Here is a 55,896-nt window from a genome sequence, read left to right on the forward strand (position 1 = left end):
GCGGACTCCGCGTCCGCCTGGTCGAGTTCCTGTTTCACGCTCTCCAGGTAGAGCAGGTCCGTGGGTGTCTGTGGGATGAGCCCGACCAGGCGGCGGGCCTGTGTGGCGGAGACGGATCCGGGGTCGTGGGCGGGTCCGGAGCGCTGTGTCGTCGGCGTACCCCATGGCTTGACGCGCACAGTCCCGTCCGTGCGATGCCCCGATCCCTGCAACGCCCACAGCAGCGAGGACTTGCCGGAGCCGTTGCGGCCCATCAGCGCCACCGTCTCGCCGCCACGCAGCTCCAGGTCGACCTCGCGCACGGCGGGCAGGACCTGGCCCCGGTAGCGGACGCTGACACCGCGCGCGTCGAGCAGTCTCACTCGCTCCTTCGCGGGTGCCGGTGGTCGCGCGGGCGGTACGGGGGCGCCCGCCAGCCGGGCTCGCAGCGGGGCCGCGGCGCGACGGGCGTCCCGGACGGAGAGCGGCAGTGGGTCCCAGCCCGCTCTGCGGCCGAGCTCGACGACCGGCGGTGCGACGCGGGCGGTGCGGAACAACTCGGCGGGCGGGCCGGATTCGACCCGCCCGCCTCCCGCAAGGTGGAGAACGCGGTCCGCGTACTGCACGACCCGCTCCAGGCGGTGCTCCGCCAGCAGGACCGTGACGCCGAGGTCGTGGACGAGGCGGGTGATCGCGGCGAGGACCTCCTCCGCGGCGGTCGGGTCCAGTGCGGAGGTCGGCTCGTCCAGCACCAGGACGCGCGGGTGGGTGGTCAGTACGGAGCCGATGGCGACGCGCTGCTGCTGTCCGCCGGAGAGTTCGTGCAGGGAGCGGTTGCGGAGGTCGGCCAGGCCGAGGAGATCCAGGGTCTCCTCGACGCGCTTGCGCATGGTCTCCGGCGCGATCGCCAACTGCTCCATGGCGTAGGCGAGTTCCTCCTCGACGGTGTCGGTGACGAAGCCGTCGAGGGGGTCCTGTCCCACCACGCCGACCACATCGGCGAGCTCGCGGGGCGGGTGGCTGGCGGTGTCGCGGCCGTCGACGGTCACCGTGCCGTACAGCGTGCCGCCGGTGAAGTGCGGAACCAGGCCGTTGACCGTGCCGAGCAGGGTGGACTTGCCGATGCCCGTAGGGCCGATGACGAGGCAGAGTTCGCCCTCCTCGACGGTGAGGTCCACATCGCGCAGGACCGGTTCGGCCGTGTCGTCGTACACCACGGAGACGTGGTCGAAGGTGATCACTTGGCGGTGGCTTTCTCGGGGCGCCGCGCGGGGACGCGGGGTGCGGCCTGCGGGGCGGTGACGGGAAGCGGCGGCGGGGAGAGAAACCCTGCGGCGCCCGCGAGCAGGATCGCGGCGGCCGGAACCATCGGCAGGGTCGGCCAGCTCAGCGGATAGATGGACGGATTGAGTTCGGCGGCGTCGAATCCGACGTGGGTGAAGAGCAGCACGGCGGAGAGCACACCGCAGCCCACCACCGCCCACTCCTCGAACCGCCAGGGGTCGGGCCGGTAGGTGGTCCGCGTGACGCGCCGCCCGCCGAGACGCAGCCCGGCCACGCACAGCGCCGCACCGATCGCCATCGCGGGGAACCCCAGCAGCCGGGGAGCGGTGGCATCGAGCAGCCCGTACGCTCCCGCGCACAGCCCGCACATCCCGGAGAGCATCAAGGCTCCGGTGAGGCGGCGAGAGCGGCGCGTCGCCGTGCCCGCACGGCCGTACCCGCGCGAGTCCATCGCGGCAGCCAGGCGGAGCGACCGCTCCAGGGCGTCCTCGAGCACCGGGACGACGATCCCGCGCAGGGCGCGCAGACCCTTGGTGCGGCCCGCGCGCAGTCGCCGGGCGCGGTGCACCCGCTGCACGCTCTGGACCAGTTGGGGTGCGACGCTGATGGACACGGTGACGGCGACGCCGAGTTCGTGGAGCGCGCCGGGCAGGACGCGGAGCGCCCGCTTGGGGTTGGCGAGGGTGTTCGCCGCTCCGATGCAGCACAGCATGCAGGCCAGCCGCAGCCCGTCCACGGCGGCCGAGAGGAGGGCCTCCAGCGAGACGCGGCCGCCCAGTTGGATGCCCGCGTACCAATCGGGGGTGGGAATGTGCGGCAGGGAGAAGAGGAAGTGGTCGTGCGGGGTGATGCCGGTCGCGAAGACCGCGCGGAACAGCACGCGGATCGCGACGACCGTGAGGGCCAGGTACAGGTAGTACTTGAAGCCGCGCGCCCAGGGAGCCTCGGTGCGGCGCACGCTGATGACGTAGCCGAGAACGGCGAGGACGAGGAGGAGCAGCAGCGGGTTGTTGGTCCGGCTGACGGCGGTGGCCAGGGCCAGGGCCCACACCCACCAGGCCATCGGGTGCAGGGTGCGGGGCAGCCGCCGCTCGTCCGCGCCGGGCAGCATGCCGGACACGGACGAGCGCGCGACGCAGGAGGTGGGACGCACCGCCCTACTCCGTACGCCGGCGACGCCTTGCCGCGTATGCGGCGGCGCCCCCGACCAGGAGGACCAGCGCGCCGGTGACGGCCGCCGGTACGTACGAGCCCGCGTCGTGCGCCGCGTCGGCGGCCGGAGCCGCGTCGACGACCTTCGAGGACGGTTGTGGCGCGGCCTTGGCCCCGCCTGGTTCCTCGCTCGCCGAGGGCGAAGGGGAAGGGGAATCGGAGGGTGAGGGCGACGCGGAGGCCTTCGGGGACTTGCTGCGCTTAGGAGCCGGATCGGCGGGCTTCTTCGTCGCCGTCCGCTTGGGAGCCGGGCCGGTGTCGACGCCCGGCGGTAGTGGCTTGGACGCCTTCGTCTCGTACGGCGCCTGCGGTGCGGCGCCGCCGGTGGGACGGGCGTTGCGGGCACGCAGCTGGTTGGGCGTGACGGTCGGTCGTCCCTCCGTGCCCTCGATGTTCGTGCCGCCGAAGATCCACAGGTCGACGCTGCCCGGCTTGGGCTTGTAGAGCATGGCGCCAAGCTGGCTGTACTCCCAGCCGTTCTCGCCCGGGTCGGCATGCCAGTACGACCAGTAGGCGGAGGCGGGCGGTGTCAGGACGCAGTCGTCCTGAGAGGGAGCCGGGAACTGCTTGCCGCCCTTGTAGCCGCTGTATCCGATCCGGCAGATGAACGCCGGGCCGTCGTGTCCGGTGCCGGTGGTGCGCCAGCCGCCCTGATTGAGCAGCTCGTAGCCGGTGGTGGGGGTGGTGCCGCAGGAGCGGAAGATCGGGCCGCCCCAGTCGCTGAAGTCGACCGCGAGGACGGCGCCCCTGCTGGTGGTGCACTGCCCCATGGGCTTGGGCGCGGCGGAGGCGGGACCGGCCGTGGCGGTCAGTGCCGCCATGGTCAGCGTCAGGGCGCCGGCCGCGCTCGCGAACGTACGCAGGATACGGACGATCACTGAGGGCCTCCTGTGGCGGCGGCGCGGCGGCGGGCAACGACGACCGTGCGCCAGCCCGCGAGGCACAGGATGACGGCGACCAGGGCAAGGCCCGCCACCTGCGCGCCGGTCGAGGCGAGAGCGCCGCCGTCCGGTGAGGTCCCGTCAGCCGGACCGCCCGAGCCGTCGCCGCCCGGTGTGACGATGTCGGGCGTGGCGTTGCCGGACGGTCCGCCGGTGGAAGGCCCGGGTGACTGAGGCGTTGTGCCGTCCAGGTCCCGAACCAGCGTGCCGAACGAGGTGCCCACCGCTCCGCCCAGGCCCTGCGTCGACGCCCGGACATCGGAGCCGCGCTGCCCGTCCGCCGCCACGTTGAAGCCGCCGTCCGTGTTCTGCTGGCTCGCCAGGAACTTGCGGGCCTTCTTGATCTCGGCGCCGTACGTCGCCGCGTCCAGAGACAGCCCTTGAACCGCGAGGGCGGCGGAGTTGACCGAGTTGCCCGACGCGCCGGGGAAGCCGCCGTCCGTCAGCTGCTTGGAGGCGATCCAGGCCAGGGCTTTGTCGACGGCCTTTCCGGAGCCGGCGTCCTTCACCAGGTCCAGGGCCATGGCGGCCATCGCGGTGGAGTCCACTTCGGAGTCGCCGGTCGAGGGGATGAGGCTCGGCCAGGCGCCCGACGACTTCTGCAGGCTCGCCAGGTAGGCGGCCGGGGCAGCGGCCGCCGTGTTCTCCCCGGCGCGCAGCTGGGCGATGACGCCGAGGGACTGCGAGAACACGGAAGGGGCGTACGTGTAGGCGCCCTTGGCGGGGCAGCTGCGGTCCGGGGCCTGACTCGGGGCCTTGCAGACCGCCTTGTCGAGCGCCGCGATCAGGTCCTGACCCGCGAAGTCGCGCGGGTCGCGGCCGACAGCCTGCGCGAGCACCGCCACCTTGCCGAGCGAGCCGCCCGAGGCGTGCGAAGTACCCACACCTGTCCAGTCGTTGACGGTACGGCCCGGCGACGAAGCGTCCTTGCCCTTGTCGTCGAGGAAGTCGACGATGCCGCGCAGCACGTTGTTGCCGTGGCCGGTGGCCGCCAGGGCGTAGGCGCCGTCGATGGTCAGGCCGTAGTCGGCGAAGCCCGTCCCGGCGATGTTCTCGTAGTAGTGGCCCTGCTTGAGGCGGGAGCCGGCGGTGAGGTAGGCCGTGCCCTTCTTCAGGTCCGGGCCCTCACCCTTGGCCCAGGGCGGGTTCGGGCCGCCCGTGCCCGGAGGGTCGGAGGGGTCGGCCGGGTCCGACGGATCGGTGGTCGGCGGCTGCGGCGGGTCCGGCCGCTTGGTGGTGAGGGCGGCGAGGCTGGTGCGGGCACCGGCGAAGGCGGCGCTCCACGTCGGGTAGATCTCCGGCTCGGTCGCGCCTTCGTCGGAGCCGAACCCGCCCGCCTTGGTCTGCTGCCGCGACAGCCAGGAGACCGCGGCGTCCGCGCGCTTCGTGTCACCGAGGAGACGCAGCGCCTGGGCGGACTTGCCGGTGGTGTTGACGTCACCGGTGGCCACACCCGCGTAGGCGCCGAAGGCCCCGCTGGGCAGCTGGGCGGCGCGCAGGTTCTTGCGGGCCTTGGTCACGGCCTCGGAGTGCCCGCCGGCCTGCTGGAGAGCGATCGTCGCGTACGGCGTGGTGGCGGGGTCGCTGTAGTTGCAGGAGTCGCCGTCGCGGATCAGCGTGGGGCTGAAACCGCCGTCCTTGCACTGATGGGTGGCCACCCGCGCGACGGCGGCAGCGGGCGGACGAACCCCGGCGCGCTGGAGCGCGAGCACGGCGAGTGCCTGCGTCTCCACGTCCCCCACGTCCGGGAAGTCGCCCTTGGCGACGCATCCCGACGTGCCGCCTTCGGTGCACGCGCTCTTGGCGAGATCGCCCGCCAGGTCATGGCCGCCGAAGGAGCGCGGATCGCCCTCGGTGCTCACGGCGAGCAGAGCGAGCAGCGCGGCCCCCGAGGGGCTCGGCGCTTTGCCGCTGCCCTGCGGGTAGGCGAACTCGTCGCTGTGCGCGGCGAGATAGGACTTCATCTTGTCGAGCGTCCCGCTGCCGCCACCGGCGGCGGCGAGGGCGAGCGCGGTCTGGGCCGTCTGGTAGAGATTGGGGCCCTCTGCGCCCTCGTCCTGCAGGTGGTCGCCGTCGGTGAGCCTGCCCTTCAGCCACTTCTGCGCCGCGGGCAGGTCGACCTCGCCGGGATCGACGTCGGGCGGGGTGTCACCGGGATCGCTCTGGCCGCCCGCGCGGACCTGGGCGGGCGTGAAAGAGGGCCCGCCGCCGGCGCCGTCCGGGTCGGTCGGCCCGAACACCCACGCCTCGACCGCGCCGTTCTTGGGCTTCTGGCTCATGGCACCGAGCGGGCTGTACGTCCAGTAGTCCTGCCCCGGTGGTGCGATCCAGTACGACCAGTACGCGGACGCGGGCGGGGTGAGCTTGCACGCCTCCTCGCCCTTGGTCGGGTACTGGCCGCCGGAGTCGAACTCGGCATGTCCGAGGCGGCAGATGAAGGCGGGCCCGTCGTGCTCGGTGCCGACCGTACTGAAGCCGGCTTCGTGCAGGAGGTCGTAGCCGGTGGTGGGACTCGCGTCGCAGCCGCGGACGAGGCCACCACCCCAGTCGGAGAAGTCCACCGCGACGACCGCCCCCTTGGACGGGGTGCAGTTGGCCATCGGATCGGCGGCCGCGGGAGTGGCGTGGTGCAGCGTCAACGCCCCACCACCCACCGACAAGGCGGCCGCGCACAGCAGCGAGACGCATCTCGCGCGTATTCCCCGGCCCGGTCTGTTGCTGGTCCCCACCACTGCCCCCTGGACGTTCACCGTGGCAGAGGTGTGCGTGACCGGCGGTCCGGGGCCGTAGCCCGCACAGAGGAACCGTCCGTACCACGCCGTAGTCCGCGACGGCGTCAGTGCTTGTCCCCAGACCAGGTAATCCGGCTCGTCCGCCGTGCAGTTGAGATGCGCGGCGAACCTACGGTTGCGGGTCAGCGCCGGAATTCGACCGGCTTCCCCTGGTGGCTGAGCTTAGATTCGGGCGAATTAGAGCACAGTTACGAATGAGGTGACAAGGGTGTGCGGGACTTGTGATGTTCGAGTAACGTCCCGTGCTGCCGAGCGGGGGAATCTGGTGCGACTCCAGAGCTGACGCGCAGCGGTGTGGACCGGCCGGAGGGCCGGAACAAGCCCGAATGCCCGACCGGCCCTGCAAGCAAGGACGTCGCACCACGCGCTCGGGCGACGGCCACGTGCCACCTGGCCTGGCCCTTCGTACACTCCCGTACTCGGCGCCGACCGGCGGAGGGACGTGCGGCCGACGCCCCCTCTTCCCGGGAGCACCCCGCCATGACCTCCACCCACGCGGCCCGCCGCACGCTGCTGGCCCTGCCCGCCGCACTCACCGCCCTCGCCCTGACGGCGCTGCCCGCCGCCGCGACGGCCTCGCCCGCCCAGATAGCCACATCCAAGACGAACGGCGTGTCCTACCTCAGATCCCTGCAAGGCGCCGACGGCTCCTACGCGGGCGCGGGACTCTCCAATGAATGGGCCTTCTCAGCCTTCGCCGCGGCAGGAACGGCGGCCGTCGACGTCATACCCGGCGGCGATGCCACCAAGAACGCCCGCACCGTCTACCGCAACCACCTCGCGGCCGCGGGCTGGCCGGGCACGTCGCCGGTGGTCACCGACTACGAGCGCGGCATCATCAACGCCTACTCGGCGGGCATCGACCCGGCCCGGGTGTCGGCGAGCCGCAACCTGATCGCCGACACCTACGCCTACTGGCAGAACTCCGCGCCCGGTTACTGGGGCACGCCCACCAACTTCAACGGCACGGTCTTCGCGCTGCTCTCGCTGGGCGGGGCCAAGACCCAGGCCGGAGCCCAGCGGGTGCCGCAGGCGCTCCTCGACAAGTCGGTCGCCACGGTCCGCGCCAACCAGCACGACGACGGCGGCTGGAACTTCAGCAAGGCCGAGGGAGATCCCGCCGCGCTCGCCGCCGCCAGCGACATCGACATGACCGGCGCGGCCATGGCCTCCCTGTGCGTCTCCGGCGTCCCCGCCGCCGACCCCGCCGTCACCAGGGCCAAGAGCTTCCTGAAGTCGAAGCTCATCAACAACTCCGGCGCCTTCGACGCCATGTTCGGCGCCAACACCGACTCCAACGGCTGGGCGGTATCGGGCCTCAACGCCTGCGGCATCAACCCGCAGACCGGCGACTTCCTGACCCGGGCGGGCAAGACGCCGGTGGACTTCCTCATCGCCCAGCAGTTCAAGCCCGGCGGCGGCTTCAAGTACCTGCCCACCGACACCACTCCATCCGCCTACGCCTCCATCGACGGCCTGCGTGCCGTCGTGGGTGGCGGCTTCGCATCGGCCCCTCCGGCCCCGGCCACCGTGGGCGCTTCGCGTTGGGTGGCCACCACTGGTTTCACCCCGGGCACCCAGACGAACCTCGCTCTGACCGTGGACGACGGCACCTCGCTCAAGGTCTGCTCCGTCACCTTCACGCCGACCGCGTCAACGACCACCCTCGGGGCGGTCGTTGACGCGGCAAGCAGCTCCGCGGTGCCGGCGGGTTGCATCACGGCCGTCACTCCCGGCAGCGGAGGCGGCACGATCACGGCCCTCAACGGCAAGGCCAACTCCGGGGGCTCGGGGTGGAAGTCGAGTGTCGACGGGGCGTCCGCCGTCGCGGCGAGCCGCGGCACGCAGATCAAGGCCGGAGACACGATCTCGCTGCGTTACAGCAGCTGACAGCCGCACGCTGCCGCGCCGGGCACCGAAAAGACGGTGCCGGGTGCGGTTGTGCGCCTGGGCTGTGAAGAGTTCGCGCACGATTCTTGGGAATCGGGCACATGATCGGTCGCATGAGCGGAAAACTCGGAGGGCTCACCCGGCGCCTGCGCACAGGTCGGGCGCCGACTCATGCGATGGGAGAACGATCAATGATGTTCACTCGGGTACGGAGCAGAGCGCGGACCGCCGCGCTCGCGCTCTCGGCCGTCGCGGCCCTCGCCCTCGGCGCGACCTCCATGGGCGGTGCGGCGGCGGCGCCCGCTCCTGCCCCCGCCCCCAAGAAACAGGGGCCGACCTCGGTGGCGTACGTCGAGGTGAACAACAACAGCATGCTGAACGTCGGCAAGTACACCCTCGCCAACGGCGGCGGCAACGCCTTCGACGTCGCCGTGATCTTCGCGGCGAACATCAACTACGACACCGGCAAGAAGTCCGCGTACCTGCACTTCAACGAGAACGTGCAGCGCGTCCTCGACAACGCCTCCACCCAGATACGGCCGTTGCAGCAGAAGGGCATCAAGGTCGTCCTCTCGGTTCTCGGCAACCACCAGGGCGCGGGCTTCGCCAACTTCCCCTCCCAGCAAGCGGCTTCGGCGTTCGCGAAGCAGATGTCGGACACCGTGACCAAGTACGGCCTCGACGGCATCGACTTCGACGACGAGTACGCCGAGTACGGCAACAACGGCACCGGCCAGCCCAACGCCAGCTCGTTCGTGCACCTGGTGTCGGCGCTGCGCGCGAACATGCCCGGCAAGATCATCAGTCTCTACAACATCGGCCCGTCCGCGACGCGCCTCTCCTACGGCGGCGTCGACGTCTCGTCCAAGTTCGACTACGCCTGGAACCCGTACTACGGCAGCTGGCAGGTCCCCGGCATCGCCCTGCCCAAGTCGAAGCTGTCACCGGCGGCCGTCGAGATCGGCCGGACCTCGCAGAGCACGGTCACCAGCCTCGCCCGCCGCACCGTCAGTGAGGGGTACGGCGTCTATCTGACGTACAACCTCGACGGCGCGGATCGCAGCGCCGACGTCTCCGCGTTCACCAAGGAGCTGTACGGCAGCAACGCCGTCTACACGCCGTAGGGCGATCGCGCGTCGCGCCTCCGACAACGATGTCGGGGGCGCGACGCGCGGCCCCCGCGCGAAGTGCGATACAAGGCGCAGGACGTGAGACAGGAGCACCCGAAATGCGCATTCCCGGCCCCGAGCATCAGGAAGACGGCGGGCTGAGCGCCGTCGCGGCCGCGGGCGGACTGCACCGGTACCAGTTACGCCTGCACGAGGCACACGGACCCGTCGTGCGCTTCCAACTACCGGGCGCGGGCACGGCCGTGTCGGTCGCCGACCCCGTACTTCTGGAGGCCACGGCACACATCGACAAGCGGCCCGAGGAACTGTTCGCGTTCCTGGACCCGCTGTGCGAGGCGGGCAATCTGCAAGTACTGCCCGCCGACGAGCACACGCCCTGGCGCCGACTGCTGCTCTCGGTGCTCGCCGGACGTCCGGCCCACGAGCGGCACTTCGCGCGCTTCACCGAGCTGGCGCAGGAGCTAGCGGACCGCTGGGCCGGACAGGCTGAGGACGAACCCGTCGAACTGCAACAGGAGTTGACCGCGCTGTCGCTCCGGATGATCTGCGGGTTCGCCCTCGGCGGCGCGGAGACCGACACGGACCGTGTCGTCGCCGCGTTCGAGGAGGTGCTCACCGAGCACCTCGGGCGGCTCTACCAAGTGCCGATGGACCCGCGCTCGGCGGAGCGGGCCGATGAAGCCCTCGCGTATCTGCGCGCGACCGTCGACCGCGTGGTGGCGGCGCATCGCGCGGCCGGCCGCACCGACAGCAGCGACCTGATCGGGGCGCTCGTCGAGGCCGGTCAGAGCCCGGCGCGGATCCGGGACACCGTGATGGTGACGCTGCTCGCCGCCCACCACACCACCGGCGTCGCCGTCTCCTGGACGCTGCACCTGCTGGGCCGCCACCCCGAGGCGGCCGACCGCGTGGCCGCCGAACTCGACCAGGTGCTGGGCGAGCGCGCCGCGCCCGACCACGGCGATCTGCGGCGGCTCACGTACCTGGACATGGTGCTCAAGGAGTCCATGCGCCTCTTCCCGCCGGGACCGTACGGCGCGCGCGAGACGACCGAGGATCTGGTCCTTGGTCCCTACGAGATCCCTGCCGGGACGACGGTGTTCTATCCCTTCTGGGCGGTGCACCTGAACCCCGAGCACTGGCCCGACCCCGAGCGTTTCGACCCCGAGAGGTTCACGCCGCAGGAGGTGGCCAAGCGCCCGCGGCTCGCGTACGTCCCCTTCGGGATCGGACCACGCGGCTGCGAGGGCGCGGCGCTGGCCACGGTCGAGGCCCAGCTCGTCCTGGCCGTCCTCCTCAAGCGCCTGCGCTTTACGCCCGCGCCGGGGCATGAAGTGACGCCGGTGGAACGGTTCGTGCTGTGGGCGCGGGACGGTATTCGGATGACGGTGCGGCCCCTGGACGCGGGGGCGTCGGTCCGGTGAGGCCAGGGGCTACGAGGGCTCTTTGGTCCTCGCGGTGCTGCGGTCGAGGTACTCCTCGACCGCAAGGCGCACCAGCGTGTCCTTCGCGCGCCTCTGGTCGTCCTGCCGCTCGCGTGGCCGCTTCCTTCGGTCGACGACGCTCCACAGGGCCCGGACCGTGCTGTCCCTGAACTCAGGCCCCAGGGACAGTACGGCCACGACGGCTCGGTCGCGGTCGTCGGCGTGCACGCTGCGCTTGGCGATGAAGTCGAGAAGTGCCTCGGCGGCCAGTGGCCTGTACTCCTCGCCCCCGGACAGCATGAGATCGACCAGCTCCTGCTCCTCGGTGGAGTAGGTGTCCCAGTGCCGGGAAGCCGCCTTCGCGGCGTGCGCTGCCGCATCGCGGAATCGGTCGCCGAGGCGGACGAGCCGTCCCATCGACTCCACCTGGTCGTAACTGTCGGTGCGGCGGTCGCGCAGCGTGCCGCACAAGATCCGGGCCGCGTGGGTGGTGTGCTCATCGCCGAGGGCGGTCAGACAGTCGGCGATGGCCATGCGGTCGTACGGCGCAAGCCTTGGACGGCGAGCAGCGCGACGCAGGGCTCCGGCCGCTGCTGCGGTATGTCCGAGTCGATTCAGGACCAGGGCAGGGTCCTCGTGGAAGTCATGGCCCTTGACCGCCCTTCTCAGCAGGACCTTCGCCCTGCGGTGCTGGTCCGGCCCCAGCTTGAGCAGGGCGGTTGCCGCCCTGTAGCGGGCCGCCGGGTGGAGTCCCGGGCGTCGGGACGCGGAGTACAGGATTCGGGCTGTCTCGTCGGCGTACCGGTGGTCGAGACAGAGCAAGAGGGCCATGGCGGAGAGCCGTTCGTCGAACCCGGCCCTGCCGTCGCCGATGACGTCGCGGAGTGCTTCGTCCTCGACCGGTACGTGAGGGCCGTTGAGCGCCAGGAGAGCCAGGGCCGCCGTGCGGCGCGAGCGCGGCTCCCTGTCCGGGTGAGCGAGGTCGATGGCGAAACTCTCGGCTGCGGGCCGCGTGTTCTCCTCGCCGAGTTGGCGCAGTGCCCGGGCGGCGCACCGACGCACCACCGGATCCGAACGGCGATCGGTGAGAAGCCGCTGGAACTCCTGAGCAGCCTCGCGCACGCAGTCGGCACCTCTGTTGTGCAGCGCTGCCGTCGCGCGCCCACGGTCGCCGCTGTCGGTGGACGAGTGGGCGATCACCTCGTACAAGTGCGCGGGGGGCATGGGTGACGAAGCGCCGAGTACGAGCAGGATGCGGGTGGCGGTCCGGCGGGTCTCGGGCGGCGTGTCCTGCGCCGCGATTCGTTCGTGCAGTTTCTCCGTGACCTTGGCCAGGTAGGGGTCTCCGAGTGTGCGAAGCGCCTCTAGTTCGCTCCCCAGCCTGAAGCGCGCGGAGTGATCGTCCATGAAGGACGACGTCATGGCTTCCACCATTTCGTCGACCCGGGTCGCGCGGTACTGCCCCAGCTGCTCGATGGCGCTGCGCCGTTTCGATGGCGAACCGCGGTCCTTGAGCATGTCGCGCAGAAGGCCGACTGTCGCGTCCTCGGCCTGGCTCGGCCCGGCGGCGACGAATTCCTGAGCGATGAGCCGATCCCCGAGCGGTGCGTGGGAGTTGACCAAGGTGTCCTGTACGCGCCGGACGGCTTCCTCCGCGAACGACCGACCGAGCCGGAGTAGGCTTCGGGCCGCCATCCACCTGACATGGAACGGCTCGTCGTCCGACTCGACTATCGCTCGTAGAACGACGGCTGCCTGATCGGCGTACGTGCTACCCGGGTAGGCGCCTCCTATGACGAAGCGCCACCACTCGGAGAAGTGGGCACAGGGGGAATTGATGAGGATCCGGGTCCCCAGAATCGCCTCCGAAACGTAGGGTCCGCCGAGGTTGGTCAGGGCCGTCAACGCTCTCAACCGGTCCTGGCCTATCGCGAACGGCGCGTCCACCATGGCGTGGAATGCTCGGGCCGCGTGGGGACGGAACCTGGCGTCCAACTCGCTCAGCGCATGCGCCGCGTCCATCTGGCGGTCGATTCCGCCCCCTGGGTCGGCCGCCACACGACAGTAGATCCGGGCGGCGTCCTCCACGTGCGTTCCGCCCAGCTCGGCCAGTTGCTCGACCGCCGCTTCCCTCTGATGCCAGACGACCCCCGCGTCCGCGGCCAGCGCGGTCAGCGCCCGACCGGCCAGGTCCGCGTACTCTCCGCCGAGGGCGACGAGCGACTCGGCCGCAGAGGTCCGCTGGTAACCGTCCGACAGGCGCCGACCGATGAGGGCGAGCCGCGCCGTGGCCGCCGCTGCCGCATGGCCGCGGGTCGGATCCGCCAACAACTCGATGGCGTGATCGAGGTCGTAGAAGTCGACGCGGGCGTCGTCCGTGAGCCGCGTGAGCACGTCGGCGGCGGTCGTCGGGTCGTGCGGGATCAAGGCTGTCGCTGCCACAGGGATCGTCCGGACGGTCCAGGACGCGGCGGAGGTACGCCGCGACCCGGTCCTGCCGAATTCCCTCCAGGCAGTCCCACAGATCGCTGTCGCTCCCCAGACACCGATAGGTCTCCACCGCTTCGAGCAAGCGCTCGTAGTGGCGGTCCTCGGCGGGGCAGCCCTCCTTCAGGAGCGCTCCGGCCAGGACCTGACGGTCGTAGAAGCCCTCCTGCAACCAGTCCAGAAGTACGCGCCCGCTCTCCCTGCGGCGGTTGCAGAAGTGGACCAGGGCCGTCCGGTACAGCTTCGTGTGCGGGTGGTCGGTGAGTCCCGAGGCGGCCAGGATCGCTCTGCGCCACGTCTCGTCCCGGGGGTCGAACGTCTCGGGCAGCGTGCCGACCAACTGCTCTGCCGCAAGGTGTTCCGCGAACGTCGTGTGCAGGAACTCCCAGCGCCCTCTGCGCCGAATGACGAGCCCGCTCGCAAGGACGGTGTCGGTGACGGCGGTGAACCAGCCGTCCAGAGGCGGATCGGCGCCGAAGTGCCGGCCTTGGAGATCGACGGCAGTGTTCTCCCACCATCGCCGGGCCACCTCCGGCAGGTCACCGGCCCCCTGGGTGACCCGGGCGTACGCGAGATGGGTCAGGAGATGCTCGCCGTGGTCCTTGAGGTAGGCCACCGCATGCCGCCCTTGCGCGGTCGCCTGTGCTCGGCCCTCCAGCTTCCCCCAGAACCCTTCGAGATAGTGCTGCCTCGCCGAGCGGAGATGGACGCGGAACTCCTGGTAGAGGGCCCATCGGCTCTCCGGGAGCGGTTGGTGCGGAGCGCTCAGGAAGACAAAGGCGGTGATGGTGGCGAACAGCGGGAAGCGCAGCAGATCGCCCAGCTCCGACTCCTTGGCCTGGGCGAGGAAGTCCGGTGCGAGATCGGGGCGGCCGGAGTCGGTGAACCAGGAGTGGGCGAAGGCTTCGAGGGCCTCCCGGTCGAACGGCTGGAGGACGTAGTTCGTGAACCCCGCCTTCGTCAGCTCCTTCATCGCCTCGTCGTCGAAGCGCGAGGTGAGCAGCACCCGCAGGGACGAGCGTGCGCCGCGTCGTGCGTGGGCGGCCAACCGGTGGATGAGCAGGCTGCGGTGGTCCTGGTGGACCTCGTCGAGGGCGTCGACGAGCGCGAGCCAGGTCGCCCCCTCAGGAAGGCCGGGCAGTGTTCCCTCACCGGTGTCGAGGTGAGCGGCCGAAGCCACCGCGCTCTCCAAGGTGCGCCCCACGCCGACCAGTTGGCCGGCGGTCACCAGGAGCGGTACGAGTGTGCGGGACCCGGCAGCCGCCGTCAGCGCCTCGTCGCTCAGCCGCAGGGCGCTGTGGTGCAGCAGGGTGGATTTCCCGGCGCCGGGCTCCGCCTGGACGAGTAGATGCGCTCCGGCGGAGGCATCGCGCAGGACCTCCTCCAGCAGCCGAGGCGGCCCGATGTGCTGGGCCGGGTGCGGGCCAGGCCCCGAGCCGCCCTGGGCGCCGGGCGGGCCGGCCCCCCGCCCGCGGTCCATCGGCGGCTCCGGCCCGCCGCCCCCTCTGCCCGCGGCGGCGGCCTCCTCGCGTGCGTCCTCCTGGCTCAGCTTCTGCCGGACGTACACCGCTGTGAGCGTGCGGGGCTGTCTGTCCTGCCGGAAGCGGTAGGGGAGTTCGTCGGCTTCCTCCTGCTGGAGTGCCAGCGTGGAACGCACCGACGGGGGCAGCCAGTGCGGGGGAGCTGTGGCTGTCCGGCCGCCGTCGGGCAGTACGGGAAGCGGGGTGGGGTCGACGCCGTGCTCGGCCAGGGCTTCGAGGAACGCGGGGTCGTCGAGACCGACCAGATCCGTGCCCGTGGTGTTCCTGCGGTCCCCGCCCGGACGGTGGCTGGCGGCGATGGCGACCAGGAGTCCTTCTCGCTTGGTCAGGATTCCCGCGCCGGAGTATCCGGCCCACGGGGAGCTGTCGCCCTTCTCGTACGGCGGATCGGTGCTGTTCACGGACAGTTGGAGCTGATGGTCCGTGCGGTCCGAGCCGAGCTGGACGGTCCCGTCGATCTGGTGAGCCCTGGGAAGGGAATCCTCCACGGCGAATCGGGGGAACCCGACCGCGTGCACCTGCGTCTGGCCGATGTCGTGGGGCAGCTCCCCGAACCGCGCGGACGGCAGTGCTCCCCCTTCCGTCTCCAGGATCAGCAGCGCGAGATCACGTGCCGCATGGATCACCACACGCCGCACCACGACACAGGGAGCGAGCGCGTCGGGCCGCAGCGGCCGCACCTCGTACGACAGGGTGCGAGGCGGCACGGCGTGCGCGGTGGTGATGGCCACGTCACCGGCCAGGAGGAATCCCGAGGCCTGGAAGTAGAGCTGCCCGTCCGGCTCTCGACGGACGACCTGCACCACGCGATCGAGGTGGCTCACCGCACCGGTCCGGCGGCCACCCTGCGCAGGGCGCACGACTAGGCCTCCGGGAGAGGAAGCCGCTCGCCCTCGTCCGACGACGTGCGCACGCGCCCGCCGGTGGCGGTTTCTGCCTTCAACTGGAGCGATACGGTGTGGGTGACCGCTGTGTTCCTGGCGGCCTTCGTGTCCGCGGAAAGCACCCAGAACCTGACACCGCCGCCCGCTTCCACGGAGTTGGTGACGGCCACCTGAAGATCGAGATTGATCGTCTCCACGTGCAGTCTGACGGGCTGCCCCGCTGCCTCGAGTGCGGCCGCGGCCAGTTCGTCCCGCAGGGCCCTCAACGCTTCCGCGAGTCCGATCTCCACCGCTGGCCCCCTGTCCGGCACCCGCCTCGGGCGCGCAACGGCTGACAGCACGTCATCGTCCGACCAGCGTACGACGATCTGGCGGGGTCGACGGGGCCTGAACGGAAAGGTGGGTGGGGCCAGGCCCACTTCGTAGCGGATCCGGGAGGCGTCGGGGCGGGTGCCGTGCAGAGTGGAGGCACCGGGCCGGATCGACCGGGGTCGGTGTAGCAGAAGGAAGGGTCATGCGACAGGTTGTGTCGTGGGCGGCGAGCGCCTGTGTGGGGTTCGTCCGGGCGTGCGTGGTCACGGTCGTCAGCGTGTTGGTTCCTGCGGTGTGGGTCGCTGCCGTGGCCCTCGGGATCTGGTGGGGGGCCGCAAATCCGTGGTCATGGCTGGCGCCCGCCGTGCTCGTGGTCGGGGGTACGGCGGCGCTGGCTCGCCCCGTCTGCCGGATGGTCCGCCATCTCGTCGTGAGGTGGACGGGCACCGTCGTTCCCGCCGGGTACCGGCAGGCCGAGCCGGTGGTGCGGATGTCCACCGGGTACTGGTGGAACGGCTTCTCCTACGAGCGCACCCGCCGCGACGCCCTCATGGATCAGCGGTGGCGGATCCGCTGGAACGACCCGGCCAACTGGCGTGACCTGCGCTTCACGGGGATCGCGCCCCTCACCGCCGGTGTGATCGCGGCCGTCCCGCCGACGGGCCTCGCGGTGGCCGTCCTCGGGTTCGGCGGCCCGGCCCCCTCCGTGCGCCTGCTCGGGGTGCTCGGTCTTGCCGTGGCCATCGGGAGTGCCCCGTACGCCTGGCGGGTCGTCGAGCCGGTGGCCGCCCGCTTCCTGCGCCCCTCATCCGCGATGCTGCTCGTGGACCGGGTGGACGAGCTGACGGCCCAGCGCGCGGACACGACGATCGCGCAGGCCGCCGAGATCCGCCGGATCGAGCGGGACCTGCACGACGGGGCCCAGGCCCGCCTGGTCGCGCTCGGGCTGTCCCTGGCGACCGCGGAGAAGCTGATGGCGACCGACCCCGACCAGGCCAGGACGCTGATGCGGGAAGCGCGGGCCGGCGCCACCGCGTCCTTGTCCGAGCTCCGCGACCTGGTCCAGGGGATCAACCCGCCCGTCCTGAACGACCGCGGGCTCGTCGACGCCGTGCGCGCGCTCGCCCTGGACAGCCCGCTCGAAGCGGCCGTCAGCGCCGACGGCCGGCCGCGCCTGGACCCGCCGATCGAGTCCGCCGCGTACTTCGGCATCGCCGAGCTCCTGACCAACGCGGTCAAGCACGCCCACGCGAGCCGTGCGCGGATCAGCATCACGCCGGACACCACCGGCCTCGTCATCGAGGTCGAGGACGACGGCAGGGGCGGGGCGGGCGTGCGCGCCGACGGTGGACTCGCGGGGCTGCGCCGCCGCCTCGCGGCCTTCGACGGCACCCTGGAGATCACCAGCCCGGCAGGCGGGCCGACCCGCGCGAGAATAGTGGTGCCATGCGAATCGTCGTAGCCGAAGACCTCTACCTCCTGCGCGACGGAATGGTCCGCCTCATCGAGGCGTGCGGACACCAGGTGGTGGCCACGGCGGCCACCGGACCCGAGACGCTCGACGCGCTCCTGAAGTGGCGGCCGGACGTCGCCGTGGTCGACGTCCGCATGCCGCCGACCCAGACGGACGAAGGCCTGCGGGCGGCGCTCGCGGCCCGCGGTGAACTGCCCGGCCTGCCGATCCTGATTCTCTCCCAGTACGTCGAACAGCTCTATGCCCGGGAGCTGTTGGCCGACGGCACCGGCGGCATCGGCTACTTCCTCAAGGAGAGCGTGTTCGACGCCGACCAGTTCATCGACGCCCTGGAACGCGTCGCCGCGGGCGGAACGGCCATGGACCCGGCCGTCATCGCGAAGCTGCTGTCCAGCGGATCATCGAACCGGCTACTCGAACGCCTCACCGAACGCGAACACTCCGTGCTCGCCCTCATGGCCGAGGGACTGTCCAACCAGGCCATCGCCCGGCGGCTCTTCCTGAGCGACAGTGCCATCAGCAAGTACACGACCTCCCTGTTCGGGAAGCTCGGCATCACCGATGACGACAACAACAACCGCCGCGTGCTCGCCGTCCTCACCTATCTGAACAACCCGTGACACCGGGCCGAGCGCCTTGGGGCCCTCCGCGGGGCGTCGTGCCTTCTCAGACGTAGAAGCGGGACAGGCTGCGCAGGACACAGGCGGGCTTGTCGCCGCCCTCGATCTCGACCGTGCCGTCGACCGCGATCTGTACCCCGCCCCGCACCTCGTCGACGGAGGCGAGCGTGGCGCGCAGCCGTATCCGGGAGCCCGCCTTCACGGGGGAAGGGAAACGCACCTTGTCCAGGCCGTAGTTGACCTTCGTGGTGACGCCCTGGACGTCGAGGAGATCGGTGAAGAGCGGGATGAAGAGAGACAGGGTGAGATAGCCGTGCGCGATCGGCGCCCCGAAGGGACCCTTGGCGGCCTTCTCCGGGTCGGTGTGGATCCACTGGTGGTCGTCGGTCGCGTCGGCGAAGGTGTCGATGCGGTCCTGACCGACCTCCAGCCAGTCGGTGACGCCCAGTTCGCTGCCGGCCAGGGCGTGCAGTTCGTCAAGTCCGTTGGCGGTGACGGTCATTGGGGTTCTTCTCCTTCAGAGGTGGGTGGCTGTGTGCCGCCGTGGTCGCGGCGCAGGCTGGGCTTGTGGAGCTTCCCGGAGGCGGTGCGCGGCAGTGCGCGCACGGACACCACCGACTTGGGGATCTTGTACTTGGCGAGGCGCCCGGACAGGAAGCCGAGTACGTCGTCGGGGGCGGGGTCCGTGCCCTCGCGGGCCACGACGACGGCGCGCGGCACCTCGCCCCAGCGCGCGTCCGGCACGCCGATGACGGCGCACTCCACCACGTCGGGGTGGGCGAGGAGCGCGCTCTCGACCTCGGCGGGATAGATGTTCTCGCCGCCGGAGATGATCATGTCTTTGAGCCGGTCGGCGATGGTGACGAACCCGTCGTCGTCGACCCGTGCCGCGTCACCGGTGCGGAACCATCCGTCGGCGAAGGCGGCGGCGCTCTCGTCGGGCAACTGCCAGTAACCGGCGGTGACATGGGGCCCGCGCACCAGCACCTCGCCGGTCTCTCCGATGGCCGCCGGGCTGAGATCGGGGCGTACGACGCGTACGTCGGTGAAGAAGTGCGGCACCCCGGCCGAACCCGCCTTGCGCTCCGCGTGCTCGGCGTCGAGGTAGAGCACGCCGGGCGCGGCCTCCGTCATCCCGTACCCCTGCTGGAAGGCGAGCCCGCGCTTCGCGTACGCCTCGATCAGCGGCGTGGGTACGGGCGCCCCGCCGCACATCAGGATGCGCAGCGAGGACAGGTCGGCGCCCTGCCAGCGCGGCTCCCGGGTGAGGTGCTCGTACATCGTGGGCACCCCGAACATCGTGTTGACGCGATGCCGCTCGACGAGGCCGAGGGTCTGCGCGGGGTCGAAGGACTCGACGAGTACGCAGTGGCCGCCCTTGAGGAGCGTGGGCAGGGTGAGCATGCCGAGCGCCGCGGCATGGAAGAGCGGGGCGGAGACCAGGGCGACGGTGTCGGTGGTGAGATCGGCGTCAATCAGGACGTTGACGGCGTTCCAGGTGAGGTTGGCGTGGGTGAGCATGGCGCCCTTGGGGCGGCCCGTGGTGCCGGAGGTGTACATCAGGAGGCACACGTCGTCCCCGCCGACCGCCTCGTCAAGGGGCTCCTCGGCAGGCGCGGAGTGAGCCGTGAACTCCTCGTAGTCCGCGCCCACTTCGACGACGAGATCCACCTGGATCGCCGCCTGACGCAGCTCGGCCACGGCACCGGCGTGGGTGGGGGAGTGGATCAGGGTGCGGGCGCCCGCGTCGGCCAGTTGGTAGGCGAGCTCGGACGCGGTCAGCCGCGTGTTGAGCGGCACGAAGACCGCGCCGAGGGTGCCTGTCGCGAAGAAGGTCTCCAGGAAGGCCGGGTGATTGGGCCCGAGGTAGGCGACCCGGTCCCCGCGCCGGACACCTCGGGCGCGCAGGGCGTGGGCGAGGCGCAGGACGCGGGTGTGCAGGTCGGCGTAGCTGATGGTGCGGCCCTCGTGGGTGAGGGCGGTGCGGTGCGGGGTCTTGCGGGCCCGGCGCGCGGGCCAGGAGCCGAGTCCTTCGTTGCGCATGGCGCCCCCTCTACTTGAGCCCGAGCAGACGGGCGGCGTTCTCCTTGAGGATCTTGGGGCGGACCTCGTCCTTGATCGCCAGCTTCGCGAAGTCGGCGAGCCAGCGGTCGGGCGTCAGGACGGGGAAGTCGGAGCCGAAGAGCACCTTGTCCTTGAGCAAGGTGTTGGCGTAGTGCACGAGTTGGGGCGGGAAGTACTTCGGCGACCACCCCGACAGGTCGATGTGCACGCCCGGCTTGTGCGTGGCGACGGCGAGGGCCTCGTCCTGCCAGGGGAACGACGGATGCGCGAGGATGATCTTCAGATGCGGGAAGTCGGCGGCGACGTCGTCGACGTGCATCGGGTTCGAGTACTTCAGGCGGATCCCGCCGCCTCCGGGCACGCCCGCGCCGATGCCGGTCTGCCCGGTGTGGAAGAGGGCGACGCAGCCGGTCTCCTCGATGACCTCGTACAACCCATAGGCGAGAGCACGGTCGTTGGGGAAGAAGCCCTGGATGCTGGGGTGGAACTTGAAGCCCTTCACCCCGTACTCCTCCACGAGCCGGCGGGCCTGGCGCACGCCTGCCTTGCCGCGGAAGGGGTCGAGGGACGCGAACGGGATCAGCACGTCGGGGTGGGCGGCGGCGGCCTCGGCGACCTCCTCGTTCGGCACGGGCGCGGTCCCGGTGGCGGACTCGGCGTCCACGGTGAAGACGACGGCGGCCATCTTGCGCTCGCGGTAGTAGGCGGCCATCTCTTCGAGGGTCGGCTTACGGTTGCGTCCCTCGACCTTGAAGTACGCGCTGGAGGCGGTGTCGAGGTCCTCGTCGAGGGAGGCGTTCCCCTGTGATGAGACCTCGGCGTGCGTGTGGACGTCGATCGCGGTGAGCTCGGAGAGGTTCAACTCCCTCACGCCCCGAGGATCTTGGGAGCGGGGATGCCGACCGGCTCCGGGGCACTGCCCACGGAGGTGTGCCAGGCGGCGGCGATGGTCTCCGGGGTCCAGCCGCCGTCCGCGTACGCCACGGAGGCCTCCTGCGGATGCGACCACAGGGCGAGCCGGTCGCCGCCGATGCCGACGCACTGCCCGGTCACGTCACGGGCGTAGCCCGACGCCAGGAACGGAACGAGCGCGGCACAGTCGTCGGCCGTCCCGAACCCCTCGCCCTTGCGGAGGAAGTCCGGCAGCGGCTGTCCCTCCTTCATGGCCTCGATGTACGGGGCGAAGGCGGGGATGGTCTCGGTCATCGCGGTGGCGGCCACCGGCACGATCGCGTTGACGGTGATGTCGGCCCTGGCCAGCTCCATCGACCACGTACGCACCATGGCCGCGATCCCGGCCTTCGCGGCGGCGTAGTTGGTCTGCCCGAAGTTGCCGCGCTGCCCGGCGGGGGAGCCGACCAGGATCAGGCTGCCGCCCTCGCCCTGCTCCCGCATGCGTACGGCGGCGGCGCGGGCGCAGGTGAAGGTGCCCCGCAGATGGGTGGTGACGACCGCGTCGAAGTCGTCGTCGGTCATCTTCCACAGCACCCGGTCGCGCAGGATCCCGGCGTTGGTCACCATCACGTCGAGCCGCCCGAACTCCTCCACGGCGCGCGCCACGAGCCGGTCGGCGGCCTCACCTGTACCCACCGCGGCCACCTCCGCGACGGCGCGCCCGCCTGCCTGCGTGATGGTCTTGACAGCCTGCTCGGCCGCCGCCTCGTCGACGTCGTTGACGACCACGCCGGCCCCGGCGCGGGCCAGGGCCAAGGCGTAGGCGAGACCGAGGCCGCGCCCCGATCCCGTGACGACGGCGGCCTTGCCGCGCAGATCCACGGCGTATGAGTCCGGCATGGGGAAACCCCTTCAACAGGCAGCGAATGTGGATGGGTTGGCGGTGGTTCTGCGATCGGGGGGAACACGACTCCGGTCGGTATCGGCCCGCAGAAAGGAAGCTAAGACAAATCATTGTTGTCGTCAATGATTGTTTCCGACATTGTTAATGCGGCATACTGGACACTGTCGGCGACGTCCGCCGAACGTCCGCCGTACGCCCGCGAAGCACCGATCAGGGAGAGCGCCCCTCATGACCAGCCGGAAGACCACCGCCGAGCCCGTGGAGGAAGGTTCCGTCGACGAGAGCGCGCCCTGGATGCGGGGCCTGCACGCCGACGCGGGCTATCTGCTCTACCGGCTAGGCCTGCGCTCGGGGCAGCTCTTCAACGCGGCGCTCCAGAGATCCGGCCTACGCCTGCGCCACTACGCGCTGCTTCGCTACCTGGCCACGGTGGAGGGCGCGGCCCAGCGCGAGCTGAGCCAGGAGCTCGGCTACGACCCCAGCGCGATCGTCGGCCTGGTCGACGACCTGGAACGCCTCGGCTTCGTCGAACGCCGCCCCGCTCCGGACGACCGCCGTCGCCGGATCGTGGCCCTTGGCCCGGCGGGACATGATTTTCTGCGGGATTCGGATGAGGTGGCGCGCGGGGTCACGGATGAACTCCTCGCCCCGCTGGGTCCGGATGAGCGGGAGGTGCTGCATGTGCTGCTCTCGCGGGTGGCTCATACGGATGGTGGGTGAGGACTCCGAGCGGCGCCGGTCAGTCCGTGTCGTCGAAGAGTGTGCGAGCGTGACGGTCGAGTTCGCGGCCCGCGGTCTGCCCGGGGTGATTGGTGCGGACGATGGCCATGACTCCGTCCAGCCAGGCCTCGCCGGGGTGGCGGCCTGTCGCGTGCCATTCGTGGACGACCGTGCGCAGGTAGCGTTCGATGAAGTCCTGGAATTCGGGTAGCGCTCCGGGCAGGCTGTGCAGTGCGACGGTGATCGCGGTGCGGTGCGGTGACGAGGGCTCGGCCGGGGCGGGCCCCTGCCCGCGGGCGGCCCAGAGTTGGAGCAGGGCATGGGCCGCGGAGACGCATCGGTCGTCCCAGTACCCGGTGAAGTTGCTGATGGCTGTGCCCAGTCCGGCATCGCACAGAGGTTCCAGGTCGTGCTGCAGGACGTCGCGATCCCTGTCGCAGAGCAGGTAGGTCTCCCGCCGCATCGGCTCGTGTCCGTGCCTCAGCCAGGACATGCGGCCGCGTTCCTCGCTGCCCGGAGCTATGCCGTACGTCCAGTACGGGTCGACAGCGGGGGCCGGAGGGCGCATCTCGGAATATATGGGCGCCAAACTGAGGTAAATGTCCTTGAACTGTTCGTCGCGCTGTTCGGACCAGGTGCGCTCCAGGCAGATCGCCATGCTGAAAGTGCGCCATCCCTCGTCCATGAGCTGCGATTTGAGCAACGTCATCAGCCGGCTCCAGTGATGCGCGGGCTCCTCCTCGGGAAACAGCTCCCGGCCCCGTACCGGCTCGCCCAGCAGAACAAGGAGCAGCAACAGATTTGCGGCCCACGAAGCGTGCCGGGCCGGTACGGGAAGGTTGCCCGGGCGGTATCCGTCGAAGACACGCTCATGCCGGGCATGCAACGCGAAGTGGAAGAGTCGCAGGAGCAGCGGGCGCAGAGCCGTGAGCTGCTCAGTGGGCAGCCTCCCCAGAGCCTGGTGAAGGAAGATGAGAGTGGCTGAGCGGACGGAGAGCGTCTCGAAGGAGAGCAACGCGTGGAGGAAGGCGTCGTCCGGGGCAGGGACCCGCACGCGGGAGGCGTCCGCGCGAGCTGCCCTCGTGAGGTCTTCCAGCTCCCGCAATGTCAGCCTCGCCACCAGGAATTCGCTGAAGGTGGAGTGCAGGAACTCGAAGGAACGCAGCCGCACCCCGTCCCGCGAGGCCTCCGCACGGTGGATGAAGAAGAACCGGCCCACGACCACCTGCCCCGGCGTGAGTGCCGCCCGCAGATCGGTGGGGCGCGCCGCGTGGGTGCGTTGCGGCAGCAGTACTTCCAGGTCCGCCGTCAGCTCCTCCTCGGTGATCCACTGCTTGTTGCGGTTGACCATGGCGAAGGCGGTCACCGACAGGCACAGCAGCTCGGCCTCCACCGCGTGGGCGAGCTGTTCGTTGCTGAGCCCCGGATCGTTCTTGCGGACCTCGCGCGCGGCGAAACGGGCCAACAGGCGCTCGTAGAGGTCGAAGCTAGCAAGCTCCCCTTGATCGCGCTGGAAGGCGTTGCCCTCCGCGTCGTACAGCGCGAGCATCAGCAACAGTAGGGGCTGGCCGCCCAGTTCACGCTGTGGCAGCACGTGTTCCGGAGACAGGGGGAGCAGCGACTGGTGCCGGAAATGGGCGGCGTTGGTGCCGTTCCACAGCTCCAGCCACTTCGTCACCTGCGCATCGCTGAAGGGTTCGAGCCGCACGGCGACGCCGCCCGGTGAGAGGCGCGCCCGGTCGGCGACGGCCGTGCGGCTGGTGACCACCACGGCCAGCGGGCGGCCGTGCGTGGCCTCGCGCTGCTGGAACGCGGCCACCTTCTGCACGTAGTCGGACTGGCTCACGCCGGTTGCCTGAAGCAGTTCGTCGAAGCCGTCGAGAAGCACCACGGGCAGTGCGCGGCGTGCCGTCCGTGTCACGTCGGGCCAGTCCATGGTCTCACCGGTGGCGTCGCGGATGGCGGTCTCGATCTGGTCCTGGATCGCCGCGTCCGCGGGCACGGCGGACAACGGCACCCGCACGACCAGGAACTCATCGGCGGGCAGCCGGGCCGCCAGGACGCGGGTCAGTACGGACTTCCCCGAGCCCGGCTGGCCCAGGAGCAGCAGCGGCGACTCCACGGCCTGCGGCGCGGTGAACAGGTCCGCCAGAAAGCCTTCCAGGTCGTGGTGGACGTGCCGCTCCTCCCACCAGTGCTCCTCCGAGAGCCGGTCGGCGGCTCCGAAGGCGGCCACCTTGAAGTCAGGGGAGACGTATCCCTCGCCGAGCGTGGGGACGGTCAGGCCCTCCGGCAGGTCCTCCAGGGACAGCAACGGGGCGTCCATCGCCGCTCGTGACGCGCGGTTCAACGACATGTACCGCTCGGCCGCGACCCGCCCGTCGGCGGCTCTGGCGACCGCTTCCTCCAACTGCCGCAACGTGCCTTCGAGTCGGCGGACCTCGTATCGGGTGGCCTGGTGGTCGATGACGTTGACCCAGACGGCCACCTCGGGGCACTCCGCCGCCAGTCGCCGGTACATGATCTCGTAGGCGGACACCGCCTGTTGAGGAGCCGAGTCGACCAACCCGGCCCGGACCTCCTCCCGTTCCGGCTCCGGTACGGCTTCCCAGGCCGCGCAGCCGGACACGTACTCCAGGAGCTGTTCGGACAGCCTGCGGTAGAACCCGGTCAGCGCGACGAGCTCCCACTCGTAGGGGCGGTGCGGTGCCGGCATCGGCACCTCGGCGCGCAGCAGCTCGTCCGCGAGGGCGGCCAGCCGTCCGGACTCCGGCGACCGGCCGGTGGCCAGGAGTACGGCCTCGGTCCTGCCGAAGTTCAACTCCCGTCTGTCAAAGGGCAGATCGAGGTCCTTCAGGGTGTCGAAGTACGAGGCGAGAACCACCACGGCGTGCGCCGCGGCAAGGCGCTGGGTCCGGTCGAACCGGCCCAGGCCCCGAGAGCGCTCGGCGAGGCCGGCGACCAGGGACTGGCTCAGCCTCGCCAGCTCGCCCCGGGCGTCGAACAGGCTCAGCGCCAGTGCGGAGCCGCCGCCGGTGGCCACCAGGAGCGCCCCTCCGGTCAGCCGGTCGAGGGCCGCGAGCGCGGGGCTCTCCGACCCGCCGAGCAGCCGCACGGCATCCGCGTAACTCATCCCCCTGGGCACCGGTCCCCTCCCAGCTCCGCGACGGAACGGCCAGCGCCTCCATCATGACGGAACGGGGCGAACGGGGCGGCTCATTCGGCTGCAAATGGCCGCCCCGCTCCGCGCGTTCGGGTCAGGCGCGCTCGGGCAGCTCCGCTCGTACCTCGCGCGCCGCCGCGACCAGGTTCTCCAGAGAGGCCTTGGTCTCCGGCCAGCCGCGGGTCTTGAGGCCGCAGTCGGGGTTCACCCACAGCCGTTCGGCCGGGATGGCCTCAAGTCCCTTGCGCAGCAGGGCGGCTGCCTCCTGCACGCTCGGTACGCGCGGGGAGTGGATGTCGTAGACGCCGGGTCCCGCCTCGCGCGGGTAGCCGTGCTCGGCGAGTTCGCGGGCCACCTGCATGTGCGAGCGGGCGGCTTCCAGGCTGATGACGTCGGCGTCGAGGTCGTCGATGGCCTGGACGATGTCGCCGAACTCGGCGTAGCACATGTGGGTGTGGATCTGCGTGTCCGGCCGGACGCCGCTGGTGGTGAGGCGGAAGGACTCCGTGGCCCACTCCAGGTACTCGGGGTGGTCGGCGGCGCGCAGCGGCAGGGTCTCGCGCAGCGCGGGCTCGTCGACCTGGATGACCGAAGTGCCAGCCGTCTCCAGGTCGTTGACCTCGTCGCGCAGGGCGAGGGCGACCTGGCGTGCCGTGTCGCCGAGCGGCTGGTCGTCGCGGACGAAGGACCAGGCGAGCATGGTGACCGGACCGGTGAGCATGCCCTTGACGGGGCGGTCGGTGAGTGAGTTGGCGTACGAGGTCCAGCGCACCGTCATCGGCTCGGGCCGGGAGATGTCGCCGGCCAGGACCGGCGGGCGCACATAGCGGGTGCCGTACGACTGGACCCAGCCGTGCTGCGTGGCCAGGTAGCCGGTGAGCTGTTCGGCGAAGTACTGCACCATGTCGTTGCGTTCGGGCTCGCCGTGCACCAGGACGTCGATGCCGGCCTTCTCCTGGAAGGCGAGGACCTCGCGGATCTCGTTCTTGATGCGCTCCTCGTAGCCGGTCGTGTCGATGCGCCCGGCGCGCAAGTCGGCCCGCGCCGTGCGCAGTTCGGTGGTCTGTGGGAAGGATCCGATGGTTGTTGTGGGCAGCTGCGGCAGGCCGAGCCGGGTCCGCTGGGCCGCCGCACGCTCCGGGTAGGCGTGCGCGCGGCGGGCGTCGGCGTCGGTGACGGCGGCGACGCGGGAGCGCACGGCGGGGTCGTGGGTGAGGGCGGATCCCGTGCGGGACGCCAGATCGGCGCGGTTGGCGGAGAGTTCGGCCGTGATGGCGCCCGTGCCCTGGGCCAGGCCGCGGGCGAGCGTGGCGATCTCGGCGGTCTTCTGGTGGGCGAAGGCCAGCCAGCGGGCGATCTGCGGGTCGATGTCCCGTTCGGCGGTGGCGTCGAGCGGGACGTGCAGGAGGGAGCAGGACGCGGAGACGTCGACCCGGTCGGCGAGGCCGAGGAGCGTGCCCAGCGTGGACAGGGACTTCTCCAGGTCGTTGATCCAGATGTTGCGGCCGTTGACGACGCCCGCGACCAGACGCTTGCCGGGCAGTCCGCCGACGGCGGCGAGGTCCTGGAGCTGGCTCGCGGCGGCCTCGGTGAAGTCCAGCGCGAGGCCGTCGACCGGCGCCTTGGCGAGGACGGGGAGGGCCTCGCCGAGCCTGCCGAAGTAGGAGCCGACGAGGAGCTTGGGGCGGTCGGTGAGGGCTCCCAGGTCGCGGTAGGCGCGGGCGGCGGCGTTGAGCTCGGCCGGGGTGCGGTCCTGGACCAGGGCGGGCTCGTCGAGCTGCACCCACTCGGCGCCCGCGGCGCGCAGGTCGGCGAGGACCTCGGCGTACACGGGCAGCAGACGGTCAAGGAGGGTGAGCGGCTCGAAGTCGGCGGCCACGCCGGGCGCGGGCTTGGCGAGCAGCAGATAGGTGACCGGGCCGACGAGGACCGGGCGCGCCGCGAGGCCGAGCGCGATGGCCTCCTTCAACTCGCCCACCTGCTTGGCGGGGTCGGCGGTGAAGACGGTGTCGGGGCCGAGTTCCGGTACGAGGTAGTGGTAGTTCGTGTCGAACCACTTGGTCATTTCGAGCGGCGCCACGTCCTGGGTGCCGCGGGCCATCGCGAAATAGCCGTCGAGCGCGTCGGTGTCGACGGCCTCGCGGTGCCGCCGGGGGATGGCGCCGACCATGACGCTGGTGTCCAGGACGTGGTCGTAGTACGAGAAGTCACCGGTCGGCACCTCATGGATGCCTGCGGCGGCCAGGTGCTGCCAGGTGGACCGGCGCAGCTGCGCCGCGGTGTCCCGGAGGGCGTCGGCGCTGACGCGGCCCTTCCAGTACCCCTCGACGGCCTTCTTCAGTTCCCGGTTCGGGCCCTGGCGGGGGTAGCCGTACACGGTGGCGCGTGCTGCCGCGGCTGCGGACTTCGATGTCACGGAAATCTCCTTCGCGAGATGACTCCTTGAGATCCCGGGGACGGGACACGGACGCGAAGGGGTGACGAATCCGGCGGACCGAACACGCGCCGTCGGCGCGGTGCTGCGGTACTCCACCTGATCTGTACGCCGACCCGCCCACGAGGTCACCGGGATGTCCGCACGTGAGGGGTCACGTACGGGCAACGGGCAGGTCTTCGGACTCGCGGGCACACCTGCCGAAACAGGTTCCTACTGGCCGTCGCTTCCCGGATCCGCGCTCGGATCCAGTGCGTATGACGGCGGTCGTTCCCACTTACCGCTGCGGGGCAGTCCCGGATTCCCACCGGGTTCCCTCTTGCGACGCGTCTGCCTGGCGGACAGGGCGAACCAGCTGCACTGGTCAGGCTAAGGGGTGGTCGGCTTCTTGGGCAGTACTGATCACATTCCGGACCGTGAGGTGAGACACGGACCCCGGCCCGACCCCGGCCCGACCCCGGCCCGCACCCGGCCCGACCCCGGCCCGCACCCGGCCCGACCCCGGCCCGCACCCGGCCCGACCCCGGCCCGGGGCAACGCGTGCGGGGGCGCGGAACGGATCACCAGTCCGTTCCGCGCCCCCGCTCACAGCAGCCGCGGGCCCCTCAGCCCCGGCGGCGGACCCGGGCCCCTCAGCCCCGGTCGTAGGTGTGGAACCCGCGGCCGCTCTTGCGTCCCAGCAGCCCTGCCTCCACCATGCGCCGGAGCAGCGGCGGCGGCGCGTACAGGGGTTCCTTGAACTCTTCGTAGAGCGACGCGGAGATGGAGGCGACCGTGTCCAGGCCGATCAGGTCCGCCAGCTTCAGCGGCCCCATCGGGTGCGCGCAGCCCAGCTCCATGCCCGCGTCGACGTCGGCGGCCGTCGCGAAGCCCGACTCCGTCATCCGGATCGCGGAGAGGAGGTAGGGCACGAGCAGCGCGTTGACGACGAAGCCCGCCCTGTCCTTGGACCGGACGACCGTCTTGCCCAGGCCGTGCGTGGCGAACTCCTCGACGGCGGCGACGGTCCGCGCCGCCGTGTGCAGCGAGGAGACGATCTCGACCAGCGGAAGGACGGGAACGGGGTTGAAGAAGTGCAGCCCGACGACACGGTCGGCACGCCGGGTCGCCATGCCCAGACGCATGACCGGGAGGGAGGAGGTGTTGGTGGCCAGGATCGCGTCGGGGTCCTCGACGATCTTGTCGAGGGCGGCGAAGACCTCCGTCTTCGCCGCGCTGTCCTCGACGACCGCCTCGACGACGAGCTGGCGGTCGGCCAGGTCGTCGAGGCTGCCGGTGAAGACCATCCGGGCCAGTGCGTCCTCGGCGCCGATGCGGTCCAACTTGCCCCGCTGTACAGCACGTTCGAGCGAGACGGCGACCCGCTCGCGGGCGGCGCGGGCCGCGAGGGCGTCGGCTTCGCAGACGACGGTGTCCAGACCGGCGCGGGCACACACCTCGGCGATCCCGGCGCCCATCTGGCCGCCGCCCACCACACCGACCCGGCGAATGGCTGTGGTCATGACTGTCCCTCCGGGCGGTGCGCGAGGTGGCGGGCATAGGCATCCGTGGTGAAGAAAGCGGGCAACTCCCGTGCCAGGGCGTTGCGTTCGAAGAGCTCGCGGATCTCGTCGAGGGGCGCCCACGGATACTCCGCGCCCAGGGCGGCGAGCTCGTCCTCCACCAGGTCCAGGACGGTCCCGCGCTCGACGACCCGGTGGCGCAGCCACTGCCAGATCTGCACCCGGGCGATCTCGGCGGTGGCGGCGTCCTCCATGAGGCCGTACAGGGCGACGGCTCCCTGCCCGTGCAGCCAGGCGGCGAAGTAGCGCAGGGCGACGGCGATGTTGGTGCGAACGCCCTCCGGCGAGGGCGGGGCGCTGATGCGGCGCACGGAGAGCAGCTGCGCCGCGCTCACCTTTACGTCCTCGCGCGTGCGGTCGATCTGATGCGGGCGGCTGTCGAGCACACCGTCGAACACCGCGCGGCATACGGGGACGAGCGCGGGATGGGCCACCCAGGAGCCGTCGAAGCCGTCCTCGGCCTCGCGTTCCTTGTCGAGCCGCACCGTGGCGAGGGCCGCCTGGTGGGCGGCCGGGTCCTTGCCGGGCACATGGGCGGCCATCCCGCCGATGGCGTGGGCGCCCCGGCGGTGGCAGGTGCGTACGAGAAGTTCGGTGTAGGCGCGCATGAAGGGGGCGGTCATGGTGACCTTTGCCCGGTCGGGCAGCAGGAAGTCGGTGCGGTGGCCGAAGGTCTTGATGAGGCTGAACAGGTAGTCCCAGCGACCCGCGTTGAGGCCGGAGCTGTGCTCGCGGAGCTCGTAGAGGATCTCCTCCATCTGGACGGCCGCCGTGATGGTCTCGATCAGGACGGTGGCCCGGATCGTGCCGCGGGGGATGCCGATCAGGTCCTGGGCGAGGACGAACACGTCGTTCCACAGCCGGGCCTCGTCGCGGTTCTCCAGCTTCGGCAGGTAGAAGTACGGTCCGTGCCCGGCGTCGATCTGCCGCTGGGCGCAGTGGAAGAAGTAGAGCCCGAAGTCCACGAGGGAGGCGGGCGCGGGCCTGCCGCCGATCTCCAGGTGGTCCTCGGTCAGGTGCCAGCCGCGCGGCCGGACGACGATGGTCGCGACCTGCTCGCCGAGCCGGTACCGCTTGCCCTCCGGGGTGGTGAAGTCGATCCTGCGCTCGATGGCGTCGAGCAGGTTCAGCTGACCGCCGATGATGTTGCCCCAGGTGGGCGACGTGGCGTCCTCGAAGTCCGCCATCCACACCTGCGCACCGGAGTTGAGTGCGTTGACCGCCATCCCGCGCTCCGGCGGTCCCGTGATCTCCACCCGGCGGTCGGTCAGTCCGGGCGCCGGGGGAGCCACCCGCCAGGAGTCGTCCGCCCGTACGCGGGAGGTGGCGACGGAGAAGTCGAGCGGGGATCCCGAAGCGAGCCGGGCCCCCACCCGCGTGCGCTCCTTGAGGACCTCCAGGCGGCGGTCGGCGAAGGCGTCGACGAGGCGGCCGACGAACTCCAGGGCCTCGGGGGTGAGGATCTCGTCCTGCCGGTCGGTCGGCGGTCCGAGGACCTGGGCACGGCGGGTCGGGGCGGAGAGGGGCATGCGGGTCTCCTCAGCAGGGGGGCGGATCGGGGACGGTGGGGGCGCCCCCGTAAGGGGCGCGGGAACTGCGCGCTCAACCCCCACCGCCCCGCGGACGACAACGCGACGATCCGGCGAAGCGTCTAGTGGAACTGCTCTTCCTCGGTGGAACCGGACAGCGCAGTCGTGGAGGAGGCGGGGTTGACCGCGGTGGACACCTGGTCGAAGTAGCCGGTGCCGACCTCCCGCTGGTGCTTGACGGCGGTGAAGCCCTGCGCCTGCGCGGCGAACTCGCGCTCCTGGAGGTCCACATAGGCGGTCATGCCGTGCTCGGCGTAGCCGCGGGCCAGGTCGAACATGCCGTGGTTGAGGGAGTGGAAGCCCGCCAGGGTGATGAACTGGAAGCGGTAGCCCATGGCGCCGAGCTCGCGCTGGAACTTGGCGATCTGGTCGTCGTCCAGGGCGGCGCGCCAGTTGAAGGACGGGGAGCAGTTGTAGGCGAGCATCTGGTCGGGGTGCTCGGCGTGGATCGCCTCGGCGAACTCGCGGGCCTGCGCGAGGTCCGGGGTGCCGGTCTCGACCCAGATGAGGTCCGCGTACGGGGCGTAGGCGAGGCCGCGCGCGATGACGGGCGCCATGCCGTTCTCCACCCGGTAGAAGCCCTCGGCGGTGCGCTCGCCGGTGACGAACCGGGCGTCGCGCTCGTCGACGTCGCTGGTCAGCAGGTTCGCGGCGAGCGCGTCCGTGCGCGCCACGATCAGCGTCGGCACGTCGGCGATGTCGGCGGCCAGGCGGGCCGCGTTGAGGGTGCGGATGTGCTGGCCGGTGGGCACGAGCACCTTGCCGCCCAGGTGACCGCACTTCTTCTCCGAGGCCAGCTGGTCCTCGTAGTGGATGCCCGCGGCGCCCGCGGCGATCATCGCCTTGGTCAGCTCGAAGGCGTTGAGCGGGCCGCCGAAGCCCGCCTCGGCGTCGGCGACGATCGGCGCGAGCCAGTCGGTGGTGTCCTCGCCGCCCTCGGCGGTGGCGATCTGGTCGGCGCGCAGCAGCGCGTTGTTGATCCGACGGACCACCTGCGGCACCGAGTTGACCGGGTAGAGCGACTGGTCGGGGTAGGTGTGGCCGGCCTGGTTGGCGTCGGCGGCCACCTGCCAGCCGGACAGGTAGATCGCCTGAAGGCCGGCCTTGACCTGCTGGACGGCCTGGCCGCCGGTCAGGGCGCCGAGCGCGTGGATGTAGTCCTGCTCGTGCAGTTGGCGCCAGAGCCGCTCGGCGCCGCGCCGGGCGAGGGTGTGCTCCTCGCGGACGCTGCCGGAGAGCCTCACGACGTCATCGGCGGTGTAGGTGCGCTCGATCCCCTTCCACCGCTCGTCGCTCGCCCATCGCCGAGCCAGCTCCTGGGCCGTTGCCGCCGTCGTCCCTGCCTGTGCCATGACCGTCTCCTGGAAACTCGTGAACTCGTGAACTCGTGAACTGACGGAGCTCGTGAACTGTGCGAATGCCTGGCACTGAGTGCCGGGGTGGAAGGAAGGTGCGACCCGCCGGGTCCCTGGTGGGCAATCCGAGCAATGCTGCCGAGCCGGGCGGAGGGGTCGGGATCGCCGACGTCAGGGCATTGAGTCGTACCCCGTTCCCGATCCGCCCGACGGAGTCCGGCGGGCCGCGGTACGACTCTGGCACCGGCACTCAGTGCCAACAAGAAGGGAAAGGTGCCAACTTCTGCGCATCTTTTCCCGCCGTATTGCCAAGTCTGTTAATGCCGCGATCCGCGTTCGCGTGGCTACCATCGCGAGCAGTGCCGACGAGGGTGATCGTGACCGGACAGGAGCCACGGGTGAGCAAGACGTACGCGGGAGCACGGCTGCGCAGGCTGCGCGAGGAGCGCCGCATGAGCCAGGCCGACCTGGCCCGCACCCTGGCCATCTCGCCGAGCTACCTCAACCAGATGGAGCACGACTCCCGGCCGCTGACCGTGCCCGTACTGCTGCGGCTCACCGAGGCGTTCGGCGTCGACCCGGGCTTCTTCTCCGCGCGCGACACCAGCCGCCTGGTGGCCGACCTGCGGGACGCCCTCACCGGCGAGGTCTCCGCGGGACGGGTGTCCGCCTCCGACCTCTCGGACCTGGCGTCGCGCATGCCCGCCGTGGCGACGGTCCTGGTGGACCTGGGGCGACGGAACCAGCACCTCACCGAACAGCTCTCCGAGGCGGCCGAGGGGCGGGGGCCGGGAGCGGCGGCGCAACCCCGTTCCGCGCACGAGGAGATCCGTGAGTTCTTCTACCGGCGCCAGAACTACCTGCACGACATCGACCTGGCCGCCGAACAGTTCGCCGCCGAGATCGGGGTGCGCCCCGGCGAGGTCGTCCGCGCCTTGGCCGAGCGCCTCGCCGAGCGCCACGGGGTGCGCCTGGCCGCGGACGCCGGTCAACTCCTGCACCACTACGACCCGACGGCCCGGGTCCTGCACCTCTCCAGCCGGCTGCGCCCCGGCCAGCAGGCCTTCCGGATGGCCACCCAGCTCGCCCTGCTCGAATACGCGGACGAGGTCTCCGCGCTCGCGTCGGAGGACTTCGGCCAGGAGACCGCGGCCTGGCCGCTGGCCCGCATCGGCATCGCCAACTACTTCGCGGCGGCGCTGATCCTGCCCTACCGCCGCTTCCACGCCGCCGCCGAGGAGTTCCGCTACGACATCGAGCGCCTCACCGACCACTTCGGCCTCGGCTACGAGACGATCTGCCACCGTCTCAGCACCTTGCAGCGCTCCCGGCTGCGCGGTGTGCCCTTCTCCTTCGTCCGGGTCGACCGGGCGGGCAACATGTCCAAGCGGCAGTCCGCCACCGCGTTCCACTTCTCCCGCGCGGGCGGCACCTGCCCGCTGTGGAACGTGTACGAGGCGTTCCCCGCGCCCGGCCGCATCCACGTCCAGGTCGCCTCCATGCCGGACGGCCAGCGCTTCCTGTGGACCGCCCGCGCGGTCACCCGGCACCGCGGCGGCTGGGGCGAGCCCGGCAAGACGTTCGCCATCGGCCTCGGCTGCGAGATCCGGCACGCCGCACGGCTCGTCTACTCCGACGGGCTCGACCTCGCCAGCGCCTCGTCCGCCGTACCCATCGGCATGGGCTGTCGCCTCTGCGAACGCACCGACTGCCCCCAGCGTGCGGTGCCCCCGCTGGACCGGCGCCTGGCGATCGACGAGAACAGCAGCACCTTCGTGCCCTATCCCGTGGCCGGGGAGCAGCCGGGCACCGGCTGACGGTGGCGGGCCGGACCGGGCGTCCACGGCGTGGAGGGGTGGACTTACTAGGACGTCCAACTATATGTTCGTGGCACAAGGTCCGCGGTGCAGGGAAGCCGGTGTGAATCCGGCACGGTCCCGCCACTGTGACCGGGGAGTGTGCCGTCATCCACACGCCACTGGCGAGGTCTGCCGGGAAGGCGGGCGGCGCGCGCAGATCCGGGAGTCAGGATACCGGCCGCGGAATGTTCCGTGTTGTCCACGAGGATGGAGCAGACACGCATGGCACCGGTCCGTACCCACGACCCTGGTGATCCGGCGGAGCGCACACAACTCACCACGCGCTCATAGGACTTCGCGGCCCCCGGCGGTCTCCCCGTACGCCTGACGGCCCCGACGTCCGCTGTCCCACGGCTCGCACCGGCAGCGCACACACCCGTGCGCCCCGCAGGCGGCTCGCCGTGCCGTCCCCGGATCTCACCTGACGAGAGCAGGCACCCATGGTCCGTGAACTCACCCACTTCATCGGCGGCAAGCACACCGCCGGCACGTCGGGCCTCTTCGGCGACGTGTACGACCCCAACACCGGCACCGTCCAGGCCCGCGTACCGCTCGCGGGCCGCGCCGACACCGAGGCGGCGATCGCCGACGCGGTCACGGCGCAGCAGGAGTGGGGCAGTTGGAACCCGCAGCGGCGCGCCCGCGTCCTGCTCCGCTTCCTCCAGCTCGTCGAGGCCGAACGCGACTCCCTGGCGCGGCTGCTCTCCGCCGAGCACGGCAAGACCGTGGCCGACGCGCACGGCGACCTCCAACGCGGCCTGGAGGTCGTCGAGTTCGCCGCCGGGGCCCCGCATCTGCTCAAGGGCGAGTTCACCGACAACGCGGGCACCGGGATCGACGTGCACTCGCTGCGTGCCCCGATCGGCGTGGTCGCCGGGATCACCCCGTTCAACTTCCCCGCGATGATCCCGCTGTGGAAGGCCGCGCCCGCCCTGGCCTGCGGCAACGCGTTCATCCTCAAGCCCTCCGAGCGCGACCCGTCCGTACCCCTGCGCCTCGCCGAACTCTTCCTGGAGGCAGGCCTGCCGCCCGGCGTCCTGAACGTCGTCAACGGCGGCAAGGAGGCGGTCGACACCCTCCTGGAGGACCCCCGTGTCGGCGCGCTCGGCTTCGTCGGCTCCACTCCCGTCGCCGCGCACATCTACGCCACCGCCGCCGCCCACGGCAAGCGCGCCCAGTGCTTCGGCGGCGCCAAGAACCACATGATCGTCATGCCGGACGCCGACCTCGACCAGGCCGTCGACGCGCTCATCGGCGCCGGGTACGGCTCGGCGGGCGAGCGCTGCATGGCCATCTCGGTGGCCGTGCCCGTGGGCGAGGAGACCGCTGACAGGCTGGTCGCCGCGCTCAAGGAACGCATCGGCACGCTCCGCATCGGCCGCAGCGACGACCCGGACGCCGACTTCGGCCCCTTGGTGAGCAGGGACGCCCTCGACCGCGTCCGGCGCTACGTCGACATCGGCGTCAACGAAGGCGCGGAACTCGTCGTCGACGGACGGCAGTTCACCCTGGCCGGCCACGAGAACGGGTTCTTCGCCGGAGCGTCGCTCTTCGACCGGGTCAGCCCGCGGATGCGGGTCTACCGCGAGGAGATCTTCGGCCCCGTCCTGTGCGTCGTACGAGCCGCCGACTACGAGGAAGCCCTGCGCCTGCCCAGCGAGCACCCGTACGGAAACGGGGTCGCGATCTTCACCAGGGACGGCGACACCGCCCGCGACTTCACCCGCAGGGTCAACACCGGAATGGTCGGCGTCAACGTCCCCATCCCGGTCCCCGTGGCCTACCACACCTTCGGCGGCTGGAAGCGATCCGGCTTCGGCGACCTGAACCAGCACGGCCCGGACGCCATCCGCTTCTACACCCGCACCAAGACCGTCACCTCGCGCTGGCCCTCGGGGGCCAGGGAAGGCGCGAGCTTCACCCTGCCCACCATGGGATGAGCGCCATGACCACCACCTCGCTCACCCAGGACCAACAGGCCCTCGTCGAGACCACGCTCGACTTCGCGGAGGACCACCTGGCCCCCCGCGCCGTGCAGTGGGACCAGGACAAGCACTTCCCCCTGGACGTACTGCGCAAGGCGGCCGGGCTCGGGCTCGGCGGCGTCTACGTACGGGAGGACGCGGGAGGCAGCGGTCTCACCCGGGCCGACGGGGTCCTCGTCTTCGAGGCCCTCGCCTCCGGCTGCCCCTCCATCGCCGGCTACCTCTCCATCCACAACATGGTCGCCTGGATGATCGACGCCTACGGAGACCCGGGGCAACGGGCACGCTGGCTGCCCCGCCTGTGCTCCATGGACGATCTCGGCAGCTACTGCCTCACCGAACCGGGCGCCGGATCGGACGCCGGGTCCCTGCGCACCCGGGCGGTCCGCGACGGCGGCGGCTACGTCCTCAGCGGCGTCAAGCAGTTCATCTCCGGCGCGGGAGCCGCGCAGGTGTACGTCGTCATGGCGCGCACCGGTGAGGAAGGCCCCGGGGGCATCTCCGCGTTCGTCGTCGACCGGGACGACCCCGGGCTCTCGTTCGGCCCCGACGAGAAGAAGATGGGCTGGAACGCCCAGCCCACCCGCCAGGTGATCCTGGACGGGGTACGGATCCCCGCCGACCGGCTGCTCGGCGGCGTGGGCGACGGCTTCCGCATCGCCATGAGCGGCCTGAACGGCGGTCGCCTCGGCATCGCCGCCTGCTCCCTGGGCGGCGCCCGCAGCGCCCTCAACAAGAGTCTGACGCACCTCGCCGACCGTGAGGCGTTCGGCGCCAGGCTCCTCGACGCGCAGGCCCTGCAGTTCCGCCTCGCCGACATGGCGACCGAACTCGCCGCGGCCCGCGCCCTGGTCCACCAAGCGGCCCAGGCCCTGGACCGCGCGGACCCACAAGCGCCGCAGCTGTGCGCGATGGCCAAACGCTTCGCCACCGACACCGGCTACTCCGTCGCCGACCGCGCCCTGCAACTCCACGGCGGATACGGCTACTTGACCGAGTACGGCATCGAGAAGATCGTCCGCGACCTCCGCGTCCACCAGATCCTGGAAGGAACCAACGAGATCATGCGCGTCATCGTGGCCCGAAGCCTGACGGAGGCGCTGCGGTGACCGCCGCCGAGGACTACGTCCTGCTCCGTACCGAGGGCCACGCGGCCCACCTCACGCTCAACCGGCCCCAGGCCCTCAACGCCCTCACCCACGCCATGGTCCGCCGCGTCGACGACGCGCTCACCGCCTGGGAGAGCGACCCGGCCGTCCACACCGTGATCATCCAGGGCGCCGGCGGGCGCGGCCTGTGCGCGGGCGGCGACATCCGCTCCATCTACGAGGACGCCCGCGCGGGGACGACCGCCTCCGCCGATTTCTGGCGCGACGAGTACCGGCTCAACGCCCGCATCGCCCGCTACCCCAAGCCGTACGTCGCCCTGATGGACGGCATCGTGATGGGCGGCGGCGTCGGGGTCTCCGCGCACGGAGACGTCCGCATCGTCACCGAGCGCTCCCGCATCGCGATGCCGGAGACCGGCATCGGCTTCGTGCCCGATGTGGGCGGCACCTACCTGCTGGCCCTCGCCCCCGGCGAACTGGGCACCCACCTGGCGCTCACCGGCGCGCGGCTCGGCGCGGCCGACGCCCTGCTGCGCGGGCTCGCCGACCATTTCGTTCCCAGCGGCGACCTGCCCGATCTTCTCGACGACCTCGCCACCCAGCCCGTGTGGGACGCACTTCAGACGTACGTGCGCCAGCCACCGCCCGGAGAATTGGCCGCCCATCGCTCCTGGATCGACGACTGCTACGGCGCCGACACGGTGGAGGAGATCATCGCCCGCCTGCGCGACCACGGATCGCACGCGGCGGCCCAGGCTGCCGAGACCCTCGCCGCCAAGTCGCCCACCGCCCTGAAGGTCACGCTCGCCGCACTGCGTCGCGCGCGGCGGCTCGGCCCGCTGGAGAGCGTCCTGGAGCAGGAGTACCGGATCTCCTGCGCCGCGCTCACCTCGCACGACCTGGCCGAGGGGATCCGCGCCCAGGTCATCGACAAGGACCGCAGCCCGCGCTGGGCGCCCGCCACCTTGGCCGGGGTCGGCGACGCGGACGTGGCGCGCTACTTCGCCCCGCCCACCGGTGGCGAACTCGATCTGGCCTGGGCCCAGCAGGAGGTGGCGTGGTGAACGGCAAGCCCACGATCGGCTTCATCGGCCTCGGCCACATGGGCGGCCCCATGGCCGCCAACCTCGTCAAGGCGGGCCACCGGGTTCTCGGCCACGACCTGATGCCCGACCTGCTCGACGCCGCCGTCGCGAGCGGTGTGGAGGCGGCCGGATCATCGGTGGGCGCCGCAGCCGCGGCGGACGTGGTGATCACCATGCTGCCCGCGGGGCGGCATGTCCTCGGCCTCTACCGCGAGGAGGGGCTGCTTGCCGCCGCCCGGCCGGGCACGCTGTTCATCGACTGCTCGACCATTGACGTGGCCGACGCACGCAGCGCCCACGAGGCCGCTGTCACAGCCGGGATGCGGGCCCTCGACGCGCCCGTCTCCGGGGGAGTGGTCGGCGCGGAGGCCGGCACGCTCACCTTCATGGCGGGCGGAGGTGACGCGGAGTTCGCCGAGGCCGAGCCGCTCCTCGCGGCCATGGGAAAGAGGGCGGTGCACTGCGGCGGGCCCGGCGCCGGTCAGGCAGCGAAGATCTGCAACAACATGATCCTCGGCGTCTCGATGATCGCGGTGAGCGAGGCGTTCGTCCTCGCCGAGAGCCTGGGCCTTTCCCATCAGGCCCTGTTCGACGTGGCCTCCACCGCGTCCGGCCAGTGCTGGGCCCTGACCGTCAACTGCCCGGTGCCGGGGCCGGTTCCGGCCAGCCCCGCCAACCGCGACTACCGCCCCGGGTTCGCCGCCCCGCTGATGGCCAAGGACCTGGGCCTGGCGGCCAACGCCCTGCGGTCGGGTGGCGTCCATGCCGAACTCGGTCTGAAAGCAGCGGAGTTGTACGCCGCTTACGCGGAGGGCGCGGGGGCGGACCAGGACTTCTCCGGGATCGTCAACACCCTCAGGCACCACACGGCAGGGAGCAAGGAGAGCACATGACCACGGAGCCGTACGAGACGATCCGCGTCGAACGCAAGGGCCGCACCGCGCTCCTCACGCTCGACCGGCCCAAGGCCCTGAACGCACTCAACCTCCAGGTGATGAACGAGATCGTCGCCGCGACGGCGGAGCTCGACCGGGACCCGGACATCGGCTGCGTCGTCCTCACCGGATCTCCGAAGGCGTTCGCCGCCGGGGCCGACATCAAGGAGATGCGGCCCCAGAGCTACCTGGACATGTACCTCAGCGACTGGTTCACCGCGTGGGACCGGCTCGGGGCGCTGCGCACGCCGACGGTCGCGGCCGTCTCCGGATACGCGCTGGGCGGCGGCTGCGAGCTGGCGATGCTGTGCGACATCCTGCTGGCCGCCGACACCGCGGTCTTCGGGCAGCCCGAGATCAAACTGGGCGTGATCCCCGGCATCGGCGGATCGCAGCGGCTGACCCGCGCGGTGGGGAAGGCCAAGGCCATGGAGATGTGTCTGACCGGCCGGACCATGGACGCCGATGAGGCGGAGCGGGCCGGGCTCGTCTCACGGGTGGTGCCCGCCGGTGAGCTCCTCGGGGAGGCGCTCGCCGTCGCCGAGACCGTCGCGGGCATGTCCCTGCCCGTCGCGATGATGGCCAAGGAAGCGGTGTCACGGGCCTTCGAGACGACCCTCGCCGAGGGCGTCCGCTTCGAACGCCGCCTCTTCCACGCCGTGTTCGCGACCGCGGACCAGAAGGAGGGCATGGCCGCCTTCGTCGAGAAGCGGCCGCCGGGCTTCACCCACTCCTGAGGTCCGAGGTCTCCACCGGATAGGGGACATACGTACGCCGGTCGGGGTCGACCGCCAGTCGGCCCCCGGCCGGCGGTCTGGCCCGCTGGGCGCAGTCGCGGCGCTCGCAGATGCGACAGCCCAGGCCGATCGGTGTCGCGGCCCGGGAGTCGTCCAGGGCGACGCCCTCCGCGTAGACCAACCGGTGCGCGTGGCGCAGCTCGCACCCCAGGGCGACGGCGAACTCGGCACGCGGCGCATGGTGCCCGGCGCCGCCCCTCGTGACGGTCCGCGCCACCCAGAAGTAGCGCTTCCCGTCCGGCATCTCCGCGACCTGCGTGAGGACGCGGCCGGGCGAGGAGAACGCCGCGTACACCGTCCACAGCGGGCAGGTGCCACCGAGCCGCGAGAAGTGGAAGTCGGTGGCGGACTGACGCTTGGAGACATTGCCCGCCCGGTCCACGCGCAGGAACGAGAAGGGCACCCCGCGCCGCCCCGAGCGCTGAAGGGTGCTGAGCCGGTGGCAGACGGTCTCGAAGCCGACGCCGAAGCGGGCCTGGAGCAGCTCGATGTCGTAGCGCAGTTCCTCGGCGGCGGCCTGGAACACCGTGTACGGCATCAGGAGAGCCCCGGCGAAGTAGTTGGCGAGTCCGATCCGGGCCAGGGCGGTGGCCTGGGGCGAGGTGAGGCCGTCGGCGTCGACCAGTGCGTCGAGTAGCGGACCGTGCTCCAACAGCGCCAACTGCGTGGCGAGTTGGAAGGCCCGTTGACCCTCCGAAAGCCAGGGCGACAGGAACAGCAGCCGGTTCCCCGCGTCGAAGCGGCGGGCGTCGGCCGAGCGGTCGGGGGCCGCCCGCACCACCGTGACGTGGTGGCGGTCGGCGAGCCTGCCGCGCAGGATGTCCGTCGCCGGACGCGCCGATTCGAGTCCCCAGTCGCGCGCCGCGTGTTCCGCCTCGCCGTCGAGCGGCCCGAAGTGGTTGTGGTGGGCGTAGAAGAAGTCGCGTACCTCGTCGTGCGGTTCGGCGGGCGGCAGGGCGGTGGCCGGGGAAGTGGGGGAGGCGTCCGCGGAGGCGAGCGCGGCCACCTGCTCGGCGGTGTCACGGTAGCGGTGGTGCAGGGCGACCAGGGCGCGGGCCACGTCGGGATGGTCGCGGGCCACCTCGGCAGCCTCCTCCACCGAGGTCAAAGCGCCGGTGGCCTCGTCGCCCAGGGCCGCCCGCAGGTCGGTCGCAAGCCGCTCCTCGGCCGCCTCGGAGAAGAACTCCGGGTCCACGCCGAGGACTTCCGCGATGCGCAGCAACACCGCTGCCGTCAAAGGGCGTTGGCTGTGCTCGATCTGGTTCAGATAGCTCGTCGAGATGCCGAGGGTGCGGGCCAGCTCGACCTGGTTCATGCCGCGCTCGGTGCGCAGCCTCCGCAGCTTGGCGTGGGCGTAGATCTTCCGTGCCGGAGGCCGTGCCATGGGCGCTGTGCCGCCTTCCCGTCGACCGGGCACCCGATCAGGGCCCTTCGTTGTGAAGTTACCATCCGCAAGTTTTGCAAGATTCGCAGTTGCGCGGCCAACAGCGGTACGGATTACGCAGATTGGAGCCATCGCCCAGGCGCCCGAATACGGGAATGCTCGGTGCGCAAGGCGCGAGGCCACCGTTCGCAGGCGGGCCTCGCTCAGCCGCACATAGCGAGGAGCCCCGTGATCGACCATCAGGTACGCGTCCACCCCAGCGCCGACCGGCTGCCACCGGAGGAGCAACTGGCCTGGAAACTGGCGGCCGTTGCCACCGAGACCCAGGAGGCCGCCGATCTCGACCCGGCCGCCGCCGCCATGGCGGCCAACCGCGTGATCGACAACGCCTCTGTGGCGCTCGCCTCCCTGCTGCGCCGCCCCGTCGCCGTGGCCCGCGCCCAGGCCGTGACGCACCCGGCCCCGTCCGGTGCTTCGGTCTTCGGGGCGGACCCGGGCCTTCGCGTGTCACCCGAGTGGGCGGCCTGGGCCAACGGCACGGCCGTACGCGAGCTGGACTTCCACGACACCTACCTTGCCGCCGACTACTCCCACCCCGGTGACAACATCCCCCCGCTGCTCGCCGTCGCCCAGCGCACCAAGCGCTCCGGCGCCGATCTGCTGCGCGGCATCGTCGCCGCGTACGAGATCCACGTCGCTCTCGTGAAGGGCATCTGCCTGCACGAACACCGCATCGACCATGTGGCGCACCTGAGCGCCGCGACGGCCTGCGGGCTCGGGGCGATGCTGCGTCTGCCGACCCGGATCGTGCACCAGGCGGTCGGACAGGCGGTCCACACCACGACCGCGACCCGGCAGTCCCGCAAGGGCGAGATCTCCAGCTGGAAGGCGTTCGCCCCGGCCTTCGCGGGCAAGGCGGCGATCGAGGCCGTGGACCGGGCGATGCGCGGCGAAGGCGCCCCGTCGCCGGTCTACGAAGGGGAGGACGGCTTCCTCGCGTGGATGCTCGACGGCCCCCGGGCCTCGTACACGGTCCGTCTGCCGGAGCCGGGCGAGCCGCGCCTGGCGATCCTCGACACGTACACCAAGGAGCACTCGGCCGAGTACCAGGCGCAGGCGGTCATCGATCTGGCCCGCAGGCTGCGGGAGAAGACCGGACCGCTGACGCGTGTGCGGGAGATCGTGCTGCACACCAGCCACCACACCCACCACGTCATCGGCTCCGGCGCGGGCGACCCCCAGAAGTACGACCCCACCGCGAGCCGCGAGACCCTCGACCACTCCGTCCCGTACATCTTCGCCGTCGCCCTGGAGGACGGCACCTGGCACCACGAGCGCTCCTACGCCCCCGATCGCGCCCGGCGGCCGAGCACGGTCGAGCTGTGGCGGAAGATCTCCACGGTCGAGGACCCGGAGTGGACCCGCCGCTACCACGACCCCGACCCGGGGCAGCGGTCCTTCGGCGGCCGGGCCGTGATCACCCTCACCGACGGCAGCGTCGTCGAGGACGAACTCGCCGTGGCCGACGCCCATCCGGCCGGTGCCCGCCCCTTCGGCCGGGACGCTTACACGGCCAAGTTCCGCACCCTCACCGAGGGCGTCGTCACGCGGGCCGGGCAGGACGCCTTCCTGGCCGCGGCAGGCCGACTGGCCGGGCTGGACGGGGCGGGGCTCGGGGAGCTCTTCCCGGCCGTCGACACCGGTGCGGTCGCCGCGTACGACGCGCGGCTCCCGAAGGGCCTGTTCTGATGCCGCACACCCGCACCACCCCGGCCGGACGCCGCCGGGCCCTGCGCGAACAGCTCGCATCGGGGCGGCTGCTGCGGATGCCGGGGGCCATCAGTCCGTACTCGGCGAAGCTGATCGAGGAGCACGGTTTCGAAGCCTGCTACCTCTCCGGCGCCGTCCTCGCCGCCGAACTGTGCCTGCCCGACATCGGGCTCACCACCTCCACCGAGATCGCGGGACGCGCCCAGCAGATCACCCGCGTCACCGACCTGCCGGTCATCGCCGACGCCGACACCGGATTCGGCGCCCCCGTCAACGCCGCCCGCACCGTGCAGCTCTTCGAGGACGCCGGTCTCGCGGGGCTGCACCTTGAGGACCAGAGTGGCGTCAAGCGCTGCGGACACCTCGACGGCAAGACCCTCGTGCCGCGCGACGAGATGGTGCGGCGCGTGCGGGCCGCGGCCGACGCCCGGCGTGACGACGGCTTCCTGCTCATCGCCCGCACCGACGCACGCGGAGTCGAAGGCCTGGCCGCGGCGATCGAGCGGGCCAAGGCGTACGTCGGCGCGGGCGCCGACGCCGTCTTCCCCGAAGCCCTGGCCGACGAGGCCGAGTTCGCGGCCTTCCGCGAGGCCGTCGGCGTACCGCTGCTCGCCAACATGACCGAGTTCGGCAAGGGCCCGCTGCTCACCGCCGCCGCCCTGGAGGGCCTCGGCTACAACATCGCCCTCTACCCCGTCACCTTGTTCCGGCTCGCGATGGGCGCCGTCGAGGACGGTCTGCGGACCCTCGCCGCCGAAGGCACCCAGGAGTCGCTCCTCGGGCGCATGCAGACCCGCTCCCGGCTCTACGAAGTCCTCGGCTACGCGGACTACGCGGCCTTCGACTCGGCCGTCTTCGACTTCACCCTGCCGCCCGGCAGCTGACCACGTGAGGAAGATCATGCCCATCGCCACCCCCGCACAGCCGGACGTACGCCGAGGCCTGGCGGGTGTCGTCGCCGACACCACCGAGATCTCCACGATCATCCAGGAGACCAACTCCCTCACCTATCGCGGCTACCCCGTGCAGGACCTCGCCGCCCGCTGCTCCTTCGAGGAGGTCGCCCATCTGCTCCGGCACGGCGAGCTCCCCGACGCGGTCCAGCTGCGCGAGTTCCGCGCCCGCGAACGCGCCCTGCGCCCCCTGGACCGCACGACGGCGGAGCTCCTGGCCCGGCTGCCCGAGACCTGCCACCCCATGGACGTCCTGCGCACCGCGGTCAGCCTCTTCGGCGCCGAGGACCCCGCGGAGGACGACGGCACATCGGCCGCCAACCACACCAAATCCCTCGCACTCCTGGCGAAGCTGCCGACCGTGGTCGCCGCCGACCACCGCAGGCGCCGCGGGCTCGCCCCCCTCCAGCCCGACCCGGACCTGGGCTACGCGGAGAACTTCTTCCACATGTGCTTCGGCCGGGTTCCCGGGCCCGAAGTGGTCCGCTGCTTCGAGATCTCCCTCATCCTCTACGCCGAACACAGCTTCAACGCCTCCACGTTCACCGCGCGCGTCGTCACGTCCACCCTCTCCGACCTCTACAGCGCCGTCACCGCCGCCGTCGGAGCCCTCAAGGGACCCCTGCACGGAGGTGCCAACGAAGCGGTGATGCAAATGCTGAACGAGATCGGCGACCCGCTGCGGGCGGAGGAATGGCTCGACGAGGCCCTGGCCGCGAAGCGCAAGATCATGGGCTTCGGCCATCGCGTGTACCGGCACGGCGACTCGCGCGTCCCCGTCATGCAGGAGGCCACCGACCGGCTCGTCGCACTCGCCGGCGACCCCGAAGTCACCCGGCTCGCGAGCCTGCACGCGGCCCTGCGCCACGCCATGATCGCCCGCAGCGGCATCCACCCCAACCTCGACTACCCTGCCGGGCTCGCCTACCACCTCATGGGCTTCGACATCCCCGCCTTCACGCCCATCTTCGTGATGAGCCGCGTCACCGGCTGGACCGCGCACATCACCGAACAACTCGCCCACAACGCACTCATCCGCCCCCTCGCCTCCTACGCCGGACCGGACCGGCGACCGGTTCCCCCCACCCTCTGAGGACCGGCGCGCACCACCCGAGGCACGCGCGCTGACCAGGGGCGTACGCCCTGGTGGTGTGCGCTCGCGCGTGCCACAGGTGCGACGGTCCCGCAAGTTGTCAGGAAACTCAGTTGCGCACTAAGGTCACCACGCCTTGGTGAACGGGAAATCGGTGTGATGCCGGTGCGGCCCTCGCCACTGTGATCGGGAAGTCCGGCTCCAGCCCTCGCGGCAGCCACTGGGTGCACACGCACCCGGGAAGGCGGAGTCCGGTCGGTACGACCCGTCAGCCAGGAGACCGGCCAAGGCGCGTTGTCCATCCACGAGGTGCTGGAGAGGGTCTGCTTAGCCATGCACATAGCCGAGGGTTTCCTCCCACCGGCGCACGCGATCGCCTGGGGCGTAGCGTCCGCGCCGTTCGTCGTCCACGGAGTCCGCTCCCTGACCCGTGAGGTCAAGGAGCACCCGGAGAGCACACTGCTCCTGGGCGCCTCCGGTGCCTTCACATTTGTCCTTTCCGCACTGAAAATCCCTTCCGTCACGGGCAGTTGCTCGCATCCGACGGGGACCGGGCTCGGCGCGATCCTGTTCAGGCCGCCGATCATGACGGTGCTCGGCACCATCACGCTCCTGTTCCAGGCCCTGCTGCTCGCCCACGGCGGGCTCACCACGCTCGGCGCCAACGTGTTCTCCATGGCGATCGTCGGTCCCTGGGCCGGATACGCCGTCTACCGGCTCCTGAAGCGGTACGACGTGCCGCTCATGGTGGCCGTGTTCTTCGGCGCGTTCGTCGCCGACCTGTCCACGTACTGCGTCACCAGCGTCCAGCTCGCCCTGGCCTTCCCCGACCCCAGCAGCGGATTCATCGGCGCCCTGGGCAAGTTCGGCGGCATCTTCGCCGTCACGCAGATCCCGCTCGCCATCAGCGAGGGACTGCTCACCGTCCTGGTGATGCGGCTTCTCGTGCAGTCCAGCAAGGGCGAGCTGACCCGGCTCGGCGTGCTGGTGCAGGGCAAGAAGTCGGCCACGAAGCAGGCCGCGGCCGAGACGACGACGGAGACGGGGGCCAGCGCCTGATGAGCCGGAACGCGAAGATCAACACACTGCTCCTGCTCATCGTCGCCGCGCTCGCGGTGCTGCCGGTGGCGCTCGGTCTCGGCGACGACGAGAAGGAGCCGTTCGCCGGGGCCGATGCCCAGGCGGAGACCGCGATCACCGAGATCAAGCCGGACTACGAACCCTGGTTCTCGCCGCTGTACGAACCCCCCTCCGGGGAGATCGAGTCGGCGCTCTTCGCCCTCCAGGCGGCGCTGGGCGCGGGCGTCCTCGCGTACTACTTCGGCCTGCGCAAGGGCCGCCGTCAGGGCGCGGAGATCGAACGGTCGCAGGGGACGACCGTGGAGCGGTCCACGGATGAGGGGGCTGACGCGCGGGCTGACGCGCTGACTGATGTGGAGGGCGCCAGGCCCGAGACCGAGCAGGTCTGACCCGGCGTGCTGCCCATCGACGCGGCGGCGCACAGCAGTCGCTGGCGCCGCCGTCACCCCGTGGACAAGGCAGTGCTCGGGCTCGGCCTCACCGTCCTTGCCGTCTCGCTGCCGCCCTGGCCCGGTGCCGCCCTGGTGCTGATCGCCGCGCTCGCCGTGCTGCTCGGACCCGCGGGGGTGCCGCCACGCAAACTGTGGCGCGCCTACCGCGTACCGCTCGGCTTCTGCGTCACCGGCGCCCTGACCCTGATCGTCCAACTCGGCGCGCCCGAAGGGTTCGTCACGCTCGCCGACGGTGGGCCCGCGCGGGCGGGCGGTCTGCTCCTGCGGACGTCGGCGGCCTCGCTCGGCGTCCTGCTCTTCGCCTTCACCACACCGATGTCGGATCTCCTGCCGCGCCTGGTGAAGGCGGGTGTTCCGGCGCCGGTCGTGGACGTGGCCCTCGTCATGTACCGGATGAGTTTCCTGCTCCTGGACTCCATGAGCAGGATCCGGCAGGCGCAGGCCGCGCGGCTCGGGCACACCACCCGGGCCGCCACCTGGCGCTCGCTGGGCGGCCTGGGTGCCACCGCGTTCGTACGGGCCTTCGACCGGGCGACCCGGCTGCAGGCCGGGCTCGCCGGACGCGGCTACGACGGGACCCTGCGGGTGCTCGTGCCCGACGCCAGGGTCTCGCGGCGCTTCGTGGCCGTCAGCGCGGTACTTCTCCTGGGCCTGGTGGCCCTCACCCTCGTACTGGAAAGGTTCCTTCCATGAGCGAGCCGAGCGAGCCGAACGCTCCTCGCGAGCGAGCGGCGGGCGCGCCCTTGGTCGCTCTGCGCGCCGCCTCTTACGCGTACGAAGAAGGGCCCACGGTGCTCAGCGGCCTGGACTTCGACGTCACCGAGGGGCGCGCGCTCGCGCTGCTCGGGCGCAACGGCAGCGGCAAGACCACCCTCATGCGGCTGCTGAGCGGCGGACTCCGCCCGGATCAGGGCGGATTGACGCTCGGGGGCAGCCCCGTGACGTACGACCGCAAGGGGCTCACCCGGCTGCGGACCACCGTGCAGCTGGTCGTCCAGGACCCGGACGACCAGCTGTTCGCGGCCTCGGTCGAGCAGGACGTGTCCTTCGGGCCGCTGAACCTGGGGCTGGCCGACGGCGAGGTGCGGGCGCGAGTCGCCGAGGCGCTCGCCGCGCTGGACATCAGCGCTCTGGCGGACCGCCCCACCCATCTGCTCTCCTACGGCCAGCGCAAGCGCACGGCCATCGCGGGAGCCGTGGCGATGCGTCCGCGCGTACTGATCCTCGACGAGCCGACCGCGGGGCTCGACCCCGACGGCCAGGAGCGCCTCCTGACCACCCTGCAAGGTCTGCGGGACGCGGGGACGACCGTGGTCATGGCCACCCACGACGTGGACCTGGCCCTGCGCTGGGCCGACGACGCGGCGCTGCTCACCCCGGCGGGGGTGCGCGCGGGCCCGGTCGCGGAGATGCTGGCCCACCGTGAACTCCTGGCGCAGGCGGGCCTGCGGCTGCCCTGGGGTATCGCCGTCTCGGAGCTGCTGCGGACCAAGGGCCTGCTGATCGGGGAGGGCGACGGGCCGCGCACCCCGGAGGAGCTGGCGGCCCTCACGGCTCCGGCGATGCCCGGAGCGTCAACCGGCTGACGTACCCCTGGCCGGGGTGCGGCCGGGCAGGAGCAGCACGGCCGGCAGCGGGACCGCGGCGAGCACGAGCCACGGCACCCAGGGCGGGAGCCCCGCGTCGAGCAGCGAACCGGTCACGGCGCTGCCCACCAGGACGATCAGACCGGAGACCGAGGACAGGGCGCCGGTGTAGAGGCCGATCCTGCCGTCGCGCGTGAGATCGGGGACCCAGGCGCGGGCGGCAGGGGCCACCAGCATCTGGCCGAACGTGAGAAGGACGACGAAGGCGGCGGCGGGCAGCAGCCCGGCGGCGCCCGTCCAGGCGGCCGGACGCGCCAGGGCCACGACGGCGAACCCGACGGAGATGAGCACGAGCCCGGCCGCCATCGAGCGCCGCTGGTCGAGGCGGCCCGCGGCCCAGTGGGTGACCGGGAGCTGCGTGGTCACCACGAGCAGCGAGGAGAGCGCGAAGAGCCAGGCCAGCGGCGCCTGCGACCCGGCGGTGCGCTCCACCTCCGCCGGGAGGGCGAGATAGAGCTGGTTGTACGCGAGGAGATAGGCGCCGTACGCGGCGCACACCGCGAGGAACCGGCGGTTGCGCAGCATGTCGCCCACGCCTCCTCGTACGCGGATGGGCTCCCGCCCGGGGATGCGCTGGGGCAGCAGCCACAGGTGCCCCGCCAGGACGAGGACGAAGACCCCGGACCCTGCGAGGCAGACGGTGCGGAAGTCGACGGAGAGCAGCAGCGCGCCGAGCAGCGGCCCGAGGAACGCGCCGGCCTGGCCCGCCACGGTGAGCAGCGCCAGGACGCGGGTGCGCGGACCGTGGCCCTGCTCCTCCCAGAGCACCGCCTGCCGCGCGACCTCGGATTCCACGGCGGGCGAGAACAGTGCGGCGGCGAACCCGATGAGAAGCACCGCCCCGATGACCGACCAGGTCTGCTGCGCGTAACCGAGCCAGGCGAAACCGGCGATCCGCAGCACGCATCCGACGAGCACGACCGGCCGCACGCCGTACCGGTCGGTCAGGGCGCCGCCCACGACGAACAGCCCCTGCTGACTGAAGGTCCGCAGCCCAAGGACGAGCCCGACCAGCCAGCCCGCCATGCCGATCGCCGCGCCCAGATGCTCGGCAAGGAAGGGCAGTACGGCGAAGAAGCCGACGTTGAAGGCGAGTTGGGTCAGGATCAGCAGGCGCAGGAGGGGGGAGAGGTTCGCCCAGGTCCGCCGGCGGGGTGATCGCTTTTCGGCGGGTCGGGTGAAGAGGCGTGCGGGCAGGGGGAGTGGGCGTCGTGGGCTCATGGGGTGCCCGTGCCGGTCATGCTCGGCTCCTGTGTCGCGGGGGGTGTGTCGGCCGGGTGGGGCGGGTGTGTGGTTGCTGGGAGTTCGGGGAGGGGTGTTCGTGGAGGGGGCGAGTCGCTTCGGTGCGGGCTAGGAGGCGTGTGGGCAGAGGCAGTTGGAGACCTGGACTCATGAGGTAGCCGTCCCCGTCGTGGGCGTCCCCCGGGCGGGAGCGGACGCTTCGTTCGAGTGGCGGTATCGCTTCGTGCGCGGCTGGGGGCACGCGAGCAGGGGCAGTTGGTCTCCGGGGCTCATCTCGTGGCTGGTCCCGTTGCGCTCAACTCTCGGGGCGCCGACGGGGCGTCAGGTGTGAGGGGTGGCTTGGGCGGGCGGTGTTCGCGTCGTAGCCGTCGGGGCATCGGCACGCCGCCCGCTGCCGTCACCGCGAGGGCTCCGAGCAGGGCGAGCGCGGCTGCGGGGGCGAGCAGGGCCCAGGGGGCGCGTTCGGCGTAGGGCTGGTTCTCGGCGAGGAGCAGGCCCCACTCGGGGGACGGGGGCTGGGCGCCGAGGCCGAGGAAACCGAGGGCGGCCAGAGCCAGCGCGACGGAGGGCAGCCGCAGCAGCGCGTGGCGGGTGACCGGCGGCAGCACCGCGGGCAGCAGATGGTGCCGCAGCTGGTGTCCGCGACCTGCGCCCAGGCTCCGGGTGGCGGTCAGGTGGAGGGTGGCGCGCTCCTGGAGGAGCAGGGCGGCGGTGTGGGCGGCCAGCGGAACCCAGGCGACGGCGGCCACGGCGATCGCGGGGGTGGCCGCTCCGCTGCCCGCGACACCGGCGACCAGGAGACCCGCGAGCGTGGGCGGTATCGCGTTGAGCGTGTCGAGGAGCGGGCCCGAGAACCGGGGCAGGAGACCGAGCAGGACACCGGCCACCAGGGCGAAGGCGCTGATCCCCAGGGCCAGGGCGAGGGTGTGCAGGGCGCCGTGCCCGACCCGGGCCAGCACGTCGCGGCCCAGGGCGTCCGTGCCGAACGGGTGCGCCCAGGACGGTGCGTGGAGCCGGGCCGCGGTGTCCAGGGCGAGGGGATCGCGGGCCAGGCTGAGCAGGATGACGCCCAGGAGCAGCCCGCCGTACAGCAGCGGCAGTCGGCTGGGAGCGGGGCGCTCCGGGTTGTGCAGGGTCGCCAGCGCGCCGTCGCGCAGGGCGGGGCCGCTCGTGAGCCGGGCCGCGACGCGGAGGAGACCGCCCGCGACGGCGGCCAGCAGCACCAGCGCGAGCGCACCGGCCTGGAGGACGGGCAGATCCTGCGCCACCGCGGCCTGGAGGGTGGAGCGGCCGAGGCCGGGAATGTCGAAGATCTGCTCGACGGCGACCGCGCCACCGGTCAGGCCCACGACGAACAGGCCGAGGTTCGCCAGCAGGCCCGGGACGCAGCGGCGCACCGCGTGGCAGGCGATGCGCCGGCCGGGGATGCCACGGGCCGCGGCGGCCTTCGCCCACGGTTCGGCGAAGGCGCCCGGCAGCAGGTCGTCGAGGAGCCGCCCGAGCAGCGCACCGGCGGGCAGGCCGAGCGAGACCGCGGGCAGCACGAGCCACTGGGGTCCGTACCACCCGAGCGCGGGCAGCCAGCCCAGTTGCACGCCGATCACGGTGGCGAGCACCGAGGCGGTCAGGAACTCCGGCAGCGCGGCAAGGACCGCCGCGCCGCTTCCCGCGCGGCGGCGCCCGGAGAGCCGACGCCGTGCACCGAGCCACAGCGTGCGGGCGCACACCGCGCCTGCGGTGACGACGGCCACCGCGAGCGCCACCGACATCAGCAGCAACGAGACGCCCAGGCACTGCACCACCGAGGGCAGTACCGCATCGCCGGAGATCCACGACCGCCCGGCGTCCCCGTGCAGCAGGCCGCTCGTCCACTGGCCGAGCAGATGCAACGGGCCCTGGTCCAGGCCGAGTTCACCGCGGATGGCCGCCAGGACCTCGGGGGTCGGCGTGCGCTCGGCGGACCGCGCCTTGAGCACGGTGAGCGCCGGGTCGGTGTGCGAGAGCCAGGGCAGCAGCCCGATCACGCACAGCAGCGCGGCGGCGAGGACCGCGCGCCACAGCAGCGCCGCGGGCCGGCCCGCGCGGGCGAGGCTGCGCACGTCGCCTCAGCGCCTGGTGCCGGTGGAGACCAGCGTCCGCTCGTACGGGTCGAGGATCTCGCCCCGCACCGAGCCGCCGACGCCCGTGATGATCCGCTGGTGGACCAGCGGGACGACGGCGTCGGTGCCGAGGATCGCGGACTCGGCGGCCATGGTCGCGTCCTGCCGCTTCGCGGTGTCGGTGGCGTTCTCGGCCTTCTTGACGGCCTTGTCGACCGAGGGGTCGCACAGCAGCGAGAGGTTGTAGCTGCCGTCGCAGGTGTAGTCGCTGGCGAGGACCGAGACGGGGTCGCCGGTGTCGAGCATGGTGTTGCGTGCGCCGACGAACGCGTCGAACTTCCCGGCCAGCGCGTCACCCTCGATACGGGAGGACTCACGGACCTCCAGGGTCACCTTGAACCCGGCCTTCTGCAGCTGCTGCTTGAGGACTTGGGCGACCTCGGGCAGCTCGGGCCGGTTGTCGTACGTGCCCAGGGTGATCGACTTCCCGTCGGGCGACGCGGCCCGCGCCCGTCCCGTGGGCTTGTCGCGCTTCCCGTCGGCCCAGTTCAGGGCCGGGCCGAAGATGCCCTTGCCGGTGTCCGCACGGCCCTCGTACACATCCTTGGCGAGCGCGGACGTGTCGATCGCGGCGCGGGCGGCGGCGCGCAGACCGGGGTCCTTGAACGCGCCCTTCTCGGTGTTGAGCTGGAGGGCCGTGGTGCGCGCCGTGGCGGTCTCGCGGGCGTGCCCCTTGTCGAGCGACGCGGCCTGCGAGACGGGGACGGCCTCGGCGATGTCCACGTCGCCGGTGCGCAGCGCGTTCGTGCGCGCGGTGCCGTCGGCGATGAACCTCGCGTCGACGCCGGAGGCCTGGGCGCGACCGCCCCAGTAGTCGTCGAAGCGGTCGAGCGTGGCCGCGGTGGCGCCGGTGGTCTTCGTGAGCTCGAAGGGGCCCGTGGCGGTGCCGACCGGACTGACCTTGTCGCCCTTCTCGTACGCCTTCGCGGAGAGCACGGCGAGGCCGGGGCTCGACAGGCGCAGCGGAAGCGCAGGGTCCGGGTCGGCGGTGGTGATCCGGACCTGGTCGTCGCCGACGGGCTCGGCGGTCAGGGCGGCTCCCGACAGCGCGGCGGTGACCGGCTCGGCCTTGCCCGCGTGGGTGAGGGCCGAGGAGACGGCGGCCGGGGTGACGCGGCTGCCGTCCTGGAAGGCGGCCTGGCGCAGGGTGAACAGCCACGAGCGGTCGCCCTCCTGCTTCCAGGACGCGGCGAGCGCGGGGGCGGCGGCGCCGTTCGCGTCAAGACCGGTCAGGCCCTCGGTGACGCCGAGACGGCTGAGGAGGGTGGCGTCGGCTCCGTACGGGGAGAAGTTCTCGGAGGGCGGGAAGGCCAGCGCGACCTTCAGCCGGGCGCCGTCCGCGGCGTCGCCCGACGCGTCGTCCTTGGCGGCGAAACAGCCGGTGAGCAGGGGAGCGAGGAGCAGTCCCGCTATGAGGGGGCGGTGGCGGACGGAGCGCATGGTCCTCGTTCTCGGGGTGGTGTGGGGCAGATGGTGCTGCGGCAGCCACAGAGATTACATGACAACCATTTCCATTAATGGTCCGGGGTCGCGCCCGGGGTCATGGTGTGGCCGCACGCCGGGAGCGGGTTACGGGCGGCGCATGGGTACTTCGAAGTGGACGACACGTGATGCGCCGGAGTCCTCGCGCTCGTCGTGCGCGACCTTGCCCAGTGAGCGCCAGAAGCCCTCGGCGCCGGTCACCGCCGGGTCGGTGTGCAGATAGACGGCGCCGTAGCCGCCGTCCGCCGCGGCGAAGTCGAGCAGCTCGCCGACCAGGCGCCGGGCGAGGCCGCGGCGCCGGTGCTCGGCGCGTACGTACACGCGTCGCAGCTGTGCCGTCTCGCCCGAGGGGAAGCGTTCGGCGATCCAGCGCGGGTTCGGCGGGTGCGCGGGGCCGCGGGAGTCGAGCGCCGCGGTGGCGGCGACCGCCCCGTCCCGCTCGTCCACCGCGACGAGCAGGGTGTGGCGGGCGGGCCTCAGGTACGCGGCGTCGAGATCGATGATGTCGCCGTGCCAGCGCGGCACGTACCCCGTGCCGAAGTCGTGGTAAACGGTGTCGAGCATGACGGCTCGTGCGGCGCCGAGGTCGTCGGCGGCGGCCGTCCTGATGCGGTAATCAAGCACCTGCACATCCTACGCATTAGGCAGATACGGCCTGGTGCCAGCGCGTTGCCGGTGGCGATCGAGCGAGCAACGTTGCATGGTCATGCGAAGTCATGCATACTCTTCCTATGTCCAAGGTCCTCACCTCCCTCCCCACCGGCGAGCGCGTCGGCATTGCCTTCTCCGGCGGTCTCGACACCTCGGTCGCCGTCGCCTGGATGCGCGACAAGGGCGCCGTCCCGTGCACGTACACCGCCGACATCGGCCAGTACGACGAGCCCGACATCGCCTCCGTGCCCGGCCGCGCCTCCGCGTACGGCGCCGAGATCACCCGTCTCGTCGACTGCCGTGCCGCGCTGGTCGAGGAAGGGCTCGCCGCGCTCGCGTGCGGCGCCTTCCACATCCGGTCGGGCGGGCGTCCCTACTTCAACACCACGCCGCTGGGACGCGCCGTGACCGGCACGCTCCTGGTGCGGGCCATGCTCGAGGACAAGGTGCAGATCTGGGGCGACGGCTCCACCTTCAAGGGCAACGACATCGAGCGGTTCTACCGGTACGGGCTGCTCGCCAACCCGCACCTGCGGATCTACAAGCCCTGGCTGGACGCGGACTTCGTCACGGAGCTCGGCGGCCGCAAGGAGATGTCGGAGTGGCTGGTCGCGCACGAGCTGCCCTACCGGGACTCGACGGAGAAGGCGTACTCCACGGACGCCAACATCTGGGGCGCCACGCACGAGGCCAAGACCCTGGAGCACCTCGACACCGGGCTCGAGACGGTCGACCCGATCATGGGCGTGAAATTCTGGGACCCGTCGGTGGAGATCGACACGGAAGACGTGACGATCGGCTTCGAGCAGGGCCGTCCGGTCACGGTCAACGGCAAGGAGTTCGCCTCCTCGGTCGACCTCGTGATGGAGGCCAACGCGATCGGCGGCCGGCACGGCCTCGGCATGTCCGACCAGATCGAGAACCGGATCATCGAGGCCAAGAGCCGCGGCATCTACGAGGCCCCCGGCATGGCGCTCCTGCACATCGCCTACGAGCGGCTGGTCAACGCGATCCACAACGAGGACACCGTGGCCTCGTACCACAACGAGGGCCGGCGTCTCGGCCGCCTGATGTACGAGGGCCGCTGGCTCGACCCGCAGGCGCTGATGATCCGCGAGTCGCTGCAGCGCTGGGTCGGCGCGGCGATCACCGGTGAGGTGACGCTGCGGCTGCGGCGCGGCGAGGACTACTCGATCCTGGACACCACGGGCCCGGCGTTCAGCTACCACCCGGACAAGCTCTCCATGGAGCGGACCGAGGACTCGGCGTTCGGTCCGGTGGACCGGATCGGCCAGCTCACCATGCGCAACCTGGACATCGCCGACTCCCGTGCGCGGCTCGAGCAGTACGCGCGTCTCGGCCTGGTCGGCGGCGGCCACCCGACGCCGATCGGCGCCGCGCAGGCGGCTTCGACCGGTCTGATCGGCGCGATGGACGGCGGCGGCGCCGAGGCGATCGCCTCCCGTGGCGCTGCCACGGACGAGGAGACGATGCTGGACCGCGCCGCGATGGAGTCCGGCACGGACTAGAGGCCGCTCTGCCCAGCGGCAGTACGTGAC

General features: G+C 71.5%; 41 protein-coding genes, 1 pseudogene and 5 riboswitches (1 of these 47 running past the window's edge). Of the genes and pseudogenes, 21 read left to right on the forward strand and 21 right to left on the reverse strand.

What is annotated here, in order from left to right; genetic code table 11:
• The 4 genes in view from ACFUPX_RS17615 to ACFUPX_RS17630 are tightly spaced (at most 53 nt apart) and all read right to left on the reverse strand, a layout consistent with a single transcriptional unit that may run on beyond the window.
• Positions 1-1,220, reverse strand: the 5' portion of a protein-coding gene (locus ACFUPX_RS17615) for an ABC transporter ATP-binding protein (protein WP_383322540.1). Its footprint begins 463 nt before the window's first position; the window shows 1,220 of its 1,683 coding nt (coding positions 1-1,220); the start codon lies at positions 1,218-1,220; its stop codon lies off the left edge, out of view.
• Positions 1,217-2,374, reverse strand: a complete 1,158-nt coding sequence (locus ACFUPX_RS17620; protein ID WP_383322649.1) for an energy-coupling factor transporter transmembrane component T — start codon at positions 2,372-2,374, stop codon at positions 1,217-1,219. The genes ACFUPX_RS17615 and ACFUPX_RS17620 overlap by 4 nt, the downstream gene beginning before the upstream one ends.
• Positions 2,375-2,420: 46 nt before the next feature.
• Positions 2,421-3,296, reverse strand: a complete 876-nt coding sequence (locus ACFUPX_RS17625) for a hypothetical protein (RefSeq protein ID WP_383322652.1) — start codon at positions 3,294-3,296, stop codon at positions 2,421-2,423.
• 53 nt (positions 3,297-3,349) lie between these two features.
• Entirely contained in the window at positions 3,350-6,145 is a 2,796-nt protein-coding gene (locus ACFUPX_RS17630) for a prenyltransferase/squalene oxidase repeat-containing protein (protein ID WP_383322543.1), read from the reverse strand.
• Positions 6,146-6,251: 106 nt separating this feature from the next.
• Positions 6,252-6,404, reverse strand: a riboswitch (cobalamin riboswitch).
• A gap of 59 nt (positions 6,405-6,463) precedes the next feature.
• Positions 6,464-6,540: riboswitch (cobalamin riboswitch) on the forward strand.
• Between the two features lie 148 nt (positions 6,541-6,688).
• On the opposite strand from ACFUPX_RS17630, the gene ACFUPX_RS17635 reads away from it, so the two are divergent.
• The 3 genes from ACFUPX_RS17635 (at position 6,689) to ACFUPX_RS17645 (ending at position 10,652) form a co-directional block, all read left to right on the forward strand.
• Positions 6,689-8,098: a hypothetical protein gene (locus tag ACFUPX_RS17635; protein WP_383322546.1), complete on the forward strand. Its 1,410-nt coding sequence runs from the start codon at positions 6,689-6,691 to the stop codon at positions 8,096-8,098.
• A 194-nt stretch (positions 8,099-8,292) separates the two neighbouring features.
• On the forward strand, positions 8,293-9,222 hold the full coding sequence (locus ACFUPX_RS17640) for an endo-beta-N-acetylglucosaminidase H (RefSeq protein ID WP_383322654.1): 930 nt from the start codon (positions 8,293-8,295) through the stop codon (positions 9,220-9,222).
• A gap of 104 nt (positions 9,223-9,326) precedes the next feature.
• Positions 9,327-10,652: a cytochrome P450 gene (locus ACFUPX_RS17645; RefSeq protein WP_383322549.1), complete on the forward strand. Its 1,326-nt coding sequence runs from the start codon at positions 9,327-9,329 to the stop codon at positions 10,650-10,652.
• A 9-nt stretch (positions 10,653-10,661) separates the two neighbouring features.
• On the opposite strand, the gene ACFUPX_RS17650 is transcribed toward ACFUPX_RS17645, so the two are convergent.
• Positions 10,662-13,094, reverse strand: a complete 2,433-nt coding sequence (locus ACFUPX_RS17650) for a HEAT repeat domain-containing protein (protein WP_383322660.1) — start codon at positions 13,092-13,094, stop codon at positions 10,662-10,664.
• 523 nt (positions 13,095-13,617) lie between these two features.
• Here ACFUPX_RS17650 and ACFUPX_RS17655 point away from each other — a divergent pair.
• Positions 13,618-14,487, forward strand: coding sequence for a hypothetical protein (locus tag ACFUPX_RS17655; RefSeq protein ID WP_383322663.1), 870 nt, complete (start codon positions 13,618-13,620; stop codon positions 14,485-14,487).
• 549 nt (positions 14,488-15,036) lie between these two features.
• Here the strand turns inward: ACFUPX_RS17655 and ACFUPX_RS17660 are convergent.
• Together ACFUPX_RS17660 and ACFUPX_RS17665 are read right to left on the reverse strand one after the other, a co-directional pair.
• A pseudogene (locus ACFUPX_RS17660) lies at positions 15,037-15,540 on the reverse strand (hypothetical protein); the annotation flags it as partial.
• A 2-nt stretch (positions 15,541-15,542) separates the two neighbouring features.
• Entirely contained in the window at positions 15,543-15,854 is a 312-nt protein-coding gene (locus tag ACFUPX_RS17665; protein ID WP_383322551.1) for a trypco2 family protein, read from the reverse strand.
• 224 nt (positions 15,855-16,078) lie between these two features.
• On the opposite strand from ACFUPX_RS17665, the gene ACFUPX_RS17670 reads away from it, so the two are divergent.
• Both ACFUPX_RS17670 and ACFUPX_RS17675 read left to right on the forward strand, forming a co-directional pair.
• Positions 16,079-17,338, forward strand: coding sequence for a sensor histidine kinase (locus ACFUPX_RS17670; RefSeq protein ID WP_383322554.1), 1,260 nt, complete (start codon positions 16,079-16,081; stop codon positions 17,336-17,338).
• On the forward strand, positions 17,323-17,970 hold the full coding sequence (locus tag ACFUPX_RS17675) for a LuxR C-terminal-related transcriptional regulator (RefSeq protein ID WP_383322556.1): 648 nt from the start codon (positions 17,323-17,325) through the stop codon (positions 17,968-17,970). The genes ACFUPX_RS17670 and ACFUPX_RS17675 overlap by 16 nt, the downstream gene beginning before the upstream one ends.
• A 46-nt stretch (positions 17,971-18,016) precedes the next feature.
• On the opposite strand, the gene ACFUPX_RS17680 is transcribed toward ACFUPX_RS17675, so the two are convergent.
• Genes ACFUPX_RS17680 through ACFUPX_RS17695 form a run of 4 tightly spaced genes read right to left on the reverse strand, consistent with a single transcriptional unit; the run spans position 18,017 to position 21,828 of the window.
• Positions 18,017-18,472 carry a MaoC family dehydratase gene (locus tag ACFUPX_RS17680; protein ID WP_383322559.1) on the reverse strand — a complete coding sequence of 152 codons (456 nt, stop codon included), beginning with the start codon at positions 18,470-18,472 and terminating at the stop codon, positions 18,017-18,019.
• Entirely contained in the window at positions 18,469-20,013 is a 1,545-nt protein-coding gene (menE, locus tag ACFUPX_RS17685) for an o-succinylbenzoate--CoA ligase (protein WP_383322562.1), read from the reverse strand. Before menE ends, ACFUPX_RS17680 begins: the two co-directional genes overlap by 4 nt.
• Before the next feature lie 10 nt (positions 20,014-20,023).
• Positions 20,024-20,896 carry an amidohydrolase family protein gene (locus ACFUPX_RS17690; protein WP_383322657.1) on the reverse strand — a complete coding sequence of 291 codons (873 nt, stop codon included), beginning with the start codon at positions 20,894-20,896 and terminating at the stop codon, positions 20,024-20,026.
• Positions 20,897-20,901: 5 nt separating this feature from the next.
• Positions 20,902-21,828, reverse strand: a complete 927-nt coding sequence (locus ACFUPX_RS17695; protein ID WP_383322565.1) for an SDR family NAD(P)-dependent oxidoreductase — start codon at positions 21,826-21,828, stop codon at positions 20,902-20,904.
• A 232-nt stretch (positions 21,829-22,060) separates the two neighbouring features.
• Here ACFUPX_RS17695 and ACFUPX_RS17700 point away from each other — a divergent pair, with 232 nt between their 5' ends.
• On the forward strand, positions 22,061-22,552 hold the full coding sequence (locus ACFUPX_RS17700; RefSeq protein WP_383322568.1) for a MarR family winged helix-turn-helix transcriptional regulator: 492 nt from the start codon (positions 22,061-22,063) through the stop codon (positions 22,550-22,552).
• A gap of 19 nt (positions 22,553-22,571) precedes the next feature.
• Here ACFUPX_RS17700 and ACFUPX_RS17705 read toward each other — a convergent pair whose 3' ends face one another.
• The 5 genes from ACFUPX_RS17705 to aceA form a co-directional block, all read right to left on the reverse strand.
• Positions 22,572-25,685, reverse strand: coding sequence for an NACHT domain-containing protein (locus tag ACFUPX_RS17705; protein WP_383322571.1), 3,114 nt, complete (start codon positions 25,683-25,685; stop codon positions 22,572-22,574).
• A 124-nt stretch (positions 25,686-25,809) separates the two neighbouring features.
• Entirely contained in the window at positions 25,810-28,131 is a 2,322-nt protein-coding gene (metE, locus tag ACFUPX_RS17710) for a 5-methyltetrahydropteroyltriglutamate--homocysteine S-methyltransferase (RefSeq protein WP_383322574.1), read from the reverse strand.
• A gap of 170 nt (positions 28,132-28,301) precedes the next feature.
• Positions 28,302-28,520: riboswitch (cobalamin riboswitch) on the reverse strand.
• A gap of 261 nt (positions 28,521-28,781) precedes the next feature.
• Entirely contained in the window at positions 28,782-29,651 is an 870-nt protein-coding gene (locus ACFUPX_RS17715) for a 3-hydroxybutyryl-CoA dehydrogenase (protein ID WP_383322577.1), read from the reverse strand.
• Positions 29,648-31,240 (reverse strand): malate synthase A, encoded by a 1,593-nt coding sequence (gene aceB, locus ACFUPX_RS17720; protein WP_383322580.1) that lies wholly within the window; start codon positions 31,238-31,240, stop codon positions 29,648-29,650. The genes ACFUPX_RS17715 and aceB overlap by 4 nt, the downstream gene beginning before the upstream one ends.
• 122 nt (positions 31,241-31,362) lie before the next feature.
• On the reverse strand, positions 31,363-32,652 hold the full coding sequence (gene aceA / locus ACFUPX_RS17725) for an isocitrate lyase (protein ID WP_383322583.1): 1,290 nt from the start codon (positions 32,650-32,652) through the stop codon (positions 31,363-31,365).
• Between the two features lie 401 nt (positions 32,653-33,053).
• On the opposite strand from aceA, the gene ACFUPX_RS17730 reads away from it, so the two are divergent.
• The 6 genes from ACFUPX_RS17730 (at position 33,054) to ACFUPX_RS17755 (ending at position 40,365) form a co-directional block, all read left to right on the forward strand.
• On the forward strand, positions 33,054-34,472 hold the full coding sequence (locus ACFUPX_RS17730; protein WP_383322586.1) for a short-chain fatty acyl-CoA regulator family protein: 1,419 nt from the start codon (positions 33,054-33,056) through the stop codon (positions 34,470-34,472).
• 54 nt (positions 34,473-34,526) lie between these two features.
• A riboswitch (cobalamin riboswitch) is annotated at positions 34,527-34,712 on the forward strand.
• Positions 34,713-34,954: 242 nt separating this feature from the next.
• On the forward strand, positions 34,955-36,454 hold the full coding sequence (locus ACFUPX_RS17735; RefSeq protein ID WP_383322589.1) for a CoA-acylating methylmalonate-semialdehyde dehydrogenase: 1,500 nt from the start codon (positions 34,955-34,957) through the stop codon (positions 36,452-36,454).
• Between the two features lie 5 nt (positions 36,455-36,459).
• Positions 36,460-37,608 (forward strand): acyl-CoA dehydrogenase family protein, encoded by a 1,149-nt coding sequence (locus tag ACFUPX_RS17740; protein WP_383322592.1) that lies wholly within the window; start codon positions 36,460-36,462, stop codon positions 37,606-37,608.
• Positions 37,605-38,672 carry an enoyl-CoA hydratase/isomerase family protein gene (locus ACFUPX_RS17745; RefSeq protein WP_383322595.1) on the forward strand — a complete coding sequence of 356 codons (1,068 nt, stop codon included), beginning with the start codon at positions 37,605-37,607 and terminating at the stop codon, positions 38,670-38,672. Before ACFUPX_RS17740 ends, ACFUPX_RS17745 begins: the two co-directional genes overlap by 4 nt.
• On the forward strand, positions 38,669-39,586 hold the full coding sequence (mmsB, locus tag ACFUPX_RS17750) for a 3-hydroxyisobutyrate dehydrogenase (protein WP_383322598.1): 918 nt from the start codon (positions 38,669-38,671) through the stop codon (positions 39,584-39,586). Before ACFUPX_RS17745 ends, mmsB begins: the two co-directional genes overlap by 4 nt.
• The gene (locus ACFUPX_RS17755) at positions 39,583-40,365 is read left to right on the forward strand and encodes an enoyl-CoA hydratase (RefSeq protein WP_383322601.1); all 783 of its coding nucleotides are present in this window, start codon (positions 39,583-39,585) and stop codon (positions 40,363-40,365) included. Before mmsB ends, ACFUPX_RS17755 begins: the two co-directional genes overlap by 4 nt.
• Here the strand turns inward: ACFUPX_RS17755 and ACFUPX_RS17760 are convergent.
• A complete protein-coding gene (locus tag ACFUPX_RS17760) occupies positions 40,352-41,809 on the reverse strand; it encodes a short-chain fatty acyl-CoA regulator family protein (protein WP_383322604.1) in 1,458 nt (485 codons plus the stop codon). The genes ACFUPX_RS17755 and ACFUPX_RS17760 overlap by 14 nt on opposite strands.
• Before the next feature lie 228 nt (positions 41,810-42,037).
• Between ACFUPX_RS17760 and ACFUPX_RS17765 the strand changes: the two genes are divergently transcribed.
• The 7 genes from ACFUPX_RS17765 to ACFUPX_RS17795 all read left to right on the forward strand — a co-directional run bounded on the left by ACFUPX_RS17765 (position 42,038) and on the right by ACFUPX_RS17795 (position 48,743).
• On the forward strand, positions 42,038-43,558 hold the full coding sequence (locus ACFUPX_RS17765; protein ID WP_383322607.1) for an MmgE/PrpD family protein: 1,521 nt from the start codon (positions 42,038-42,040) through the stop codon (positions 43,556-43,558).
• Positions 43,558-44,463 (forward strand): methylisocitrate lyase, encoded by a 906-nt coding sequence (gene prpB, locus ACFUPX_RS17770; protein WP_383322609.1) that lies wholly within the window; start codon positions 43,558-43,560, stop codon positions 44,461-44,463. The genes ACFUPX_RS17765 and prpB overlap by 1 nt, the downstream gene beginning before the upstream one ends.
• A 16-nt stretch (positions 44,464-44,479) precedes the next feature.
• The gene (locus ACFUPX_RS17775) at positions 44,480-45,625 is read left to right on the forward strand and encodes a bifunctional 2-methylcitrate synthase/citrate synthase (RefSeq protein ID WP_383322612.1); all 1,146 of its coding nucleotides are present in this window, start codon (positions 44,480-44,482) and stop codon (positions 45,623-45,625) included.
• Positions 45,626-45,731: 106 nt separating this feature from the next.
• A riboswitch (cobalamin riboswitch) is annotated at positions 45,732-45,929 on the forward strand.
• A 29-nt stretch (positions 45,930-45,958) separates the two neighbouring features.
• Complete coding sequence (locus ACFUPX_RS17780) at positions 45,959-46,684, forward strand: energy-coupling factor ABC transporter permease (RefSeq protein WP_383322615.1); 726 nt, start codon at positions 45,959-45,961, stop codon at positions 46,682-46,684.
• Entirely contained in the window at positions 46,684-47,094 is a 411-nt protein-coding gene (locus ACFUPX_RS17785) for an energy-coupling factor ABC transporter substrate-binding protein (RefSeq protein WP_383322618.1), read from the forward strand. The genes ACFUPX_RS17780 and ACFUPX_RS17785 overlap by 1 nt, the downstream gene beginning before the upstream one ends.
• A gap of 6 nt (positions 47,095-47,100) precedes the next feature.
• Positions 47,101-47,850 carry a cobalt ECF transporter T component CbiQ gene (cbiQ, locus tag ACFUPX_RS17790; protein ID WP_383322620.1) on the forward strand — a complete coding sequence of 250 codons (750 nt, stop codon included), beginning with the start codon at positions 47,101-47,103 and terminating at the stop codon, positions 47,848-47,850.
• Positions 47,847-48,743, forward strand: a complete 897-nt coding sequence (locus ACFUPX_RS17795; protein ID WP_383322623.1) for an energy-coupling factor ABC transporter ATP-binding protein — start codon at positions 47,847-47,849, stop codon at positions 48,741-48,743. Before cbiQ ends, ACFUPX_RS17795 begins: the two co-directional genes overlap by 4 nt.
• Here the strand turns inward: ACFUPX_RS17795 and ACFUPX_RS17800 are convergent.
• The 4 genes from ACFUPX_RS17800 to ACFUPX_RS17815 all read right to left on the reverse strand — a co-directional run bounded on the left by ACFUPX_RS17800 (position 48,732) and on the right by ACFUPX_RS17815 (position 54,310).
• Complete coding sequence (locus ACFUPX_RS17800) at positions 48,732-50,024, reverse strand: MDR family MFS transporter (protein WP_383322626.1); 1,293 nt, start codon at positions 50,022-50,024, stop codon at positions 48,732-48,734. The genes ACFUPX_RS17795 and ACFUPX_RS17800 overlap by 12 nt on opposite strands.
• Positions 50,025-50,314: 290 nt before the next feature.
• Positions 50,315-52,144 carry an ABC transporter permease subunit gene (locus ACFUPX_RS17805; protein ID WP_383322629.1) on the reverse strand — a complete coding sequence of 610 codons (1,830 nt, stop codon included), beginning with the start codon at positions 52,142-52,144 and terminating at the stop codon, positions 50,315-50,317.
• Positions 52,145-52,150: 6 nt separating this feature from the next.
• Positions 52,151-53,644 carry an ABC transporter substrate-binding protein gene (locus ACFUPX_RS17810; protein ID WP_383322632.1) on the reverse strand — a complete coding sequence of 498 codons (1,494 nt, stop codon included), beginning with the start codon at positions 53,642-53,644 and terminating at the stop codon, positions 52,151-52,153.
• Positions 53,645-53,773: 129 nt separating this feature from the next.
• Positions 53,774-54,310 carry a GNAT family N-acetyltransferase gene (locus ACFUPX_RS17815; protein WP_383322635.1) on the reverse strand — a complete coding sequence of 179 codons (537 nt, stop codon included), beginning with the start codon at positions 54,308-54,310 and terminating at the stop codon, positions 53,774-53,776.
• A gap of 107 nt (positions 54,311-54,417) precedes the next feature.
• On the opposite strand from ACFUPX_RS17815, the gene argG reads away from it, so the two are divergent.
• On the forward strand, positions 54,418-55,866 hold the full coding sequence (gene argG, locus ACFUPX_RS17820) for an argininosuccinate synthase (protein WP_383322638.1): 1,449 nt from the start codon (positions 54,418-54,420) through the stop codon (positions 55,864-55,866).
• Positions 55,867-55,896: the final 30 nt, after the last annotated feature.

Source organism: Streptomyces sp. NPDC057302 (genome assembly GCF_042667685.1).
In the GTDB taxonomy this organism is placed as follows: Bacteria; Actinomycetota; Actinomycetes; order Streptomycetales; family Streptomycetaceae; genus Streptomyces.

Bases quoted from the DNA above. Each gene is read 5' to 3' on its own strand.
- argG (WP_383322638.1), top strand. From the start codon at position 54,418: ATGTCCAAGGTCCTCACCTCCCTCCCCACCGGCGAGCGCGTCGGCATT.
- ACFUPX_RS17635 (WP_383322546.1), top strand. From the start codon at position 6,689: ATGACCTCCACCCACGCGGCCCGCCGCACGCTGCTGGCCCTGCCCGCC.
- ACFUPX_RS17680 (WP_383322559.1), bottom strand. From the start codon at position 18,472: ATGACCGTCACCGCCAACGGACTTGACGAACTGCACGCCCTGGCCGGC.
- ACFUPX_RS17800 (WP_383322626.1), bottom strand. From the start codon at position 50,024: ATGAGCCCACGACGCCCACTCCCCCTGCCCGCACGCCTCTTCACCCGA.
- ACFUPX_RS17700 (WP_383322568.1), top strand. From the start codon at position 22,061: ATGACCAGCCGGAAGACCACCGCCGAGCCCGTGGAGGAAGGTTCCGTC.
- ACFUPX_RS17670 (WP_383322554.1), top strand. From the start codon at position 16,079: ATGCGACAGGTTGTGTCGTGGGCGGCGAGCGCCTGTGTGGGGTTCGTC.
- ACFUPX_RS17640 (WP_383322654.1), top strand. From the start codon at position 8,293: ATGTTCACTCGGGTACGGAGCAGAGCGCGGACCGCCGCGCTCGCGCTC.
- ACFUPX_RS17705 (WP_383322571.1), bottom strand. From the start codon at position 25,685: ATGAGTTACGCGGATGCCGTGCGGCTGCTCGGCGGGTCGGAGAGCCCC.
- ACFUPX_RS17785 (WP_383322618.1), top strand. From the start codon at position 46,684: ATGAGCCGGAACGCGAAGATCAACACACTGCTCCTGCTCATCGTCGCC.
- ACFUPX_RS17740 (WP_383322592.1), top strand. From the start codon at position 36,460: ATGACCACCACCTCGCTCACCCAGGACCAACAGGCCCTCGTCGAGACC.
- ACFUPX_RS17675 (WP_383322556.1), top strand. From the start codon at position 17,323: ATGCGAATCGTCGTAGCCGAAGACCTCTACCTCCTGCGCGACGGAATG.
- ACFUPX_RS17620 (WP_383322649.1), bottom strand. From the start codon at position 2,374: ATGCTGCCCGGCGCGGACGAGCGGCGGCTGCCCCGCACCCTGCACCCG.
- ACFUPX_RS17735 (WP_383322589.1), top strand. From the start codon at position 34,955: ATGGTCCGTGAACTCACCCACTTCATCGGCGGCAAGCACACCGCCGGC.
- menE (WP_383322562.1), bottom strand. From the start codon at position 20,013: ATGCGCAACGAAGGACTCGGCTCCTGGCCCGCGCGCCGGGCCCGCAAG.
- ACFUPX_RS17715 (WP_383322577.1), bottom strand. From the start codon at position 29,651: ATGACCACAGCCATTCGCCGGGTCGGTGTGGTGGGCGGCGGCCAGATG.
- ACFUPX_RS17810 (WP_383322632.1), bottom strand. From the start codon at position 53,644: ATGCGCTCCGTCCGCCACCGCCCCCTCATAGCGGGACTGCTCCTCGCT.
- aceA (WP_383322583.1), bottom strand. From the start codon at position 32,652: ATGGCACAGGCAGGGACGACGGCGGCAACGGCCCAGGAGCTGGCTCGG.
- ACFUPX_RS17760 (WP_383322604.1), bottom strand. From the start codon at position 41,809: ATGGCACGGCCTCCGGCACGGAAGATCTACGCCCACGCCAAGCTGCGG.
- ACFUPX_RS17775 (WP_383322612.1), top strand. From the start codon at position 44,480: ATGCCCATCGCCACCCCCGCACAGCCGGACGTACGCCGAGGCCTGGCG.
- ACFUPX_RS17625 (WP_383322652.1), bottom strand. From the start codon at position 3,296: ATGGCGGCACTGACCGCCACGGCCGGTCCCGCCTCCGCCGCGCCCAAG.
- ACFUPX_RS17780 (WP_383322615.1), top strand. From the start codon at position 45,959: ATGCACATAGCCGAGGGTTTCCTCCCACCGGCGCACGCGATCGCCTGG.
- ACFUPX_RS17645 (WP_383322549.1), top strand. From the start codon at position 9,327: ATGCGCATTCCCGGCCCCGAGCATCAGGAAGACGGCGGGCTGAGCGCC.
- ACFUPX_RS17755 (WP_383322601.1), top strand. From the start codon at position 39,583: ATGACCACGGAGCCGTACGAGACGATCCGCGTCGAACGCAAGGGCCGC.
- ACFUPX_RS17695 (WP_383322565.1), bottom strand. From the start codon at position 21,828: ATGCCGGACTCATACGCCGTGGATCTGCGCGGCAAGGCCGCCGTCGTC.
- aceB (WP_383322580.1), bottom strand. From the start codon at position 31,240: ATGCCCCTCTCCGCCCCGACCCGCCGTGCCCAGGTCCTCGGACCGCCG.
- ACFUPX_RS17795 (WP_383322623.1), top strand. From the start codon at position 47,847: ATGAGCGAGCCGAGCGAGCCGAACGCTCCTCGCGAGCGAGCGGCGGGC.
- prpB (WP_383322609.1), top strand. From the start codon at position 43,558: ATGCCGCACACCCGCACCACCCCGGCCGGACGCCGCCGGGCCCTGCGC.